At 61.7% G+C, this 56,072-nt stretch carries 56 protein-coding genes (2 of these 56 only partly in view); 9 read left to right on the forward strand and 47 right to left on the reverse strand.

Going from position 1 to position 56,072, the window contains the following annotated elements:
- Positions 1-140 carry the beginning of a 1-deoxy-D-xylulose-5-phosphate reductoisomerase gene (gene dxr, locus ACSQ3I_RS08190; RefSeq protein ID WP_435997774.1) on the reverse strand. It extends 1,042 nt beyond the left edge of the window, so only the first 140 of its 1,182 coding nucleotides appear in the window; the start codon lies at positions 138-140; its stop codon lies beyond the left edge, outside the window.
- Positions 141-318: 178 nt separating this feature from the next.
- On the opposite strand from dxr, the gene ACSQ3I_RS08195 reads away from it, so the two are divergent.
- The 3 genes from ACSQ3I_RS08195 to ACSQ3I_RS08205 all read left to right on the forward strand — a co-directional run bounded on the left by ACSQ3I_RS08195 (position 319) and on the right by ACSQ3I_RS08205 (position 3,619).
- On the forward strand, positions 319-1,017 hold the full coding sequence (locus ACSQ3I_RS08195; protein WP_435997776.1) for an META domain-containing protein: 699 nt from the start codon (positions 319-321) through the stop codon (positions 1,015-1,017).
- Between the two features lie 73 nt (positions 1,018-1,090).
- Positions 1,091-1,276: a hypothetical protein gene (locus tag ACSQ3I_RS08200; RefSeq protein WP_435997778.1), complete on the forward strand. Its 186-nt coding sequence runs from the start codon at positions 1,091-1,093 to the stop codon at positions 1,274-1,276.
- 222 nt (positions 1,277-1,498) lie between these two features.
- Positions 1,499-3,619 (forward strand): GumC family protein, encoded by a 2,121-nt coding sequence (locus ACSQ3I_RS08205; protein ID WP_435997780.1) that lies wholly within the window; start codon positions 1,499-1,501, stop codon positions 3,617-3,619.
- Here ACSQ3I_RS08205 and ACSQ3I_RS08210 read toward each other — a convergent pair.
- The 7 genes from ACSQ3I_RS08210 to ACSQ3I_RS08240 all read right to left on the reverse strand — a co-directional run bounded on the left by ACSQ3I_RS08210 (position 3,564) and on the right by ACSQ3I_RS08240 (position 10,706).
- A complete protein-coding gene (locus ACSQ3I_RS08210) occupies positions 3,564-4,733 on the reverse strand; it encodes a glycosyltransferase (protein ID WP_435997782.1) in 1,170 nt (389 codons plus the stop codon). The two genes, ACSQ3I_RS08205 and ACSQ3I_RS08210, sit on opposite strands and share 56 nt — an antisense overlap.
- The gene (locus ACSQ3I_RS08215; RefSeq protein ID WP_435997784.1) at positions 4,711-5,967 is read right to left on the reverse strand and encodes an O-antigen ligase family protein; all 1,257 of its coding nucleotides are present in this window, start codon (positions 5,965-5,967) and stop codon (positions 4,711-4,713) included. The genes ACSQ3I_RS08210 and ACSQ3I_RS08215 overlap by 23 nt, the downstream gene beginning before the upstream one ends.
- 186 nt (positions 5,968-6,153) lie before the next feature.
- Positions 6,154-7,089 carry a glycosyltransferase family 2 protein gene (locus ACSQ3I_RS08220; protein WP_435997786.1) on the reverse strand — a complete coding sequence of 312 codons (936 nt, stop codon included), beginning with the start codon at positions 7,087-7,089 and terminating at the stop codon, positions 6,154-6,156.
- Positions 7,090-7,100: 11 nt separating this feature from the next.
- On the reverse strand, positions 7,101-7,907 hold the full coding sequence (locus ACSQ3I_RS08225; protein ID WP_435997788.1) for a WecB/TagA/CpsF family glycosyltransferase: 807 nt from the start codon (positions 7,905-7,907) through the stop codon (positions 7,101-7,103).
- A complete protein-coding gene (locus ACSQ3I_RS08230; protein WP_435997790.1) occupies positions 7,904-8,977 on the reverse strand; it encodes an NAD-dependent epimerase/dehydratase family protein in 1,074 nt (357 codons plus the stop codon). The genes ACSQ3I_RS08225 and ACSQ3I_RS08230 overlap by 4 nt, the downstream gene beginning before the upstream one ends.
- A gap of 26 nt (positions 8,978-9,003) precedes the next feature.
- Positions 9,004-9,954 carry a UDP-glucuronic acid decarboxylase family protein gene (locus tag ACSQ3I_RS08235; protein WP_435997792.1) on the reverse strand — a complete coding sequence of 317 codons (951 nt, stop codon included), beginning with the start codon at positions 9,952-9,954 and terminating at the stop codon, positions 9,004-9,006.
- Positions 9,955-9,980: 26 nt separating this feature from the next.
- Positions 9,981-10,706, reverse strand: coding sequence for a sugar transferase (locus tag ACSQ3I_RS08240; protein WP_435997793.1), 726 nt, complete (start codon positions 10,704-10,706; stop codon positions 9,981-9,983).
- 854 nt (positions 10,707-11,560) lie between these two features.
- Between ACSQ3I_RS08240 and ACSQ3I_RS08245 the strand changes: the two genes are divergently transcribed.
- Positions 11,561-11,764 carry a hypothetical protein gene (locus tag ACSQ3I_RS08245; RefSeq protein ID WP_435997730.1) on the forward strand — a complete coding sequence of 68 codons (204 nt, stop codon included), beginning with the start codon at positions 11,561-11,563 and terminating at the stop codon, positions 11,762-11,764.
- 96 nt (positions 11,765-11,860) lie between these two features.
- Here the strand turns inward: ACSQ3I_RS08245 and ACSQ3I_RS08250 are convergent, their stop codons facing one another.
- The 3 genes from ACSQ3I_RS08250 to ACSQ3I_RS08260 are packed head-to-tail and all read right to left on the reverse strand — an operon-like array spanning position 11,861 to position 15,650.
- Positions 11,861-12,985 carry a mandelate racemase/muconate lactonizing enzyme family protein gene (locus ACSQ3I_RS08250; RefSeq protein ID WP_435997795.1) on the reverse strand — a complete coding sequence of 375 codons (1,125 nt, stop codon included), beginning with the start codon at positions 12,983-12,985 and terminating at the stop codon, positions 11,861-11,863.
- Positions 12,986-13,006: 21 nt separating this feature from the next.
- Positions 13,007-14,506 (reverse strand): aldehyde dehydrogenase family protein, encoded by a 1,500-nt coding sequence (locus tag ACSQ3I_RS08255; RefSeq protein ID WP_435997797.1) that lies wholly within the window; start codon positions 14,504-14,506, stop codon positions 13,007-13,009.
- Between the two features lies 1 nt (position 14,507).
- Positions 14,508-15,650: an iron-containing alcohol dehydrogenase gene (locus ACSQ3I_RS08260; protein WP_435997799.1), complete on the reverse strand. Its 1,143-nt coding sequence runs from the start codon at positions 15,648-15,650 to the stop codon at positions 14,508-14,510.
- Positions 15,651-15,761: 111 nt separating this feature from the next.
- Between ACSQ3I_RS08260 and ACSQ3I_RS08265 the strand changes: the two genes are divergently transcribed.
- Complete coding sequence (locus ACSQ3I_RS08265; RefSeq protein ID WP_435997801.1) at positions 15,762-16,682, forward strand: LysR substrate-binding domain-containing protein; 921 nt, start codon at positions 15,762-15,764, stop codon at positions 16,680-16,682.
- Between the two features lie 36 nt (positions 16,683-16,718).
- Here the strand turns inward: ACSQ3I_RS08265 and ACSQ3I_RS08270 are convergent, their stop codons facing one another.
- The 3 genes from ACSQ3I_RS08270 to rocF all read right to left on the reverse strand — a co-directional run bounded on the left by ACSQ3I_RS08270 (position 16,719) and on the right by rocF (position 20,315).
- A complete protein-coding gene (locus ACSQ3I_RS08270) occupies positions 16,719-18,419 on the reverse strand; it encodes a methyl-accepting chemotaxis protein (RefSeq protein WP_435997803.1) in 1,701 nt (566 codons plus the stop codon).
- Between the two features lie 269 nt (positions 18,420-18,688).
- Positions 18,689-19,165, reverse strand: a complete 477-nt coding sequence (locus tag ACSQ3I_RS08275; RefSeq protein WP_109459388.1) for a chemotaxis protein CheW — start codon at positions 19,163-19,165, stop codon at positions 18,689-18,691.
- A 214-nt stretch (positions 19,166-19,379) separates the two neighbouring features.
- Entirely contained in the window at positions 19,380-20,315 is a 936-nt protein-coding gene (rocF, locus tag ACSQ3I_RS08280; protein WP_435997806.1) for an arginase, read from the reverse strand.
- Between the two features lie 137 nt (positions 20,316-20,452).
- On the opposite strand from rocF, the gene ACSQ3I_RS08285 reads away from it, so the two are divergent.
- A complete protein-coding gene (locus tag ACSQ3I_RS08285) occupies positions 20,453-20,881 on the forward strand; it encodes an Lrp/AsnC family transcriptional regulator (protein ID WP_435997808.1) in 429 nt (142 codons plus the stop codon).
- 110 nt (positions 20,882-20,991) lie between these two features.
- On the opposite strand, the gene ACSQ3I_RS08290 is transcribed toward ACSQ3I_RS08285, so the two are convergent.
- From ACSQ3I_RS08290 to ACSQ3I_RS08330, 9 genes are all read right to left on the reverse strand, one after another.
- Positions 20,992-21,399, reverse strand: coding sequence for a F0F1 ATP synthase subunit epsilon (locus tag ACSQ3I_RS08290; RefSeq protein WP_435997810.1), 408 nt, complete (start codon positions 21,397-21,399; stop codon positions 20,992-20,994).
- A gap of 79 nt (positions 21,400-21,478) precedes the next feature.
- Complete coding sequence (gene atpD, locus ACSQ3I_RS08295) at positions 21,479-22,909, reverse strand: F0F1 ATP synthase subunit beta (protein ID WP_435997811.1); 1,431 nt, start codon at positions 22,907-22,909, stop codon at positions 21,479-21,481.
- Between the two features lie 23 nt (positions 22,910-22,932).
- On the reverse strand, positions 22,933-23,823 hold the full coding sequence (locus ACSQ3I_RS08300) for a F0F1 ATP synthase subunit gamma (RefSeq protein WP_435997813.1): 891 nt from the start codon (positions 23,821-23,823) through the stop codon (positions 22,933-22,935).
- 26 nt (positions 23,824-23,849) lie between these two features.
- Positions 23,850-25,379, reverse strand: a complete 1,530-nt coding sequence (gene atpA, locus ACSQ3I_RS08305; protein ID WP_435997815.1) for a F0F1 ATP synthase subunit alpha — start codon at positions 25,377-25,379, stop codon at positions 23,850-23,852.
- Positions 25,379-25,945: a F0F1 ATP synthase subunit delta gene (locus tag ACSQ3I_RS08310; protein ID WP_109459395.1), complete on the reverse strand. Its 567-nt coding sequence runs from the start codon at positions 25,943-25,945 to the stop codon at positions 25,379-25,381. The genes atpA and ACSQ3I_RS08310 overlap by 1 nt, the downstream gene beginning before the upstream one ends.
- 264 nt (positions 25,946-26,209) lie before the next feature.
- Complete coding sequence (locus ACSQ3I_RS08315) at positions 26,210-26,596, reverse strand: AGROH133_08824 family phage infection protein (RefSeq protein ID WP_435997817.1); 387 nt, start codon at positions 26,594-26,596, stop codon at positions 26,210-26,212.
- Between the two features lie 167 nt (positions 26,597-26,763).
- Positions 26,764-28,983, reverse strand: coding sequence for a primosomal protein N' (locus tag ACSQ3I_RS08320; protein WP_435997819.1), 2,220 nt, complete (start codon positions 28,981-28,983; stop codon positions 26,764-26,766).
- 54 nt (positions 28,984-29,037) lie between these two features.
- Positions 29,038-30,174, reverse strand: a complete 1,137-nt coding sequence (locus ACSQ3I_RS08325) for an AAA family ATPase (protein ID WP_435997821.1) — start codon at positions 30,172-30,174, stop codon at positions 29,038-29,040.
- Positions 30,175-30,220: 46 nt separating this feature from the next.
- Complete coding sequence (locus ACSQ3I_RS08330; protein WP_435997823.1) at positions 30,221-31,126, reverse strand: GNAT family N-acetyltransferase; 906 nt, start codon at positions 31,124-31,126, stop codon at positions 30,221-30,223.
- A gap of 156 nt (positions 31,127-31,282) precedes the next feature.
- Here ACSQ3I_RS08330 and ACSQ3I_RS08335 point away from each other — a divergent pair, with 156 nt between their 5' ends.
- Both ACSQ3I_RS08335 and ACSQ3I_RS08340 read left to right on the forward strand, forming a co-directional pair.
- A complete protein-coding gene (locus ACSQ3I_RS08335; protein WP_435997824.1) occupies positions 31,283-32,218 on the forward strand; it encodes a tyrosine recombinase XerC in 936 nt (311 codons plus the stop codon).
- A 204-nt stretch (positions 32,219-32,422) separates the two neighbouring features.
- Complete coding sequence (locus tag ACSQ3I_RS08340; RefSeq protein WP_435997826.1) at positions 32,423-33,505, forward strand: TraB/GumN family protein; 1,083 nt, start codon at positions 32,423-32,425, stop codon at positions 33,503-33,505.
- Between the two features lie 10 nt (positions 33,506-33,515).
- Here the strand turns inward: ACSQ3I_RS08340 and ACSQ3I_RS08345 are convergent, their stop codons facing one another.
- The 19 genes from ACSQ3I_RS08345 to sdhC form a co-directional block, all read right to left on the reverse strand.
- Complete coding sequence (locus tag ACSQ3I_RS08345) at positions 33,516-33,752, reverse strand: type II toxin-antitoxin system RelE/ParE family toxin (RefSeq protein ID WP_435998321.1); 237 nt, start codon at positions 33,750-33,752, stop codon at positions 33,516-33,518.
- Between the two features lie 47 nt (positions 33,753-33,799).
- The gene (locus ACSQ3I_RS08350) at positions 33,800-34,090 is read right to left on the reverse strand and encodes a ribbon-helix-helix domain-containing protein (RefSeq protein ID WP_435997827.1); all 291 of its coding nucleotides are present in this window, start codon (positions 34,088-34,090) and stop codon (positions 33,800-33,802) included.
- 133 nt (positions 34,091-34,223) lie between these two features.
- Positions 34,224-35,630 carry a dihydrolipoyl dehydrogenase gene (gene lpdA / locus ACSQ3I_RS08355; RefSeq protein ID WP_435997828.1) on the reverse strand — a complete coding sequence of 469 codons (1,407 nt, stop codon included), beginning with the start codon at positions 35,628-35,630 and terminating at the stop codon, positions 34,224-34,226.
- A gap of 28 nt (positions 35,631-35,658) precedes the next feature.
- Positions 35,659-36,297, reverse strand: coding sequence for a LysE family translocator (locus ACSQ3I_RS08360; protein ID WP_435997830.1), 639 nt, complete (start codon positions 36,295-36,297; stop codon positions 35,659-35,661).
- Between the two features lie 17 nt (positions 36,298-36,314).
- Positions 36,315-37,067, reverse strand: coding sequence for an SDR family oxidoreductase (locus ACSQ3I_RS08365; RefSeq protein WP_435997832.1), 753 nt, complete (start codon positions 37,065-37,067; stop codon positions 36,315-36,317).
- Positions 37,064-37,594, reverse strand: a complete 531-nt coding sequence (locus ACSQ3I_RS08370; RefSeq protein WP_435997834.1) for a hypothetical protein — start codon at positions 37,592-37,594, stop codon at positions 37,064-37,066. Before ACSQ3I_RS08370 ends, ACSQ3I_RS08365 begins: the two co-directional genes overlap by 4 nt.
- Positions 37,591-38,337: a DUF4241 domain-containing protein gene (locus ACSQ3I_RS08375; protein ID WP_435997835.1), complete on the reverse strand. Its 747-nt coding sequence runs from the start codon at positions 38,335-38,337 to the stop codon at positions 37,591-37,593. The genes ACSQ3I_RS08370 and ACSQ3I_RS08375 overlap by 4 nt, the downstream gene beginning before the upstream one ends.
- Before the next feature lie 11 nt (positions 38,338-38,348).
- Complete coding sequence (gene odhB / locus ACSQ3I_RS08380) at positions 38,349-39,581, reverse strand: 2-oxoglutarate dehydrogenase complex dihydrolipoyllysine-residue succinyltransferase (RefSeq protein ID WP_435997837.1); 1,233 nt, start codon at positions 39,579-39,581, stop codon at positions 38,349-38,351.
- A gap of 85 nt (positions 39,582-39,666) precedes the next feature.
- Entirely contained in the window at positions 39,667-42,651 is a 2,985-nt protein-coding gene (locus tag ACSQ3I_RS08385) for a 2-oxoglutarate dehydrogenase E1 component (RefSeq protein ID WP_435997839.1), read from the reverse strand.
- 161 nt (positions 42,652-42,812) lie between these two features.
- Complete coding sequence (gene sucD / locus ACSQ3I_RS08390) at positions 42,813-43,715, reverse strand: succinate--CoA ligase subunit alpha (RefSeq protein ID WP_435997841.1); 903 nt, start codon at positions 43,713-43,715, stop codon at positions 42,813-42,815.
- An 18-nt stretch (positions 43,716-43,733) separates the two neighbouring features.
- Positions 43,734-44,927, reverse strand: a complete 1,194-nt coding sequence (sucC, locus tag ACSQ3I_RS08395; protein WP_435997843.1) for an ADP-forming succinate--CoA ligase subunit beta — start codon at positions 44,925-44,927, stop codon at positions 43,734-43,736.
- 31 nt (positions 44,928-44,958) lie between these two features.
- Entirely contained in the window at positions 44,959-45,921 is a 963-nt protein-coding gene (gene mdh, locus ACSQ3I_RS08400; protein ID WP_109459408.1) for a malate dehydrogenase, read from the reverse strand.
- Between the two features lie 179 nt (positions 45,922-46,100).
- Positions 46,101-47,261 (reverse strand): cell division protein ZapE, encoded by a 1,161-nt coding sequence (zapE, locus tag ACSQ3I_RS08405; protein WP_435997845.1) that lies wholly within the window; start codon positions 47,259-47,261, stop codon positions 46,101-46,103.
- Between the two features lie 50 nt (positions 47,262-47,311).
- Complete coding sequence (locus tag ACSQ3I_RS08410; RefSeq protein ID WP_435998323.1) at positions 47,312-47,839, reverse strand: protease inhibitor Inh/omp19 family protein; 528 nt, start codon at positions 47,837-47,839, stop codon at positions 47,312-47,314.
- Between the two features lie 146 nt (positions 47,840-47,985).
- Positions 47,986-48,783 carry a nucleotidyltransferase domain-containing protein gene (locus ACSQ3I_RS08415; protein ID WP_435997847.1) on the reverse strand — a complete coding sequence of 266 codons (798 nt, stop codon included), beginning with the start codon at positions 48,781-48,783 and terminating at the stop codon, positions 47,986-47,988.
- A gap of 4 nt (positions 48,784-48,787) precedes the next feature.
- Positions 48,788-49,567 carry a succinate dehydrogenase iron-sulfur subunit gene (locus ACSQ3I_RS08420; RefSeq protein ID WP_109459411.1) on the reverse strand — a complete coding sequence of 260 codons (780 nt, stop codon included), beginning with the start codon at positions 49,565-49,567 and terminating at the stop codon, positions 48,788-48,790.
- A 15-nt stretch (positions 49,568-49,582) separates the two neighbouring features.
- Positions 49,583-51,424, reverse strand: coding sequence for a succinate dehydrogenase flavoprotein subunit (gene sdhA, locus ACSQ3I_RS08425; protein WP_435997849.1), 1,842 nt, complete (start codon positions 51,422-51,424; stop codon positions 49,583-49,585).
- Positions 51,425-51,431: 7 nt separating this feature from the next.
- Complete coding sequence (gene sdhD, locus ACSQ3I_RS08430) at positions 51,432-51,812, reverse strand: succinate dehydrogenase, hydrophobic membrane anchor protein (protein WP_435997851.1); 381 nt, start codon at positions 51,810-51,812, stop codon at positions 51,432-51,434.
- A gap of 12 nt (positions 51,813-51,824) precedes the next feature.
- Positions 51,825-52,217 carry a succinate dehydrogenase, cytochrome b556 subunit gene (gene sdhC, locus ACSQ3I_RS08435; RefSeq protein WP_435997853.1) on the reverse strand — a complete coding sequence of 131 codons (393 nt, stop codon included), beginning with the start codon at positions 52,215-52,217 and terminating at the stop codon, positions 51,825-51,827.
- Positions 52,218-52,526: 309 nt separating this feature from the next.
- Here sdhC and ACSQ3I_RS08440 point away from each other — a divergent pair, with 309 nt between their 5' ends.
- Positions 52,527-52,871, forward strand: a complete 345-nt coding sequence (locus ACSQ3I_RS08440) for a hypothetical protein (RefSeq protein WP_435997855.1) — start codon at positions 52,527-52,529, stop codon at positions 52,869-52,871.
- Here the strand turns inward: ACSQ3I_RS08440 and ACSQ3I_RS08445 are convergent, their stop codons facing one another.
- The 5 genes in view from ACSQ3I_RS08445 to tsaD are tightly spaced (at most 25 nt apart) and all read right to left on the reverse strand, a layout consistent with a single transcriptional unit that may run on beyond the window.
- A complete protein-coding gene (locus ACSQ3I_RS08445; RefSeq protein WP_435997856.1) occupies positions 52,872-53,522 on the reverse strand; it encodes a class I SAM-dependent methyltransferase in 651 nt (216 codons plus the stop codon).
- Positions 53,523-53,531: 9 nt separating this feature from the next.
- On the reverse strand, positions 53,532-53,963 hold the full coding sequence (locus ACSQ3I_RS08450) for an EVE domain-containing protein (protein ID WP_435997858.1): 432 nt from the start codon (positions 53,961-53,963) through the stop codon (positions 53,532-53,534).
- Between the two features lie 6 nt (positions 53,964-53,969).
- Positions 53,970-54,263 carry a YciI-like protein gene (locus ACSQ3I_RS08455; RefSeq protein WP_435997860.1) on the reverse strand — a complete coding sequence of 98 codons (294 nt, stop codon included), beginning with the start codon at positions 54,261-54,263 and terminating at the stop codon, positions 53,970-53,972.
- A gap of 25 nt (positions 54,264-54,288) precedes the next feature.
- Positions 54,289-55,284 carry an NAD(P)H-dependent glycerol-3-phosphate dehydrogenase gene (locus tag ACSQ3I_RS08460; protein ID WP_435997861.1) on the reverse strand — a complete coding sequence of 332 codons (996 nt, stop codon included), beginning with the start codon at positions 55,282-55,284 and terminating at the stop codon, positions 54,289-54,291.
- Positions 55,281-56,072, reverse strand: partial view of a tRNA (adenosine(37)-N6)-threonylcarbamoyltransferase complex transferase subunit TsaD gene (gene tsaD, locus ACSQ3I_RS08465; protein WP_435997863.1) — the 3' portion only. 303 nt of this gene lie beyond the right edge of the window; 792 of the gene's 1,095 nt are visible here — the last part of the coding sequence; its start codon lies beyond the right edge, outside the window; the stop codon is at positions 55,281-55,283. Before tsaD ends, ACSQ3I_RS08460 begins: the two co-directional genes overlap by 4 nt.

A 56,072-nucleotide genomic window follows, 5' to 3' on the forward strand; every position in this document is an offset into this window, starting at 1 on the left:
TTGCTGCTGCCGGTCAACGCCAGCACCTCGAAGCGTTCACGTCCGCCAAGCTGGCGGATGACGTCGAGGGTGTTGGTACCGATGGAACCCGTGGAGCCGAGAATGGAGAGACGGCGTTTTCGGTCGGCACCGCTTGTCATGGCGTTTTCCCGTTTTTTTTCCTTGTCCATGGCTCTATACAGAATCGCCATCTACAACAAGCAGATATGGTATATCGCCTTGCCAGCGTCTGCCGTCTTCAACAGATCACAATCGGTCGTTATCAGCGACCGATGTTTTTTGCCTGAAGCCGATGCGTCAAGGCTCAAGGAATCTTTCATGCTGAAACTGCTCGCCTCCATCGCGGCCCTTCCCCTGCTTGCCAGCGTCGCCATCGCTGCCGATCCGGTTCCGTTCGAGCTGACCGGCCAATGGCGGGTGGAAATCCTTGATTTCGCAACGAAGACACCGGCGCCACCGGCGATCATCGAGATCAAGCCCGACAGGACGTTTTCCGGTTTTTCCGGTTGTAACCGCTATTCCGGTGCTTTCCAGCTTGAACAGGACAAGATCACCTTTGCCGCGCCGGCAGCCACGAAGATGATGTGCGCGCCTGCCGCCATGGAGCAGGAAGGCAAGTTCCTGAGCCTGCTCAACGGCGCGCTGACCTGGAAGACGGATGGTCGCAGCATCCTGCTTTCGAACGGAACGCAAACCGTGCTGCGCCTGACGCCGCCGACCCAGGAGGCTGACGTGACCATCCGCGTTCCCGGCGCCGAAAGCGTTGACCGGCAGACGGTCCGTTACGCCTGCGGCGACAAGACCGTCGATGCGGAATACATCAATGCCGGCCCCGTCTCCATCGCCCGGCTGACCATCGGCGACGATTTTGTCGTCGCCGCCAATGTGCTGTCCGGTTCGGGCGCAAAATATGCCGGTGGCCGCTATATCTGGTGGGCCAAAGGCAACGAGGCGACACTCTACGATCTCTATCGCGGCACCGATGCCGACGGGATCGCGTGCGTTCCCGCACCATGATCGTCCCCGGGGGCCTTTGACAGGCCGGGGCACTCTGCTAGAGCAAAAGGAACCATCTGCAGGAGAACAAGGCATGACCACCGGCGACAAACCAGCCTCCACCGTAACGGTGGCGCAATTGCGCAACGGCCGCTGGGGCTTCATGCTGAAATTCCGTGGGATCACCTATCCGGTCCAGGGACAGTTCGCGACGAAGGAACAGGCGCAGATGCTGGGCGCCGCCGCCCTGCAGGCGCTGGAAAACCCGAAGCCGCGCTGATCCCACCGCGCCGCCATACCCCTTACCATCTTCTTCCCTGACGAACCGCCGAGGTTTCCCGGCGGTCGAGGCGTTGCTTTGTCCCCTCTGCGGACAAGCGGGTCCAAGCCGGTGACGTTATTTTTCGGCCCCACCGGAATATGGTTGTTTTTCCGTTAAATATGCGCTTCAATACAACTATGGGTTTTTCAAAATTGTGCTCATTATTGGAAGCCTCATCCCATGGACGCGGAAATCGATCTCAAGAGCATAACCGGTCTGTTGCAGCGCCAGGTGAAGCTAATCCTGACCACCGCGGCGGCCATTCTGGTCATAAGTCTTTGTATCATATACACTTTGACACCACGCTACAGTGCTACGGCCCTGCTGATGGTCGATACGACGAGCAAGGATCTGCTGGCGCGCGAGCGGGGGTATAGTAATTCCGGCGCGGACAATGCGCGGGTCGAAAGCGAGGTCGGCATCCTTCGCTCGGATCAGGTGCTGATCGACGTGATCCGCGACCACAACCTGATCGCCGATGAAGAATTCGGGCGCGGCACGGGTTGGAAAGACCGCATCTTTGCCCTGCTGCATCTGGCGCGGCCGCTGTCGACGGCCGACGAAACGCTGAGTTCGGCTGTCGATAGCTTGCGCTCGGCCGTCAGCATCAGCCGCAACGGCCTGACTTACCTGATTTCGATCGGCGTCACCTCGCGGGACCCGCAAAAGGCGGCAGCGCTCGCCAATGCCATGGCGCAAGCCTACATCCGCCAGCAGATTGCCGCAAAAGTGTCGACCACGGTTGCGGCGCGGGATACGATCGATGGCCGCGTCGCCGCCCTCAATGCCGTCATGATCGAAAACGAACGCCAGTTCGACGTCTACTTCAACCGTATGGAGGCAGCCGACAAGCCGGAACTGTCCCGTTTGCGGGAAGACCTCGAACAGGCCAGGACCGAGCATCTGCGACAGACGCAGCGCCTTGCCGCCCTGAAAACATTGGCCGCTTCCGAAGATATGGCCGCCTTTGTCGCAGAACTCGGCACCCCGGCCTTGCTGCAATTGCAAAAGCAGCACGAAAGCATGGCCCGGAAGGTAGCTGGCCTTGCCGAAAATGCCCCGGCGCGGGCAAAGCTGGTCAAGGATCTGGCCGGTCTCGACACCATGCTGCGCGACAAGGCGGCGGCAGAAATCGGCAGCCTGACAAAACGTGTCGCCGATCTCGACGACCATGCCCGGTCACTGCGACAGCAGCTTCGCCGCGACGCGCTGCAAAGAGATCTGCCGCCCGAAAGCCTTGCCGAACTCTACGGCATGCAGCAATCCGCCGAAATCGTTCAGGCGCAATACCAAAATCTCCTGGCAAAGCTGCGCGAACTCGACGTGCAATCCGACTTGCAGATGCCGGATAGCCGCATTGTCTCTGCCGCGCTGGTGCCGACCATCCCTGCCTTTCCCGACAAACCGCTCGGCCTCGGGCTGACGCTCGTCTGTTCGTTGCTGGTCGCCATCGGCGCTGCTGTATTGCGCGAATATTTCGTCGGCGGTTTTACCAGTGAAAACCAGGTCGAGGCGGTCTTGAAAGTGCCGCTGACCACGGTCCTGCCACAGCAGGGACTTTCGGAGAGGAAGGCAGCAAAAACTGGGGAGGAACCGAGTGTCGCCGACCTGATGGTGACAGCACCCCTGTCGCGTTTCAGCGAGGCCATCCGGCGCCTGCGATTGAATATCGAGCCGGAGCGCCGTGCCGCGATCATGAAGCCCGCAGGCCGAAATGGAACGGTCGTGCTCGTCACTTCGGCGCTTGCCGGCGAGGGGAAGTCGACGGTGGCGCTTTCTCTTGGCCGGGCCTGTGCGCTTGCCGGGCAAAAGACCTTGCTGATCGATTGCGATCTCAGAAAACCCAGCATCTGCAAGCATCTGCATGTCGGGGAGCCGCGCCAGGATTTTCTCGATTACCTGCGTCTCGACCGCAAGGCCATCACCCCTTCGGAATTTGCGGTCAGCGACCCCTTGTCAGGCCTGCACGTGTTGCTCGGCGGCCGGCGCAGCGACATTCCCACCGACAGCCTGGTGACGAGCGACAAGATGGTGCGGCTTTTGGAACTGGCGCGGCGACATTTCGATTGTATTATCCTCGACACGCCGCCGGTCGAACCGGTCGTCGATGCGCTCTGCCTTTCGCGCCATGCCGATGTCGTGGTGTTCGTGATCAAGTGGGCGAGCACACCGCAAACCATCGCCAAGCGTGGGCTGGCCATGCTGCGCAAAAATGCCCCGGCAGGGACGGGCGTGGTCTCCGTGCTCAATCAGCGGGAGCGGATGGGCAGCCGGGGAGATCTGGCCTATTACGCCCAATAGGGCCACCGGCGATCGGCCTCGCTTGCACTTGCGGCAACAAAGCAACATAGGCCTCGACCGTGGTCTCGAGGTTGAACGCCTCGGCACGGTGCCGCAACATTGTGCGCTCGGCGGGATGGCGCAGGGTCTCCAACATCGCTGCCGACAGGCTTTGCGCGTCGCCATTTGTGGCAAGGCGGCCGAATTGTCCGTTCATCAGGATCTCTGCCGGTCCATGCGGGCAATCCGTGGAGACGGCGGGGCAACCGCAGGCCATTGCCTCGACCAGCACGTTGCCGAAGCCTTCCCACAGCGAACTGAGCACGAAGGCATCCGCCTTGGCGAACCAGGCAAAAGGGTTTTTCTGAAAACCCGGCATGTCGATGGCGCCGTCGATGCCGAGTGCCGATGCCTGCTGCTCCAGCCGAGCACGAAGCGGTCCATCGCCGATCAGGATCAGACGCGCCTCCGGCATCTGTCGGAAGACGCGGGCAAAACCGTCGAGCAGAAGCGCAAAATTCTTTTGTTCGACGAAGCGCCCGGCGGCAAGGAACACCATGAATTCCCCGCCAAGCCAGCGGTGCTCGACCGCTTCATCCGCAAGCGTCTCGATATCGGCCCGGTCAATCGGGTTGTAGACGACGGAAATCTGCTCCGTCGCCATTCCGGATTGTCTGCAAAGCCCGTCACGAACGCCTTGCGAAACCGCTATCACGCGATCTGCAAGAGGATAAAGCAGAGGTGCGAGAAGGAAAGGCAGCTTGTGAACGCCGCGCGCATGCCGGGCCTCCTCGGCCGGGTCGCTTTCCTCCGAAACAATGATAAAAAACCGGTGCCTGCCGAGCAATTTCAAGCCAAGCGATAGAAGATTGCCGTGCGGCGTCGCCGAGACGACGACATCCGGACGGATGCGCCGGAGATTCCTGTGAAGCTGCCATCCGCGTTGCAGGATGGCTCCCTGCCCCATCTCCAGATGCGTGACATCGGCATCGAGCGGGAAATCTATGCGTTGCGGCCTGCCATAAGTGACGACGAAAACGTCGTGCCCCCGCGCCGCCAGAGCCCGAGACAAAAGCGTGATGCGGCTCTGTACGCCGCCGAGCGCCAGATTTCTATACAGGAACAGGATCTTCAAGAGTTCCCTCCTGTCGGGGCAGGCGTGTGTCGGCAACGGCGTCGCTGCCGGGTAGAAGGGCAACGAAGAGGATGGTGAAAATGTTGTTCTGCACCAGCAGCACCGCCTCGGTCAGCGACAGCACAACAATCGCCACGGCAAGGATGAAGGCAAGCAGCCAGGTGCCATCGCCGCCACGCATGAAGCGGATAAACGACGAGCAGCCCAGACTGACGAGCATCAGCACGACCAGCACAAGCCCGACAGCGCCGAGTTGCAGGAAAATCTCGATGTAGCCGTTATGCGCCTGGACCGGCATCCATCCCAGCCGGCTCCAGAGCAGGATGACGTCCTCGTTCTCCGGCGACCAGAAGGCTCCGTATCCCTTGCCGAGCAGCGGCGCCTTTCCTCCGATCCGCAACAACTCGTCCCAGAGCGGCAGCCGCCCGGACAGTGTCGCGTTTCTGCCGATGGCCGCGGCCATCTCGTCGAAGGTCAGCAGTGCAACGGAGGCGGCAAGCAGGCCGCCAAGGCCGACGCCAAACGTTGCAACGCCAATGCCGACGCGGGCGTGCCTCAGGATCAGAACAAGGGTCAGAAGCCCCAGCGCGATGATCAACACGGCGACGGCTGTTGCCGAACGGGTTCCAATGATGACCACGACCGACGAGCAGAGGAGCACCAGGTTTTCCGTGCGCTTGCGACGCCCTGGCGAAAATACGCGGAAAAGACCGATGAGGACGCCGATCAGCGCGATGCGGCCGAGCACGTTCTTCTGGGTGAAGAGGCCACGCCAGGCACCGTCCGTTGGGAAGCCGGCGATGCCGGTCTGCGGCAGGAAAAAAACCACGAGAACATTGATGGCCAGCACGATCAGGATGGCGCGGCCGGCAAGCGCGATGAAATCGCGACGACCGAGGGTCTGGACGGCAAAGACAGCGACAAGCATTGTCAACATCAGTGCAAAACTCCGCACCGCCGTCGCCTCCGGCCGGGCCGACCAGAACACCGAAAGAGCCGACCAGAAGAGAACCACGCCGAGCAGCCATTCCGACACCGCTCCGCGAAAGCGGATGCCCCGCCCGAGCAAACCAAGGCCGATGACGGCGGCGAAGGTACACAACAGCAGCGACTGGTTGAGAAAACCGCTTTCGGCCGCCATTCCGGTCGGCGTCTGCAGGCTTGGGGCAAAGGTGCCGGTGGAAACGATCAGGGCCAAGACGACGGTGGTTTCGAAAAGCCGCGATGCATTCATGGCGATGCATCTTGTCTATATGGCTGTCCCGCCGGCCTATCCGGATCGGCAGACCAGAAAATTGCATCTTGTGCCCGACGGAAAAGCAGGGTTGCCGCTTTTGGCGGGGCCTGCTCGCTTACGCCAAACAAGCAGGCGTTGCGGCGGCAAAATCTTGGACCCATGGGGGAGCAATCCTTCCGCATCTCATCTCCGCAGGTGGGTGAGGAAAAACTCAAGGAGCGGTCCCTTGAGCCGATGCGGCAGCAAGTGCCTTGCCGTCATGGCAAGGCTCTGCGGCAGCGGGATGCCTCCGATCCGGTATCCTTGCCACATCCGCAGGAGATTGAGGCAAAGATTGCCCGGCAATTCATGTTGGGCGACGGCGCGGGCGAGAAAGGCTGCGCGTGCCTGCGGCGTCAGAAGCCGGTTGCGACTGACCCAGGCCGCATGGCGGGAAAAATCGATATCATGCGATAGACGCCCCTCATTCTCCTCGTCGTGATAGATGAACCCCGGTTGCAGCAGGATGTCGATCCGATACCCTCGTTTCTCCGCCCGCATGAGGAAATCGAGATCCTGGAACTTGTCGATATCCGGATCGAACAGCAGATCGAGAGCCGTCGCGGCTTGCATAGCCAGCGATGAGGTTAGCAGGAAATTGCCTCCGGCCATGAAGAAGGAAGCAACATCTTCCTGCGCCCTCATGGACCGCCGTGGAAACCGCCAACAGGCGCCGGAGGCCCGCTTGCGAAGACCGGCCGTCGAAACGATGCCGTGCGGAAACTGCGCAAGATGGACGGCTGCCTGCGCCAGCATTGCCGGCAGGTATTCGTCGTCACAATCAAGGAAGGCGCAGTATCGTGCGGTTGCCGCGCGGATGCCGGCGTTGCGGGCAGCATTGGCATTGGCCTCGGGCAGGCCGATGACCTTTATTTTGCCGCCTTGGAATTCCCTTCGAACCACGTCCATCTGGCCCAGTGCGGGGCCGTTGCAGACGATAATGATCTCGGATGCCGCATGGGTTTGCCGTCTGACGCTGAGCACCGAGCGGCGCAGCTGGTCCAAGCCGCGGTGCCAGGGAATGACGATGGAAAAATCGCAGGTGTTCATCTGTCGATATTCGCTCGCCTGCTCTCGCATCGCCCCACCGCCTAGCCTAAACGTTTCGCGACAGTCGGATGCCTGGTGTTTTCATGCCACGCCTTGTCGAGGCCAAGTCGTTGTCGCGCCACAAACCACAGATAGAGTAGGTTGAGATAAAGATAACGACGCCAGAGACGGCGTGGCTCCTGCCACAGCCGGAAGACCCATTCCAGTCCACGATCCTGCATCCATTTTGGCGCCTGCGGCAGCAGGCCGGCGTGAAAATCGAAGGCGGCGCCGACAGCGATCAAGGGCATGGAAAGCGCATTCCGGTTTTCGAAGACATAGGCTTCCTGCCGCGGGCAGCCGAGGCCGACAAAAACCATGTCCGCGCCCGATACCTTGATCCGCTCTACCATGCGGATGTTCTCCTCCCTCGTCAGCGCGCGAAATTGTGACGGCGCCGTGCCGGCAATGCGCAGCGCCGGATGCGCCCGGTGCAGGTTGGCGGTCCAGGCATCCAGCACCAGCTGTCGGCTGCCGTAGAGGAAAATCGACAATCCTTGCCGTTCGGCTGCAGCGCACAGGCGCTCCACCAGTTCGGGGCCATAAACGCGGTCCGGCAGTCGTTGCCCATGCAGAAGGCGCAAGGCCCACCGCACAGGCTGGCCGTCCGGAGTGAGGATGTCGAGGGCGTTCAGCCGGTATTTCTGTTCCGGATCGAGAGCACCGGTCATGACGCCGTGTACGGCAAGCGCCGAGACACCGAGTGCCCTGCGATGCCGTGCGGCATCGATCACGGCGGTTACCACGCCGTCATAATCGACGACGCTGATCTCGATGCCGAGAATGTTTCTCCTGCCGCGATCGATCATGCCCGCCTCGTCCAGCGTGGCAGGCCGGTTTCGTAGATTTCCTGCAATATCGCGGCAAGGTCGTAGTCGGCCTGAAAATCCGGATAGTCACGGCGGAAGGCCGTTATGTCGCTGATCCACCAGATATGATCGCCGATGCGGTTTTCCGCCTCATAACCGGCCTTGAACGGGCGGGCGGTGATCTGCTCGCACAGCGCGATCGCTTCCAGAACCGAACAACTGGAGCGCCGGCCGCCGCCGATATTGTAGACACGGCCGGGCTTGGGATCGGACGCAAAACACCAGAGTGCCTTGACCAGGTCGCGCGCATGCAGGTTGTCGCGTACCTGCTTTCCCCCGTAACCGTAGATCCGGTAAAGGCTGCCGGTGGCGGCGCATTTCATCAGATAGGCGAGGAAACCGTGCTGCTCCGCTCCGGAATGCCCGCCGCCCGTCAGGCAGCCGCCGCGAAAACACGCCGTGTTCATGCCGAAATAACGGCCATACTCCTGCACGAGGATATCGGCGGAGAGTTTCGAGGCTCCGAACAGGCTGTGAGTGCACTGGTCGATGCCCATGGTCTCGTCGATGCCGTAGGAAAAAAACGCATGATCGCTGCGGATTTCCCAGCGCGTTTCCTTCTCCTCCAGCGGCAACCGGTTGGGCCGGTCACCATAGACCTTGTTGGTGGAGAGAAAAACGAAAGCCGCTTCCGGCGCGTGTCGGCGCACCGCTTCCAGCATGTTCAAGGTGCCGACCGCATTGATGCCGAAATCGGTGAACGGTTCGCGGGCGGCCCAATCGTGTGAAGGCTGGGCGGCGGCATGGATGACGAGGCTGAGAGCATTGCCCAGCGACAAGCAAAGCCGCTGGAGCCCATCGGCATCCCGAACATCGATCGCTTCATGGCGGAAGCGCCGATGGCGCCGGTCAAGCTCGGCGATGCGCCAGCGTGTGGAGGCTTCGTCACCGAAAAATCGGGCGCGCATATCATTGTCGATGCCGATCACATCCATGCCCTGCGCGACCAGGAATTCGACCATTTCCGAACCGACCAGCCCGCCGGCGCCGGTGACAAGCGCAACACTCATGGCATTCGCCCTCAAAACTCACGGGTTTAAGCTGCCACCGCCGGCTTCACTTGTTCCTCGAAATAGCCGATGGTTCGGCGCAAGCCATCGCGCAAGGCGATGCGAGGCATCCAGTTCAGCCAGGTGCGGGCGAGCGCAATATCCGGGCAGCGCTGCAGCGGGTCATCGCTCGGCAGCGGCATATGGATCATTTTCGAGCGCGAGCCGGTTGCCTCCAGCACCAGTTCCGCCAGCTGCCGGACGGTGAATTCCTGCGGGTTGCCGATATTGACCGGAAAACTCACCTCATCCGGGGCGTCCATCAGGCGCACCAGGCCTTCCAGCAGGTCGTCGCGGTAGCAGAAAGAACGCGTCTGTTGACCGTCGCCATAGATGGTGATGTCGTTGCCGCTGAGCGCCTGCACGATGAAGTTGGCGACGACGCGGCCATCGTCGATATCCATGCCCGGCCCGTAGGTGTTGAAGATTCTCGCCACCCGGACATCAAGGCCGTATTGGCGCTGGTAATCATAGATTGCGGTTTCCGCGGCGCGTTTGCCCTCGTCGTAGCAGGCCCGGATGCCGACGGGGCTGACATTGCCGCAATAGTTCTCTGTCTGCGGATGGATGTGCGGATTGCCATAGACCTCCGAAGTCGAGGCCTGCAGGAATTTTGCACCGCTGCGGCGGGCAAGTTCGAGCATATTGAGAACCCCGAGCACACTGGTTTTCAACGTGTTGATCGGATCTGCCTGATAGTGCCGCGGCGACGCCGGGCAGGCAAGATTGAAGATTTCGTCGACATCAACGTCCAAGGGACGGCAGACGTCGCGCTCATAGAAGGCAAAGCGCGGATGGAGGGCGAGGCTACGGATATTCTCCGGCCTTCCGGTCCAGAAATTGTCGAGGCAGATGACACTGTCGCCACGCTGCAGCAATTTTTCGCAAAGAGCAGCGCCCAGAAAGCCCGCGCCTCCGGTTACCAAGATTCTCGCCATGTTGTCACCAGATGCTGTTTGTGTTCCTAAAAACCCCGGCCGCCGCGCAACTCGTTGCGGATCGTAGCCAGCACGATCCTGGCATCCAGCCAGAAGGACATGTTTCTGATGTAGTGCAGATCACAGGCAATGCGTGCCCGCGCCTTGTCGCGCCTGCCAGTCGGTCCGCGCAAGCCACGTATCTGCGCCAGTCCTGTCAGGCCCGGCCGCACGGCATGGCGAGCATGGTAATCGGGCACGATTTCTTCATAGGGCCGCTTTGCCGCCAGCATGCCGACAGGATGGCATCTCGGCCCGACGAAGGACATCTCACCTTTGAGAATATTCAGGAGTTGCGGCAGTTCGTCGATGTTCGTCCGGCGCAGAAACGCACCGATCCGCGTCATTCGCGGATCGCCGTCCACGGCCTGGACCATCGCCCCGTCGTCGCAAGCTTCTACACGCATCGAGCGAAACTTGACGACCCGAAAAACCGTCCCCCTTCGACCCCAGCGGCGCTGGAAAAACAGCGCGGGGCCAGGGCTTTCGAGGCGGACCAGCAAAGCGATGAAAAGCAGAAACGGGAAGAGAAGAAAAAGCAAAAGAAACGCAGTACAAAAGTCGATCATACGCTTGATGACCGCATAAACATCGTTTTCGGTGCGGAAGAAGGAATTTTGTGGCAAACGGTGTCTGCCGAATCCTGCGTATTTCTCCTGCTTTTCAGCATAGGCATGCCGAAAAACAGGATAAGCGTGGCCCGCCGATCGCATGGTGAACTCCAACACTTGCTTGCAACCTTGAACAACTCAAGCGTTATAATTCATACTCAATTCAATTCACTTGTCACCCATAAAGAGTATGGGAAATGCGGTGCAACCGATAAAAGAAAATGCATTTTAACAAAATCTTAAATCTTATGGCGATTGCGGCGGAAAAGGCCCGTTGTCGGCAAATTTTTCCCACGCACGGTTGCGTTTCGGATCGATCATGCAATCGGATAGGCGAAGTAACGACAGGCGGGCAAGCGACAAGGGCAGTACAATCGAGGATAAAGCCTCGTTTCGGCAAAAATAAAAAAAATCTAACGAAATCAAAGTCAAAAAGCAGAATGGCGTCCACGAGAGGATTCGAACCTCCGACCCCAGGATTCATACCACTTCGGCTTTCGCCGCCGCTTGCGCGTTCGTGGTCTGGACTGTCCCTTCACCATTGGCCTCAGGCCTTTAGGTGCTGCCCGTCCAGTCTCTACACCTTCGCCGGATCGTCTCCGGCGCTTGGCTCGGGATTGGCATGCCATTGTGGCAAGCGTTCCCCGACTTTGAGCAGATCCGTTATGGAGTTTCCCGCCATAACGCCCAATTTTAGGAATCCTGTGCTCTATCCTGCTGAGCTACGTGGACATGAAGAACGACGTTCTCTGCCGGACCCCTTTAATCAGAAATGGCGCTGATCCGCAAACGCTTTTGCGAAACGGGGAAAATCGGCTGGAAACACCCTGTTCCGGCCGGAACAGCGCGGTTCGGGAAGCGGTGGCATAGTCGGGTCACTGGATGAGACGAACACATCCACAGAGACAGACAAACCGATCCACCGAAATCAACAACCCGAACAATAGGAGCCGAACATGCGCAACTTCCTTCTCTCCGCCGCTGCTGCTGCCACCCTCGTCGTTTCGTTTGCCGCACCGTCCTTCGCCGGCGGCTACTATGGTGGGTATCACCAGTCCTACGACAGCTACGACTACCGCCCGAGCTGCTTCATCAAGAAGATCCGCAAGTACGATTATTACGGCAATCTCTACATCAAGAAGATCCGCGTCTGCCACTGATCCACGGCAGCTGATCTCATAGACCTCCCACGCCCGGCCCGGATGTCCCCTGCATCCGGGCCGAGGTGTGTTTGCACTGTCGCGGAGCCGGTGCGATCAGGCGATGCGTGTCGCCTTCAGCCTTTGCTCGTCGAGAACGATGCCGAGACCGGGAGCCTCGCCCAGTTCCAGCCAGCCGTCCTTGTGCTTGAGCGGCGAGACCATCGGATAATCGCGGCGCGCCTCGCTCCATTCCGGATTGTCGTAGGGATATTCGAGGAAGGGAGCGTCGCCGCAGCCGGCGGTCAGGTGGGCGTTGGCGAGCACGCCGATGCCATTGGTCCAGGAATGCGGCGTGAAGATCACACCCGCCTCGCGCGCCTGCCAGGCAAGCCGGCGGCAGCCGGTGATGCCGCCAACCAGTGCCACATCCGGCTGGATGACGTCGAAGGCGCGCTCTTCGATGATGTCGCGGAACTCGTAGAGTTCACGGGTCATCTCGCCGCCGGCAATGCGCACGCCGATGGCATCGGCAAGGCGGCGCATGCCCTTGCGGTCGGAACGAAACAACGGTTCTTCCATCCAGTAGATGCCAAGACGCTCCAGTTCCTTGGCCACGGCCAGCGCATCCTTGAAGGTCCAGGGCAGCGTCGTATCCCATGGCATGCGCCAACCCTGGTTGCAATCCACCATCAGTTCCAGCCGGTCGCCGACACGGGCACGGATCGCCTCCAGCGCCTTGACATCCGCTTTCCAGCCATCGCGACCGCCGGCCGAGGAGGAGAAGCGCACCTTCATCGCCGGGAAACCTTCCTCGATATACCGCTCGGCCTGCTCAGCCATGGCAGCCGGCTCGCGCAACACGCCCGAGGATGCGTAGAGGCGCACCCTGTCGGCGCGGCCGCCCAGCATGCGCCAGACGGGTTCGCCGGTGATTTTGCCAGAGAGATCCCAGAGCGCCAGGTCCATCGGCCAGCAGCGGCCATAATGGAAATTGATATGCGACAGCACCTCGTAGTGCCGCTCGAGATGGCGCGGGTCATGGCCGATGAACAAGTCCTCGTGGCCTTCGAACCCCTTCATCAGGTCGCCGGAACCGATACCCTCCCGGCCCTCGTCGTCGCGCACGCGGACGACGGTGGCATCAAAATGTTTGCGTGGCCGGCCATCCCAGCTGGCCTTGAATGCCGGGTCGAGGGCGAGACGATGGTGGGTGATCTCGATGGATACGATCTTGCTCATGGGTTCCTCCCTGCCCGCACCTTAGCCGAACTGCTGCCAGATGGTCTTGTAGTCGCAATATTTGTCGATCGCATGCACCGAGCGGTCGCGGCCGAAACCCGATTGCTTGAAACCGCCGAAGGGTGTCGCGAAGTTCGACATGTCGTAGGTGTTGATCCAGACGGTGCCTGCATGGATCGCCTCGGAGAAACGATGCGCCCGGTCCATATCCTTGGTGAACACCGCACCCGCCAGGCCGTAGATCGTATCGTTGGCGATGTTCAGCGCCTCCTCCTCCGTGTCAAAAGGAATGGCAGCCAGCACGGGACCAAAAATCTCCTGGCGCGCCAGGCTCATATCGTTGGTGAGATCGACGAAGACGCCCGGCGAGACATAATAACCGCCGGTTTCCGACAGGACCCGTTCGGCGCCAAAGGCGCGGCGGGCACCATCCTTTTCGCCGGCGGCGATCATGCCGAGCACCTTGGTCATATGCTCCTCCTCGATCAACGCGCCGATCTGCGCCGAAGGCTCGAAGGGATGGGCGAGCGCGATGTCACTCTTCGTCACCGCCTCGATCCTGGCGATCAGCGCATCCTGCACCGAGCGATGCACGACGAGCCGTGTCGAGGCATGGCAGGTTTCGCCGGAATTGTAAAAACAACCCCAGGCGGCCGCCGATGCGGCGGCATCGAGATCGGCATCCTCGAAGACGACCAGCGGCGACTTGCCGCCAAGCTCCAGCGCCACGCGCTTGACGTTCGATTGCGCCGCATACCCCATGATCAGCTTGCCGACTTCGGTCGAGCCGGTAAAGGCGATCATGTCGACATCCATGTGCAGGGCCAGTGGCTTGCCGGTTTCCTCGCCATAACCGGTGACGACGTTGAACACACCCGCCGGCAAGCCGGCTTCGAAACCGAGTTCCGCCAGGCGGATGGCCGTCAGCGACGACTGTTCGGCCGGTTTCAAAACCACGGAATTGCCGGCGGCAATCGCCGGGCCGAGCTTCCAGGCATCGATGATCATCGGATAGTTCCACGGCGTGATCGCACCGATGACGCCGAGCGGCACCTTGCGGACCAGCGCACGGGCGTTGGGGCCGGTGGGCGCCACCTCGTCATACAGCTTGTCGATCATCTCGCCGTAATACTGGATGCCGTCGGCGCAGAGACGCACGTCGACATTCAGCGAGGCGAGCACCGGCTTGCCGACGTCGAGCGTTTCCAGCATCGCCAATTCTTCGCCATGGGCGCGGATCAGTTCGGCCCATTTCAGCATGACCTTCTTCTTTTCCAGCGGCTCCTTGCGCCGCCAGACGCCGCTTGCAAAAGCCGCGCGTGCCGCGGCAACCGCAGCATCGATGTCGGCGGCGTCGCCACGCGCCAGTTGGGCGCCGGGCTTGCCGTCCATCGGACGGATGCGGGTAAAGGTTCGGCCGGAGGCGGAAGCGCGGAACGCGCCATCAATGAAGTGGCGACCTTCGAGCGTCAGTGTCGACAGGGCGCTTTCCCAATAGGCGCGGCTATAGGACGTCGTCATCTCACTGCCCTTTCGCAAGCGCGATCATGGAAGCGGCGAAAGTGTCGATATCGCCATCTGTGACGTCGCGGATGGTGGAGCGACGCATCGGCTGGTTTTCCGGTGCGCGCATTTCCGCGGCGAGGTCGGCGGCTGAAAACCGCTCGAAACCTTTCGGCAAGGCGCGCACGATGCCGCAGCGGTTCATCCAGTCCGAAACGAAAGCCGGCAACGCCGCGGCATTGGCAAGGCCACAGGCGCGGGCGGCAGCATTCAGATCGTCCGTATCCGCCTCCACCAGCCAGGCAAGCGTCCCCTCGAAACCAAGCGCGGTGGCAAGGCCGTGATGCACAGGCGCCAGCCCGGCCAGCGCGTGGCTGATGTTATGCGCAATCGCCGTACCGCAATTGTCGATGGCGATGCCGGCATAACAGGAGCCAAGCAGCACATTTCCACGCGCAGCGAGGTTCTGCGGCTCGTTGACCGCCGTCTCCAGTGCGCCGGTCAGCAGCCGCAGGGCTTCATGGCCGTAAAACTTGCCGCCGACATGGGCATTGCGGTTGGTCGAGGCCTCGAAGGCGTGGATGAAGGCATCGAGACCGCACCAGGCCGTCAGGTTTTCCGGCAGCGATGCCGTCAGCGCCGGGTCGAGGATCACCAGGTCGGCCTTGGTCTCCGCACCCCAGATCCAGAGCTTCTTGCCTTCCGGGCCGGCGAAGATGTTGGTGGCCGAGGTTTCCGATCCGGTGCCGGCCGTCGTCGGCACCATGATCTTCTTCAGCGGTTTTTTCGGCAGCGGGTTGGCGGCCAGTGCGTAAAACATCGGGTCTTCGCCCGACGCAGCACAGCAGGCGACGATCTTGGCGATATCGAGGGCGGAACCGCCACCGACACCAATCACCAATCCGGCGTCCTCGGCAGCCTGGATGGCCGCATGCAGGTGCGCCAGCTTCGGCTCGCCGGAAAAATCGGAGAAGATAGCGGCGGAAACGCCCTCGGCGTCGAGTTCCTGCCGCAGCTTTTCGCCGAAGCCGGATTGCGCCAGAAAACCATCCATGACGACGAGGGCGCGCGTGACGCCGAAAGATTTGGTTGCCGGAGCGATCTGGCTGGCAGCACCGGCGGAAAATCGGATTTCGGGAATGAAGGAAGTGGAGAATTGCACGGGCATCGTCCCACAAGAGTTCGGTTCGACCCGCACTCTGCACTACAAGCTCAACTATTCAAATCCGGGCATTTTTAGGGTAATTTGATAACTTTGATTTATGGAGAAGCCATGCTGGAGCGAATCCCCCTGGAAGCCTTCCGCGTTTTCGATGCCGCCTGCCGGTTCATGAACTTTTCCCGCGCGGGGCGCGAACTGAACATTACCCAAGCGGCCGTCAGTCACCGCATCAAGGGACTTGAAGACCAGTTGGGCGCGCCGCTGTTCACCCGCCGCGGTCGCAACCTTGCCTTGACTGCGCCGGGAGAACGGCTGTTCCAGCGCGTGCGGGCCACGCTGGAATATCTGGAGGAAAGCCTGGAGCCGTTTCGCGGCGGCGCGCCGGAGATCATTTCGATTGCCGCCAGCGGTTCCGTGTCGCATCTCTGGCTCGGAGAGCATCTGCGGGCGTTCAGCATCGAAAACCCCTCGGTTTCCGTTCGCCTGCTGACGACGGATTCACCCTCCGAACTGGCGTCGGAAACCAACGATCTCGTCATCCTCTATTCCACCGGCGAACACCCGCGCTGGGATCTGGGATTGCTGATGAAGGAAATCCTCGTTCCGGTGGCATCGCCCACCTATCTGGAAGCGAGGGGGCTTGCGGCTGCCTCGCTGACGGCGGACGAGATTGCCGGCCTCGATCTCTTCGACTACGAGCGCTTCAATGCGCACTGGATCTCGTTCCGGCAGTGGTTCAACCGTATTCCGCAGCCGCCGAAACGCAGGATCGTCAATCCGCGCTTTTCCTTCACCACCTATTTCATGGCAATCGAGGCCGCCTTGCGGGGGGACGGTATTGCACTTGGCAGCATGGGCCTGATCGCCCAGCACCTGCAGCAGGGAAAGCTCGTTGCCGTCGGGCGGGACCGGGTGGAAACCGGCTTCGGATATTATCTTGGCATGCCGCGATATCGAACCCTGTCGACGGAAGCGTCAAAGCTGCACCAGCGCCTGCTGGCGACCGGGGGACAAGAGCCGTTGAGGCCATAACCGCCGACGAGCGATCTGCTCAAACAGCGGGCAGTCCTATCGGCCGGCAACAAGCCGCAGTTTCGAAGCCCCACCGTCGCGGCCGATGTCCGCACTCCGGCCGAGCCTGAACTGGGACAGAAGCTGGGACAATTGTTCGGTCTGTTCCGCCAGAACATTGCTGGCAGCCGTGGTTTCCTCAACCATCGCGGCGTTCTTCTGGGTGTTCTGGTCGATGACATTGACCGACTGGTTGATTTCCCGCAGCGCCGTCGCCTGCTCGCGAGCCCCCTGGACAATGGCGTCGATATCGCCGTGGATATGGCCGACCTCGGAGACGATCACGGTCAGCGCCTCGCCCGTCTTGTCGACCAGGGTCACACCGTTTTTCACCAGTTCGCTGGAGCCATGGATGAGCTCCTTGATTTCTTTCGCCGCCTTGGCGGAACGCTGCGCCAGTTCGCGCACCTCCTGCGCCACCACGGCAAAACCCTTGCCCGCCTCGCCGGCACGCGCTGCCTCGACCCCGGCATTCAGGGCAAGCAGGTTGGTCTGGAAAGCAATATCGTCGATCACGCCGATGATATTGTTGATCTCCTTGGACGATTTCTCGATTTCGCCCATGGCCTCGATGGCATTGCGCACCACCAGCCCCGACTGTTCTGCGCCGTCCTTTGTCTTGGCAACCAGACGACCGGCCGCTTCCGCACGGCGGCTGGTATCGGTAACGGTGGTGGAGATCTGCTCGATGGCTGCGGCGGTTTCTTCCACGGAGGCTGCCTGCTGCTCCGTCCGCCGGGCAAGATCGCCCGCCGCGGAGCGAATTTCGCCGGAACCGCTGGCAATGGAACGCGCCGTATCGCCGACGGTCAGCATCGCCTGCTGCAGCTTTTCGCTCGCCTCGTTGAAGTCGCGGCGCACCTTTTCCATGCTCGGAACGAAGGTATCCTTGAGATGCCGCGTCAGGTCACCTTCCGCCATGGCGCGCAGGCCGTCTCCGAGCGCAACGATGGCGCTCATGCGCGGCGTGACGTCGGTGGCGAATTTCACCACTTTCACCACCTTGCCGCTGATATCGACGATCGGATTGTAGGCCGCCTGGATCCAGACCTCATTGCCGTTCTTGCCGTAACGCACGAATTCGTTGGCGATAAACTCGCCGGCCGCCAGCCGTTTCCAGAAGTCCGCATATTCGGGCGAACGTACATAGGCCGGATCGCAGAAGAGACTGTGATGCTTGCCGACGATTTCGGCGAGTTGGTAACCCGTGGTCCGGCAAAAATTCTCGTTTGCGGTGAGGATCTCGCCAGTCGGCGTGAATTCGATCACAGCCTGTGCCCTGGAAATCGCCGACAGCTTGCTCTCGTCCTCCGCTGCCTTCTGCTTTGCCGCGGTGATATCGGTGGCGAATTTGACGACCTTGTACGGCTTGCCGTTTTTCACGACCGGGTTGTAGCTCGCCTGGATCCAGATCTCGCGGCCGCCCTTGGCAATACGTTTGTAAGTGCGGGCGTCAAACCTGCCGGCTCCGAGCCCGGCCCAGAATTCGCGATAATCCTGCGAGGCGGCATAGGCCGGATCGCAGAACATGCGGTGGTGCTTGCCGACGATCTCTTCGAGAGAATAACCGATCGCCCGGCAGAAATTCTCGTTGGCACCGAGAATGGTTCCCTGCAGATCGAATTCGATGACCGCCATCGAATTCGAAATCGCTGCCATGATTCGCTGCGCATCCGTGGTGAAGTTGTATGCAAACATCTCCGCCTCCAACCCAATCTTGTTTCTGACGCCGCGCGGCAGTCTCCAGCCGCCGGGCCAATCGATGCAACGCGACCGGTTTCGGATACGCGCCGGATATGCAACCTATCGATTAATTCAAGAATCGATCTACAATTTAAAATATATCAGCTATTGTTAAAATACAATTAAGTCCCGCACCGAAATCTGACTCCCGATTTTCACCGGCAAACAGCAACGCCCGGGAACCGATGGCGCCCGGGCGTTGCTTGAAAAACGAGAGATAGGGATCAGGCAGCCAGTTCGTCGGCTTCGCTTTCCTTGAACATCTTGGCGAGGTTGAGGAAGCAGATCATGCCGTTTTCATTGGCGATGATGCCTTCGGAATAGGATTTGTCGAAGGAAGCGGTCACTTCCGGAACCGGCTGCACCTGGCCGCTCTGGATCGTCAGAATGTCCGAAACGCGGTCGACCAGCATGCCGATGACCATATTGTGGACTTCCGCGACGACGATGGCGCTGCGCTCGTTGGCGACGGTGCTCTTCATGCCCAGCTTATAGGCAAGGTCGATGATCGGAATGACAGAACCGCGAAGATTCATCACGCCGATGACGTCCGCCGGGGAATGCGGGATCGGCGTCGAGGGCGCCCAGCCACGGATTTCGCGGATCGTCGTGGTCTTGACGCAGAACTCCTGATCGTGCAGGCGAAATGCAATGATTTCCAGGGTTTCCCCGCCGTAGCTGGCGGAATTGATCGTAGCCATCGAATTTCTTCCCAACGTTCCTGAGCCAGGGCAGAATCGACAGCGCCAGGATGGCACGGGCGACCTTTGCCTTTCACGCGCGGGAAAATTTGACCTTCCAGCGCCATGGGGAAACATTAACGGAAGTTCCTTTCACAATTCTAAATCCGTGAAAGGAAAGGTTTTAACGCTACCGGAGGTGCGCATAGGCGCCCCTCCCCGCCTCGCGGCAAACTTAGGCAGCGCGTGTCGGACGATCAAAAATCCGCCGGCCGAACAGGCTGGCCGTCAGTTCCACCATCACCCGGGCGCTCTTGCCGCGATCGTCGAGGAACGGATTGAGCTCGACGATATCCAGCGACGAGACCAGACCGCTATCGGACAGCATCTCCATCACCAGATGCGCCTCCCGGAAAGTCGCACCACCCGGCACGGTCGTACCGACGCCCGGCGCCAGGTCCGGATCGAGGAAATCGACATCGAGGCTGACATGCAGCAGGCCGTTGGCCGCCTCGACCTCGGCAATGATACGGCGCATGATGGCGGCAACGCCAAGTTCATCAATCGCCCGCATGTCGAAGACGTTGACGCCGTGCTCGGCGACCAGCTCACGTTCGGTCGGATCGACGGACCGGATGCCGACCTGATAGACCTTGCGTGGATCGACCAGTGGGCGACCTGCCGGCAGGATCGGCGAAAATTCCGCCTGACCGCAGAAGAAGGCGACCGGCATGCCGTGGATGTTGCCGGAAGGCGAGGTCTCGGGCGTGTTGAAGTCGGCATGCGCATCCAGCCAAAGCACGAAGAGCGGCCGGCCGGCTTCCGCCGCATGGCGCGCCATGCCGGAGACGCTGCCCATGGCAAGCGCGTGATCGCCGCCGAGCGCAATCGGCAAGTTGCCGGCGCTGGCAACCTCATAGGTGGCAGCCTCGAGCGCACGGGCAAACGCCGCAACCACCTGCAGCTGGTTGGCGCCGGGATGATCGGCAAGATCCGACGCCGGTTGCGGGCGCAGGTCGCCCTGGTCGGATACAGAATGACCGAGTTCGGTCAGCGCCTGACGAATGCCGGCTATACGCAACGCTGCCGGCCCCATGGCCGCGCCACCGCGGCCGGCGCCTTCTTCCAGCGGAACGCCGATCAGGGTGATGGAAGTGGGGCGTGTGTTCATGGCTGTTCCTGCAGAGCGATAGAAGAGAATATCGCGCCATTATGAAAAGCTTGCATGACAGCAAATAGATGGAAAATTGCAAAAATTGCTGCCATTATGCGCAAACTGCGCAACCTGATTTTACACATTGAGAACCGATGGACGACCTCGATCGCGATCTTCTTGGCGCCTTGCGTCATAACGCCCGGACCCCACTGTCTTCGTTGGCCGCAGCGACCGGCGCCTCGCGGGCAACTGTCACGGCACGAATCGAACGCATGGTCGCCAACGGCACCATTGCCGCCTTCACCATCCGCACCGGCCTGGAGATCCGTTCCAGCGGCGTTCGGGCCATCGTCATGATCGAAGTCCTGGGGAAGCTGGCGGACAAGGTGGCGCAACAGCTGCGTGGCATGCCGCAGGTACGGGCATTGCACAGCACCAACGGCCGTTGGGATTTCATCGCCGAGTTGGAGGACCGCGATCTCGCGACATTCGACGAGACCCTGCGGCGCATCCGCCTGATCGAAGGCATCAACTCGACCGAGACCAACATTCTGCTGAAAACCAGCAAATCGAGTTTCTGAGCCCCGGCGCAATTTTCGCGGAAATGCGCAGCGGGTTACGCCTAGAAAAGAGGTGTGAAACGAAAAAGGGCAGCCAAAGGCTGCCCCAAAATCTCTTCCGTCGAAACCGATCAGACCGGAACGACGATACCGTTCAGATGCGTCAACTCGGCGAGATGACGCTCCAGATGGAACTTGTGGTCGTCGCTGGTCGCTGCAGCGATTTCACCGCGGGCGGCATCGATGCGCTTTTGCAGCGTCTCGCGGTTCAGCTCTTCCATCGGCACGGCGGATTCGGCCAGCAGCGTGCAGCCGGTCGGCAGGATATCGGCGAAACCGCCGAAAACCACGTAGCGCGAAACCTTGCCCGAAGCAGCCTTGACGGTCACGACACCTGGCTTGATGGTCGTCATCGTCGGCGCATGGTTGGCCATGACGGTCATTTCGCCTTCGGTTGCCGGAATGACAACTTCGCTGACCTTCTCCGACAGGAGCAGGCGCTCGGGAGAAACGAGTTCAAAATTGAAATTGTCGGCCATGACGAATTCACTCTTCCGTTGGATCGTATTCGAACGCCGGCGCGCCGGGAAACCCGACGCGCCGGACGCTTATCGATGATTAGGCAGCTTCAGCGGCCAGGCGCTTGGCCTTTTCGATGGCTTCTTCCATCGAGCCGACCATGTAGAAGGCTGCTTCCGGCAGGTGGTCGTATTCGCCGTTGACCAGGCCCTTGAAGCCCTTGATCGTGTCTTCGATGGCAACCAGCTTGCCCGGCGAACCGGTGAAGATTTCGGCAACGAAGAACGGCTGCGACAGGAAGCGCTCGATCTTGCGGGCGCGGGCAACGGCGACCTTGTCCTCTTCGGACAATTCGTCCATGCCGAGGATGGCGATGATGTCCTGGAGAGCCTTGTAGCGCTGCAGGGTCGACTGGACCTTACGAGCGACTTCATAGTGCTCTTCGCCGACAACCATCGGGTCGAGCATGCGCGACGTGGAGTCGAGCGGGTCAACGGCCGGGTAGATGCCCTTTTCCGCGATCGAACGCGACAGAACCGTCGTTGCGTCCAAGTGGGCGAACGAGGTTGCCGGTGCCGGGTCGGTCAAGTCGTCGGCGGGAACGTAAATGGCCTGAACCGAGGTGATCGAACCCTTGGTCGTGGTGGTGATGCGTTCCTGCATCTGGCCCATGTCGGTCGCGAGCGTCGGCTGATAACCCACGGCCGAAGGAATACGGCCGAGCAGAGCCGACACTTCCGAACCAGCCTGGGTGAAGCGGAAGATGTTGTCGACGAAGAACAGAACGTCCTGACCCTTGTCGCGGAAGTCTTCAGCGATGGTCAGACCGGTCAGAGCGACGCGAGCGCGGGCGCCCGGCGGTTCGTTCATCTGGCCGTAAACGAGAGCTGCCTTGGAGCCTTCGCCACCGCCGTGCTTGTTGACGCCCGATTCGATCATTTCGTGGTAAAGGTCGTTGCCTTCGCGGGTACGTTCACCCACGCCGGCGAATACCGAGTAACCACCGTGCGCCTTGGCGACGTTGTTGATCAGTTCCATGATCAGAACGGTCTTGCCGACGCCGGCGCCGCCGAACAGGCCGATCTTGCCGCCCTTTGCGTAAGGTGCGAGCAGGTCGACGACCTTGATGCCGGTGACAAGGATCTGGGCTTCCGTCGACTGCTCGACATAGGCCGGAGCGTCCTGGTGGATGCCGCGCTTGTAAGGCGTGTTCAGCGGGCCTGCTTCGTCAACCGGCTCGCCGATGACGTTCATGATGCGGCCAAGCGTTTCGTCGCCGACCGGAACCATGATCGGGCTGCCGGTGTTGGTCACCTGCTGGCCGCGAACCAGACCTTCGGTCGAGTCCATCGCGATGGTGCGGACGACGTTTTCACCCAGGTGCTGGGCGACTTCGAGCACCAGGCGGTTACCGCCGTTGTCGGTTTCCAATGCGTTCAGAATGGGCGGCAGCTCACCTTCGAACGCCACGTCGACGACGGCGCCGATGACCTGTGTCACCTTGCCAATGGAAGCAGCTGCGTCAGCCATGTTCCTTACCTCTTTCCTTAACCTCAGAGCGCTTCCGCGCCCGAAATGATTTCAATCAGTTCCTTGGTGATCTGAGCCTGGCGCTGACGGTTGTAGTTCAGCGTCAGCTTGTTGATCATCTCACCAGCGTTGCGCGTCGCGCTGTCCATGGCGCTCATCTTCGCACCCATCTCGCCGGCGACGTTTTCCAGCAGAGCGCGGAAAACCTGGACCGAGATGTTGCGCGGAATGAGATCGTCGAGGATCGCACCGGCATCAGGCTCATATTCGTATACGGCGGTCGCACCTGCCCCCGTCGCGGTGTTGGCGACGGTAACGTCGGCGGCAGCCGGGATCAGCTGGAGCGCCGTCGGGATCTGGCTGATCACCGACTTGAACTCCGAGTAGAATAGCGTGCAGACGTCGAATTCGCCCTTGTCGAACATCGACATGATCGTACGGGCGATCTGGTCGGCATTCTCGAAGCCGATCCGCTTGACTTCACGCAGGTCCGTACGACCGACGATCAGGGAAGCGAATTCACGGCGCAGGCTGTCGTAACCCTTCTTGCCGACGCAGTAGATCTTGACCGTCTTGCCCTGGGCGAGAAGCTTGCGGGCATGGTCGCGTGCAAAACGGGCGATCTGCGAGTTGAAACCGCCGCAGAGACCGCGTTCGGCCGTGCAGACGACGAGCAGATGCACGTCGTCCTTGCCGGTGCCGGTCATCAGCCGCGGCACGCTGTCGTCGCCGCCAACCGCCTGGGCGATGTTGGCGAGGACGGCGCTCATGCGCTGCGAGTAAGGCCTTGCGGCCTCGGCTGCCTCCTGCGCACGCCGAAGCTTCGCCGCGGCGACCATTTTCATCGCCTTGGTGATCTTCTGCGTCGCCTTGACGGAGGCGATCCGGTTTTTCAGATCCTTAAGTGAAGGCATCCCTGATCCGTCCTAACTTGGCCTTATCAGGCGAAAGACTTGGCGTAGCTGTCGAGTGCGGCCTTCAGCTTGGCGCGGGTGTCGTCGCTCAGCTGCTTGTCAGCGCGGATTGCATCGAGGATCGCCTTGCCTTCCGAACGGAGGTAGCTGAGGAAGCCCTGTTCGAACTTGCCGACCTGAGCAACCGCGATCTTGTCGAGGTAACCGTTGACGCCAGCGAAGATCACGGCAACCTGCTCTTCCGTCTTCAGCGGCGAGAACTGCGGCTGCTTCAGGAGTTCCGTCAGGCGTGCACCACGGTTCAGCAGGCGCTGCGTTGCAGCGTCAAGGTCCGAACCGAACTGGGCGAAGGCGGCCATTTCGCGATACTGGGCGAGCTCGCCCTTGATCGAGCCGGCAACCTGCTTCATCGCCTTGATCTGTGCCGAAGAACCAACGCGGGAAACCGACAGACCGACGTTAACGGCCGGGCGGATACCCTGGTAGAACAGGTCGGTTTCGAGGAAGATCTGGCCGTCGGTGATCGAGATCACGTTGGTCGGAATGAAGGCCGAAACGTCGTTACCCTGGGTTTCGATGACCGGCAGAGCGGTGAGCGAACCGGCGCCCTTCTCGTCGTTGAGCTTTGCAGCGCGCTCGAGCAGGCGGGAGTGCAGGTAGAAAACGTCGCCCGGATAGGCTTCGCGGCCCGGAGGACGACGCAGCAGCAGCGACATCTGGCGATAGGCAACAGCCTGCTTCGACAGGTCGTCGTAACCGATCAGGGCGTGCTGGCCGTTGTCACGGAAGTATTCGCCCATGGCGCAACCGGCAAACGGTGCGAGGTACTGCATCGGCGCCGGGTCGGAAGCCGTAGCGGCAACAACGATCGAGTACTTCAGGGCGCCGCGTTCTTCGAGAACCTTGACGAACTGGGCAACGGTCGAACGCTTCTGGCCGATAGCGACGTAGACGCAGAACAGCTTTTCGCTGTCCGGACCGTTATCGTGGATGGCCTTCTGGTTCAGGATCGTGTCGAGAATGATGGCGGTCTTGCCGGTCTGGCGGTCGCCGATGACGAGCTCGCGCTGGCCGCGGCCGACCGGGATGAGGGCGTCGATGGCCTTGAGGCCGGTCGACATCGGCTCATGCACCGACTTGCGCGGAATGATGCCGGGAGCCTTGACGTCGACGCGCGAACGGCGCGAAGCGTTGATCGGGCCCTTGCCGTCGATCGGGTTGCCAAGCGCGTCGACGACGCGGCCGAGCAGTTCCGGACCGACCGGAACGTCAACGATGGCGCCGGTCCGCTTGACGGTGTCGCCTTCCTTGATCTCACGGTCCGAACCGAAGATAACCACACCGACGTTGTCGGCTTCGAGGTTCAGCGCCATACCACGGATGCCGCCGGGGAACTCGACCATTTCGCCGGCCTGGACATTGTCGAGGCCGTAAACGCGGGCGATACCGTCACCGACGGAGAGCACCTGGCCGACTTCCGAGACTTCCGCCTCTTTGCCGAAATTCTTGATCTGATCTTTCAGGATTGCGGAAATTTCCGCGGCGCGGATATCCATCAGCCAACCTCTTTCAATGCGAGCTTAAGAGTAGAGAGTTTGGTGCGAAGCGACGTATCGATCTGCCGCGATCCGACCTTGACGATCAGACCGCCGAGGATCGACGGATCGACCGTGACGGCAATCGCCACGTTCTTTCCGGTCACGCCCTTCAGCGCCGCCTTCAGTTCATTTTCCTGCGCCTGATCGAGCGCATGTGCCGAGGTTACTTCGGCGGTAATTTCACCACGATGACGGGCAGCGATGATCTTGAAACCCTTGATCATGCCCGGCAGCGCGAAAAGACGGCGGTTGCCGGCAACCACCTTGAGGAAATTGGCAACCAGACCGCTGATACCGGCCTTTTCGCAGATCGCGACCAGAGCCTTCGACTGATCTTCAGCCGTAAAGACGGGGCTGGCGACCAGGCGCTTCAGATCGGCGCTCTCGTCGAGCAAGGCCTGGAAACGGTCAAGATCGGCGCTCACGCCTTCAACGACGCCCTCTTCCAGCGCAAGCTCGAAAAGCGACGACGCATACCTTTCTGCTACACCTGAGATGAGCTGGGATGTGTCTGCCACGGGCACAAATTTCCCTGATTTTCCTTCAAGAGTCGCACACCCCTGCGAAAGCGGCGTCATGCTCTTGAAATTGCTTCGGTTTCCCCCGAAAACGATCCAACAGGGCGTCAGACCTTTTCCGAAATTCGGGGTCCGTCTAGCATAGGACGTTTGGACTCGCAACACGCGTATTCAACGATTGCGCCTTTCCTGTCGGATTCATGGAAAGGAAATGCGGCAAAATTACCGTAAAGATGGATTGCCTTAGTTTTTTGCCGCCGTCCGACGAATTCAGACCCAGCCGAAGACGTAAAGCAGCGGCAGCACCGCAAGTGCTACCTGCACAATCAGCAGTAGAAAGTTGAAAGCGACACTGCCCCTGTCGGACATGATCGACAGCACACGGGCGAAAGCGGCGAGCGCAAAGGAGGCGCCGAAAGCAAAGTAGACCATCGGCTGGGCAAGCAGGATCGCGGCAAGGCCGAAACCGAGATAAAAACCACCGATCGTCGAGCGCGCCTCGCCATAGGCGCTAGGGCGTCCCTCGCGGGTCTGCAGGCGAAAGAAGCGGAAGGTCAGTCCCGGCGCGAACATCATGACAAAACCGGCAAAAGCGGTGAATGCCGCAGCGCCGAAGGCCAGCTGTTCCCCAAGCTGGGCCGGAAAATAGAACTCCATGCGAATGCCCCTGTGTCGTCCCCTCTGGATGTGCCGATTTATGACACGAAGCTTTGACAGGGGAAATGCGGCCAACCGGCTGGCCACAACGATTTCTTCATACATAAGCGCTTCGAAATACAGCATTTCCGTCGGAAAGCGGCATATGCCTCGAGGCACGTGCGCCGTCAGAGGAAACTCTGCGGATCGACGTCGAGCTGGGTGTGCACGCTGCCGCGCTCTTTCGGCCCGTTGGCCAGCATGTCGCGCAGGAAGGATTGAATATCGCTGTTGCGGCGGCCGTGGACGAGCAGGCGGAACCGATGGCGGCCGCGAATGAGCGCCAGCGGCGCCTCGGCCGGACCGAGCACCGAAATGCCACTCACCTGCGGGGCCGCCTGTCTCAGACCACGCGCATGGGTCTCGGCATCCTGGCGCGTATCGGCGGAAACGATGATCGAGGCTAGCCGTCCGAAAGGCGGCAGCACCGCCTTTTCCCGCTCGAAGATTTCGCGGTCGTAGAAGGCGCCGGAATCGCCCGAAACGATCGCCTGCATCACCGGATGTTGCGGCTGGTAGGTCTGCAGCAGGCCGTGGCTCTTCAAGCCGGTGCGGCCGGCACGGCCGGTAACCTGCGACAGCAGCTGGAAGGTGCGCTCGGCGGCGCGCGGATCGCCGTTGGCCAGTCCGAGATCGGCATCGATGATGCCCACCAGCGTCATCAGCGGAAAATTGTGGCCCTTGGCGACAAGCTGGGTGCCGATGACGATATCCGCTTCCCCCTTGGCGATCGCATCCAGCTCCAGCCGCAGCCGCTTGACGCCACCAGCGATATCGGAAGAAAGCACGATGGTGCGCGCCTCGGGAAAATGCTGTTCCACCTCTTCGGCAATCCGCTCGACGCCGGGACCGCAGGCGACGAGATGGTCGAGCGTGCCGCATTCCGGGCAGGCGTCCGGCGTCTTTTCGGCATAACCGCATTGATGGCACTGGATCTGGCCGCGGAAGCGATGTTCCACCAGCCAGCTCGAACATTGCGGGCATTGGAAGCGATGGCCGCAGACGCGACACAGCGTCAGCGGCGCGTAACCGCGGCGATTGAGGAAGAGCAGCGACTGGTGCCCCGATTTCACAGTCTTGTCGATGGCGCGCAGCATCACCGGCGACAGGAAGCCGCCGCGCTGCGGCGGGTGGCGGCGCATGTCGATCAGGTGCAGATCCGGCAGGGCCGCATCGCCGAAACGCGTCGGCAGGTGAATGGTGTTGTAGCGCCCCTGCTGGCCGTTGACCTGGCTTTCCACCGAGGGCGTCGCCGAAACGAGGATGACGGGAAAACCGGTGATGCGACCACGCACCACGGCCATGTCACGGGCGTTGTAGTAGACCCGGTCTTCCTGCTTGTAGGCGGGATCGTGTTCTTCGTCGACGATGATCAGGCCGAGATCCTCGAAGGGCAGAAACAGCGCCGATCGCGCCCCGGCAACGACCCGCACCTCGCCGGTCACCGCCTGGCGCCAGACCTTTTCGCGGATGCGCGGGCTGAGGTCGGAATGCCATTCGGCGGGTTTGGCGCCGAACCGATCCTGGAAACGCTCGAGAAAAGCAGCCGTCAGGGCGATTTCCGGCAGGAGAATCAGCACCTGCTTGCCACGACGCAGCGTCTCGGCCACCGCCTCGAAATAAACTTCCGTCTTGCCGGAACCAGTGACGCCGTCGATCAAGGCGACCGAAAAGCCGCCCGCCGCAACATTTTCAAGGATTTCGGCAGCCGCTTCCTTCTGCGGTCCTTCGATGCGCGGTTCGACGAATTCGGGATCGGGCCTGGCGACCACCGGCGGCGGCGGCAGGAACACGGTTTCGAACAGGCCTTGCTTGATCAACCCATCGACGACGCTCAAGGAGACACCGGCCGCATGCGCCAGGCCGCTGCGGGTCCAGGAAAACCCGTCCTGCGCCATCTCCATCACCCGCGCCCGCGCCGGTGTCAGACGCTCCGGCGCACCGCCGAGAAAACGCAAGCCCTCGACCATCGGCTCGGGATCGAAAGCAGCCGGCGCGCGCAACGCCATGCGCGCCACCAGACCAGGCGGCGTCAGCGTGTAGCCAGCAATCCAGTTGACGAAACTGCGCATATGCGCGTCGAGCGGCGGGCAATCGAAAACCTTCTCGATCGGCCGGATCTTCTTCGGATCGACCTTGCCATCTTCCGGCCCTTCCCAGACGACACCGATCACCTGCCGCGGTCCGAGCGGCACCTGCACCACGGAACCGGGTTCGATCGCCATGCCTTCCGGCACGGCATAAGAATAGGGGCCGGGCGCCGGCAAGGGCACCAGCACAGGAACGGCACGCGTTGCGGCCGGCGCCTTCGAAAGCGGGCCGAACAGATCGGACGAATCGTCTGTCATCGTGCCGGACCTTGCCGCGCCGCGGCGCAAAAGAAAACCAAAAACCGGCCCACTCTATTCGTCATCCTCGTCCATCAATCCGGTAAGCCGCATGCCATCGATCCAGGTGGCGCCCTCCCGGCGCACAACCCGGCGGGGACGGGTACCGCAGCGCCCTGCCACGGCGGATGCCAGCGCTTCCGAATGGGTAACGATCCAGATCTGGCTGCGCTGCGAAGCCTGGGCGATCATGTCGGCCAACGGCTCCAGCATATCCGGATGCAGGCTGGCCTCCGGTTCGTTGAGCGCGATCACCGCCGGCTGCCGATACGACATCAATGCGCCCGCCAGCCCGAGGAAACGGATCTGCCCGTCGGACAACTCACGCGGCTGGAACAGCCGTTGCGGGAAATCCGGAAAGGAAAGCGCAAATTCCGCATGTTCGCCCGGTTCCGGCACATGCAGCCTCGCCCCGCCGAAAGCCGAGGCTATGGCCCGGTCGAGCTCCACCGTATCTTGGCGGGTATGGACGAGTGTTGCAAAGACAGCCGCCAGATTGCCGCCGTCCTCATCCAGCAGCGGCGCGGTGACGGCCAGGCACGGCACCCGTAATGCCGAAGCCCGGTCGGTGCGAAAACCATGGAAGAACCGCCAGCCTTCGACGGCGCGGCGAAAGGCGCCGACTTCCGGATAATGGCCGGCATCGCCGAGCAAGGCGATGCCGGTCTCCGATGTCAGCGCCTGTTCCGGATACTCCTGCAGACGACCGCTCTCGCCGCGCACCGTGATCCCCGGCCCGGCCCGCCGCATCATCGTCACCGGGCGCGACCCCGTCTCGATGGAAAAATCCTCCGCCTTGATCTGCGGTTCGAAGGCAAAACCGGCGGCAGCCTTGGGCGGGCGCAACCCCGCCTCCACCTGGTAACGAAAGGTCACCGCCCGCTCCTCGTCGAGAAGCTCGACGGCCAGCTTGATGCGGACGGCCTCGCCCTGCCGCCGCTTGCCGGACCAGAGCGCCGACGCCATGCCGCCCTCGGCGGCGATCTCATAGGCAAGATTGCCGCGCACCGCCGCCTGGACGAGCTGCAAGGCACGGTAAAGATTGGATTTTCCGACACCATTCTCGCCGATGAACAGGTTCACCCCCGCAAGATCCATGCGGATCGATCGCAGCGAACGGTAGTTGGCGGCAAACATCGAGCGAAGCAGCATGCCCGACATCTACACGAACGATCGAGGAAAAAGAATGTCCGAGGCGTCAGGCAGGCGGCACGAAAACCGCATCGCCATTCGCTGCAAGATCGAAAACCGTGTGCCGCTCCAGCGCCCTGGTCACCTCGGCCGGGTCACCCTCCAGCTTCGCCGTTTCGATCGGCTGGCCGACGGTGAAATCGAAACGATTGCCCTTCTTGTTGAGCAGTTCGTGGAACACCGTCATGTCGCGCAATTCCGTCGACCATTTGGCAAACCAGTAGAACAGGCCGGAATTGCGCGCCGTCATATGCACCGGCAGGATCGGAAGATCGTATTTTCGTGCCAGACCAACGGCAGAGGTTTTCCACGGACGCTCGTTGAGCTTGCCGTCTGCCCAATAAGCGATACGGCCCGAAGGAAACAGGATGGTCGCCTTGCCTTCGCTGACGGCAGCATTGGTCAGTTTCAGGGTCTCGCGCGTCTTCAGCTTGGTCTTGTGTTCCTCGCGCCACTCCACCGGAATGATCATCTCGGAAAACCGCGGATTGACGCGCACTGCATCGCGGTTGGCGAAAAACATCATGTCCGGCCGCCGCGCCTTGAGCAAATCGAAGACGGCGACACCATCGGCAATGCCGGTCGGATGATTGCTGACCAGGATGAAGCCCCCCGATGCCGGGATGCGGTCGGCATGGCGCACGCCGATATCGAGTTTCAGCGTGTCACTGAGATAATCAAAGGCCTGGAAACCGCCCAAGTTGGCGACGGCATCGGCGAACTGGATCGCCTTGGCATAACCGAGAAGACTGTAGAGAAACGGCCGCATGACGGGCCAGAGCGGATGGCGGACGATTTTTTGACCACGCTCGGCAATCAGGATATCGACGATATGGCCGGGCTGCCCGTGGGACACCAGGGCGATGGTATCGGCAAACTGTCCGAGGGCTGTCAGCGAATCACGCCGCGACATAAAAACTCCGCGTCTCTCGATATCTCTCTATGACAATGGAATATGATTGCAGCATGACAGCCAGGGCGACGTTATCGATTCCCTAACCCCGTTCTCCGAAGATGGCGCTCCCACGGACAAAGACAAGCGCCTGAAGACAAAGATTGGGGTCGCCGCGTGACCGAACTGTTGATCATCGCCGATCCCTCCCTGATGGCCGAGCGGCAGCATTGGCTGGATGCGCTCGGGCAGGAGCGGCGCCTGGCGGCCAAGACGCTGGATGCCTACGAGCGGGATACACGGCAGTTCCTGACCTTCCTCACCGGTCATGTCGGTTGCCCGGCCGGCCTCGACGATGTCGCCACCCTGCGTCCCGCCGACCTGCGCGCCTTCCTTGCCGCCCGGCGCCGCGACGGCACTGGCGCCCGCTCGCTTGGCCGCAACCTTGCCGGTATCCGTTCGTTTCTGCGCCATCTCGAAAAGAAGGGGCTGGCCAATGCCGCCGGCGCCGCGGCGATCCGCTCGCCAAAACAGCCGCGCTCCCTGCCGAAACCTTTGACGGACACGCAGGCGCTGGATGTCGTCAGCGACGAGATGCAGATGCACGACGAGCCGTGGGTCGCCGCCCGCAATGCCGCCGTGCTATCGCTGCTTTACGGCTGCGGACTGCGCATCGCCGAAGCCCTTGACCTGACGCCGGATGATTTTGCCGGCGGCGCCGAAACCCTGCGCGTCACCGGCAAGGGCGGCAAGACCCGCATCGTGCCGCTGCTGGCCATTGTGCGCGAAGCGGTGGAAAGATATCGTGGCCTCTGCCCGCATCACCTGCCGATGAACGCGCCGCTGTTTCGCGGCGTTCGGGGCGGCAAGCTGCAGCCGGCCATCGTCCAGCGGGAGATGCAGACGATGCGCGGCGCCCTTGGCCTGCCGGAAAGCGCAACGCCACACGCCCTGCGGCATTCCTTCGCCACGCATCTGCTGGCCGGTGGCGGTGACCTGCGCACCATCCAGGAACTGCTCGGCCATGCCAGCCTGTCGACCACCCAGGTCTATACCGGCATCGATACGGCACGACTGCTCGACGTCTACGACCGGGCGCATCCCCGCGCCTGAACGGCTCCCTGGCCAAACCCCGGGCGGCTTAACCACATTTATTAAACATTTGTGAGCGCTTCCGGCCTTAGGGTTTTTCGAGCCATTCCAGCAAATGTGCAAAGCGGTTTTGCGTCCGGAATTGCTTGGAAACAAAGAGGTAGAGTGTTTTTGCCTTTCGGAGAAAAGCGGAAATTCTCTAGCGTCAGGACGGAACCCTTGCCCATGGATCTCTTCGAAATGCGCGGTGCTCCCGCCCGCAGCCGGAAATTCGGCGATGTCGCGCTGTATCTGGCGGCGGCATTTCCGCTGCTGCTTGCGCTTGTGCTCTTTCTGACCCTGGCCTTCCTTTCGCCAGCCCATGCGGCCGACACGCAAACATGCGATGGCAGCAATATTCTCGCCAGCCTGCAGACCAGCGACCCGGCGCGCTACGAAGCGGTGCTCGACGAAGGCGCCGGTATCGCCAACGGCAAGGGCATTTTCTGGAAGGTCGAAAAGGCCGGGCTTGAACCCTCCTGGCTGATGGGTACCATGCACCTCACCGATCCGCGCGTGCTGAGCATGCCGGATGCCGCCCGTCGCGCCTGGGCCGCCTCGGACACGGTCATCGTCGAATCGGACGAGATCCTCGACGAGAAAAAGGCAGCGGTCGCCCTGATAGCCAAACCCGAACTGACCATGCTGCTCGACGGCTCGACGATCACCAAGCTGTTGTCGCCGCAGGATGCCGAACGGCTGGAAGCCGGGTTGAAGAGCCGCGGCATCTCGCTGACGCTGGTGTCGCGCATGCAGCCCTGGATGATTTCCAGCTTCGTTTCGCTGCCGCCCTGCGAGATCACCCGCAAGACAAAAGGCGCCGCCTTCCTCGACAAGAAGATCGCCGAGGATGCCGTGACCCAGGGAAAAAAACTCGTTGGCCTGGAAACCATGGCCGAGCAGCTGACCGCCATGGCCGCCCTGCCGATGGAATTTCACCTGAAAGCGCTGATCGACACGCTGGAACTCGGCGACCGCATGAACGACGTCGTCGAGACCATGATCCAGCTCTACCTCGCCGGCGACATCGGCCTCACCATGCCGATGCTGAAGACGCTGACGCCTGCGGGCGAAGAAGCCGACCAAGGATATGCCGCCTTCGAACAGCGCATCATCATCGACCGCAACAAGTTGATGCTCGAGCGTTCCGCTCCCTATTTCGCCAAAGGCCGAGCCTTCATGGCCGTCGGCGCCCTGCACCTGCCCGGCGAGGACGGGCTTGTGGCGCTGCTGCGCAAGGCGGGATATACGGTGACGATGGAGAAGTGAGTGCAACTACCTAAAGCTTGATGTCCAGGCCATGGTGAAAAATCCGCACGATGGTCACCACGTCTTCCTGGATACGAAAGGCGATCGTCGCCTTTCGGCGATAACCGACCGTCCGTAAACCTCGTCGTCTGGGATGAGCCTTGCCGCGTTGCGGAAATATGGCAAAACCGGCACAATAGTCGATCAGATTATCGACATAGGCCCTTGCAACATGCTCACCGGCCCGAAGCACAAGATAGTCGAGCAGCCGGGCTACGTCGTCTTACGCTGCTTCGCTGAAAACAACGCGAAAGCTCATTTTTTCTTCGAACTGGATTCCACGAGCCTGTCGATCCTGCCATGAAGGCGTCGGCGGGCTTCGTCGAGCGGCATAACGCGGGAGGGATTTGCTTCCAGCGCATCCAGCGTCGGAATGACCTCCTCGTCAAGCCACGTCTCCAACGCGGCATCGCGGGCAGCGAGGGCCATGAGGCCATCATTGATGACCTCGTCCTCATCCGCATATTCGCCAGACAGGACCTTTTGCCGGACAAGCTCTTCCATATCGGTCGTCAGGGAAACGACGCGGGACGATCTCGGGCGCATTAGCAGCCTCCTTGGTTTCTACATACCATACCGCTCCACCTCCACCAACAATTCCTGGCCAGCACGCTTCCAAAAAACAGCGGCCGGCCGCGTATTCCGCGGCCGGCCGTCATGATTGAACATGGAAAACCGATCACATATGGATCGGTTTGAAGAACGTCGCCAGCGCCGCTTCCTTCACGGCTTCCGACATGGTCGGATGCGCGTGGCAGGTGCGGCCGAGGTCTTCGGAGGAACCGCCGAATTCCATCAGCACGGCGATCTCGTGGATCATCTCGCCGGCGCCGAAACCGACGATGTGGCCGCCGAGCACGCGGTCGGTGTCCTTGTCGGCGAGGATCTTGACGAAACCGTCCGTCGCTAGCATGGCGCGGGCGCGGCCATTGGCGGTGAAGGGGAATTTCCCGACCTTGTAAGCGATGCCGGCAGCCTTCAGCTCCTCTTCCGTCTTGCCGACGGAGGCGACCTCGGGCTGGGTGTAGACGACGCTCGGAATGACCTCGTAGTTCACATGGCCGGCCTGGCCGGCGAGGATCTCTGCCAGCGCCACGCCTTCGTCCTCGGCCTTGTGCGCCAGCATCGGACCCTTGACGACGTCGCCGATGGCATAGATGCCGGCGACATTGGTGCGGTAGTGGCCGTCGATCTCGACGCGGCCGCGATTGTCGAGAACGACACCGGCTTCCTCAAGGCCGAGGCCCGCCGTATACGGCTTGCGGCCGGTGGCGATCAGCACGACGTCGGCATCGAGCACCACCTTGTCGCCGCCCTTGACCGGCTCGAAGGTCACCTTGGCGCCGTTGCCGGCCTTTTCGACGCCGGTCACCTTGGCGCCGAGGTTGAATGTGATGCCCTGCTTGGCCAGCATGCGCTGGAACTGCTTGGAAACCTCGCCGTCCATGCCGCCGAGAATGGTGTCGAGATATTCGACCACCGTCACCTTGGCGCCGAGGCGCGACCAGACGGAGCCAAGCTCGAGGCCGATGACGCCGCCGCCGACGACGACCATGGTCTGCGGAACCTTTTCCAGCGCGATGCCGCCGGTCGAGGAGATGATGACCTTCTCGTCGATCTCGACCGAAACGCCCGGAATGCCGGCAACGTCGGAGCCGGTTGCGATGACGATGTTCTTGCCTTCGATCTCCTGCACCTTGCCGTCGTCGCCGGTGACGGACACCTTGCCGGCCGAAACGATCTTGCCGGTGCCCTGGAAGGCATCGATCTTGTTCTTCTTGAACAGGAAGGCGACGCCGTCGACGTTCGACTTCACGGTCGCATCCTTGTGGGCGAGCATCTTGCCGAGGTTCAGCGTGGCGCCGGACACTTCGACGCCGAGCGCGTCCATGCCGTGCTGGGCATGATGGAACATTTCCGAGGCATGCAGCAGCGCCTTGGAGGGAATGCAGCCGACATTGAGGCAGGTGCCGCCATAGGTGGCGCGCTTCTCGACCACCGCGACCTTGAGGCCGAGCTGTGCGGCCTTGACGGCGCAGACATAACCACCCGGGCCGGAGCCGATAACGATCACATCGTAAGACATGTTTGTTTTCCTTTATTTCTCTTGTCGGTTAGTCGGCGGCACGGGCCAGCGCGAGACGGAAGCCGAAGCCGACCAATGCGGCTCCGGTAATGCGGTTGAACCATTTGCCGCTGGCGATGAAGCGGTCGCGGATCGCCTTGACGGTGAAGAAGACGGAGACGCCGGCAAACCAGGCGACCAGCGCCGTCGCCATGCCGATGCCATAGCTGAACTGGATGAGCGCAGGCGTATCGTGATGCACCAGCGTCGAGAACAGCGACAGGAAGAACAGCACCGGCTTCGGGTTGAGCGCATTGGTGATGAAACCCGTCGCCAGGCATTTGATCGCCGAAACCGGCTTGCGGTCTTCCGCCGTCACATCGATGTCGCCGACCTTGAAACCTGGCTCGCGGAAGGACTTGATACCGAGATAGACGAGATAGGCGACACCTGCCCATTTGATCAGGCTGAACAGCATCAGCGACTGCGAGACGATCAGCCCGAGGCCGAGAATGGTGTAGCTGATGTGGAAGAGCAGCGAAAAACCCATGCCGAGGCCGGTCATGATCGCGGCGCGGCGGCCGTGGACGATGCTCTGGCGCAGGATGACGGCAAAATCCGCGCCCGGCACGACGATGAAGATCGAAAAGACGGCCATCAGGCCGAGGAATTCCAGAATGTACTGCATGATGCTCCGCCTTGCGCCTAGCGCCCGCCGCTGACGTTGAGAATGGCGCCCGTTATATAGGAAGCCGGCGAAGAAAGAAGATAGACGATTGCATCCGCAACCTCCTGCGCCGTGCCGGGGCGCTGCATCGGGATCATCGAGGCCGAGCGATGAGCCCGGTCCGGCTCGCCGCCGGAGGCGTGGATATCCGTATCGATGATGCCCGGCCGCACCGCATTGACGCGCACGCCTTCGGTCGCCACTTCGCGGGCCAGCCCGATGGTGAAGGTATCGATCGCCGCCTTGGAAGCCGCATAATCGACGTAGAGCGACGGCGAACCGATAACGGCGGCCATCGACGAAATGTTGACGATCGCGCCACCCTTGCCGCCATGTTTTGTCGACATGCGCCGGATCGCCTCGCGGGCCGTCAGCATCGAGCCGATGACGTTGATGCGCATCATCCGCTCCAGACGCTCGACGCTCATCTCGTCGACACGCTGCGACAGGTCGATGACGCCGGCATTGTTGACGAGGCCATCGATACGGCCGAAATGTTTGTCCACGGCGACAAACATTGCATCGATATCGGCGGCAACGCCGACATCGCCTTTGACTGCGATTGCCTCGCCGCCTGCCGCGCGGATTTCCGCGACCACCGCATCGGCAGCCGATTGGTTCGAGACGTAGTTGACGGCGACCGCCCAGCCTTTTTGCGCTGCAAGCACGCACACCGCAGCCCCGATGCCACGGCTGCCGCCGGTGACGAGAAGAACCGGTTTGTCAGTCACTGGATACATCCTCCATATGTCAGCACGTCCCATGGGGCGACGTTCACCTTGCCCGCCTCCCACAAGGATGATTCGCGCATGGCCGGGCCGAGGCCGGGCAGCAGGAGCTTTTCCGCCGCTTCGCCGCTTTCCGTCTTCAGATTGGCAATGTCGCCCTTGGCATCGATGCCATAGACCGGCCCCTGCCACACCATGCAGGCTTCAAGCTCTTCGCCGGTGGTGTCGCCTTCCGGGCAATTGAACATCAGGACCGCATTGGAACGTTCCGGATCTTCCGACAGCAACACGAAGCCTTCCATCTCGACGGAGGAGGATTTGACCTTCACGGAGAACCGATTGCTGGCGGCGGCCGATTGAGAGTCAAGCGGCCGGAAGCGCAATTCGAGGGCCCTGTCACGATCCTGATAGACGGCGTTGGACTGCTTGCAGGCGGCCGACAAGGCCGGCTGCGCCAGCAATAGCGACAAACCCGCGGCAACCGCCGGGCAAAGAATGGAAGCGGACAGGCGAGACACGAACACGCTCATGGGTTAGTCGGCTCCTTGTTTCCATCCGCATTCTCGATCACGAAAAAGTCGGTCATCAACACCAAAGGCCGGCCGCTTTCCGCCAGTCCCCAGAACGTCGGGTAGTAGCCATCGCCCCAGCCGCTGGTAAAGACGGCAACGTTGCCCCGCTTGCCTTCGATCGGCCGGTGCATGACGGAATCGGTCCCGCTGTCGATATCGGCGGCCAGAACGTCGTCGTAATAGTTGACGTCGTTGTTCTGCCTGGCCTTCATTTCGATTTCGAGGCGCTGCTGCATCAGGGCAACCGTATCGGCATCCAGGAAAGAACCGGTGCCGGCATCGACGCCATATCCGAAAAACAGGTCGTCCTTCAATTCGGCAAGCTTCTGGCCCGCGACAGTCGCAAGCTCCCAACGCTCCGGCTTTCCGTCGCCGAAGCGAATGACGGCGGCCGCTATGCGGCCCTGCGCCTCATAAACGGTCACCGGAAAATCTCCCGGCGGCACCGTGCGCTCGAATGGCGCTCTCTCCTGCTGCACCAGCGGATCTGTCGCGACCACGCGCCCGGACTGCAGTTCCAGCTTGCCGAGACGAATGAGCTTGATGTTTCGCCGGGTAAGCTCGGCCTCGTCAAGATTGACGAGGTCGAAATTGCGGCCGATGCGATGCACATCCCAATCGGCCGCCATGACGGAAACCGGCCCCTGCAAGGCAGCGGCGCACAACAATGCCCCGACCGCTTTTCCAAGCCGGCTTCCCATGACCGGTCTCCTTAGAGATCGAGAACCAGGCGTTCCGGATCTTCCAGGCTTTCCTTGACGCGGACGAGGAAGGTCACAGCTTCCTTGCCGTCGACGATCCGGTGGTCGTAGGACAGCGCCAGATACATCATCGGACGGATGACGATCTGACCGCCGACGACAACAGGACGGTCCTGGATCTTATGCATGCCGAGGATGCCTGACTGCGGTGCATTGAGGATCGGCGAAGACATCAACGAACCATAGACACCACCGTTGGAGATGGTGAAGGTGCCGCCCTGCATGTCGGCCATCGACAGCTGGCCATCACGGGCAGCCTTGCCGAGGCGGCCGATATCCTTCTCGATGCCGGCAATCGACAGCTGGTCGGCATCACGCACGATCGGCACGACGAGACCCTTGTCGGTGCCGACGGCAACGCCGATGTGGCAGTAGTTCTTGTAGATGATGTCGGTGCCGTCGATTTCGGCGTTGACCGCCGGCAGTTCCTTCAGGGCATGCGTCACCGCCTTGGTGAAGAAGCCCATGAAGCCGAGCTTGACGCCGTGCTTCTTCTCGAAGATGTCCTTGTAGCGGTTGCGCAGGTCCATGACGGCGCTCATGTCCACCTCGTTATAGGTGGTCAGCATGGCGGCGGTGTTCTGGGCATCCTTGAGGCGCTTGGCGATCGTCTGACGCAGGCGGGTCATCTTGACGCGCTCTTCACGCGGCGCGTCCTCGACGGCCGACGGTGCGCGGGCGGCAACCTTGACCGGCTCGGCCGCCTGGGCCGTGGTGGCTGGACCCTTGGCGATGGCGGCGATGACATCGCCCTTCAGCACCTGGCCACGCTTGCCGGAACCGTCGACATCGGCGGCAGCGATGTTGTTTTCCGCCAGAAGCTTGGCTGCAGCCGGAGCCGGCGGCATTGCAGCTGCCGGGGCAGCGGCCGGAGCGGCAACCGGGGTTGCTGCAGCGGCAACAGCCGGTTCAGCCTTGGCCGGAGCGGCAACGGCAGCACCGGCAGCGCCTGCGGCAATCTGGCCGAGCAGCGCGCCGAGGCCGACGGTTTCACCCGCCTGGGCGACGATTTCGGCCAGCGTGCCGGCAGCCGGCGACGGGACTTCGATGGTGACCTTGTCGGTTTCCAGCTCGAGCAGCGGCTCGTCGGCCTTGACGACATCTCCGACTTTCTTGAACCAGGTGCCGACAGTTGCCTCGCTGACGGATTCGCCGAGGGTTGGGACGCGGATTTCAGTAGCCATTGTTCAAATCCTGATGGGTGACTTGTTCTTGTTGGGCGGCGAAGGCGAGCGGGAGAACGGGGCGGGCAGCCGCCCCATTACGTCCTCAGCCGCCGAGCGCGTCTTCGAGGAAAGCAGCAAGCTGCGACAGGTGCTTCGACATCAGGCCGGTTGCCGGCGAAGCGGCGGCCGGACGGCCGGTGTAGCGAACGCGCTGGTACTTGGCGTCGATATGGGCGAGCACCCATTCCAGGTACGGATCGATGAACGACCAGCCACCCATGTTCTTCGGCTCTTCCTGGCACCAGACCATTTCGGCGTTGCGGAAGCGGGACAGCTCGTTGATGAGCGCCTTGGCCGGGAACGGATAGAGCTGTTCGATGCGCAGCAGGTAGACGTCGTCGATGCCGCGCTTTTCGCGCTCTTCCAGCAGGTCGTAATAGACCTTGCCCGAGCACATGACGACGCGACGGATCTTGGCATCCTTCTGCAGCTTGATCGGGCCGTCCTTGATCACTTCTGCGTCGTCCCACAACAGGCGGTGGAACGAGGATTCGCCGGCCATCTCGGCAAGGCTCGACACGGCCCGCTTGTGGCGCAGCAGCGACTTCGGCGTCATGATGATCAGCGGCTTGCGGAAGTCGCGCTTCATCTGCCGGCGCAGGATATGGAAGTAGTTCGCCGGCGTCGTGACGTTGGCGACCTGCATGTTGTCTTCGGCGCACATCTGCAGCCAGCGCTCGAGGCGGGCGGAGGAGTGTTCCGGACCCTGGCCTTCGTAACCGTGCGGCAGCAGGCAGACGAGGCCGGACATGCGCAGCCACTTGCGCTCGCCCGAGGAAATGAACTGGTCGAAGACCACCTGCGCCCCGTTGGCGAAGTCGCCGAACTGGGCTTCCCAGAGCGTCAGCGCGTTCGGGCGGGCCAGCGAATAGCCGTATTCGAAGCCGAGCACGGCCTCTTCCGACAGCATCGAGTTGATCGCCTCGTAACGCCCCTGCGTCGGGGAGAGGTTGGCGAGCGGGATGTAGCGTTCTTCGGTTTCCTGGTCGTAGAGCACCGAATGGCGCTGCGAGAAGGTGCCGCGTTCGACATCCTGGCCGGACAGGCGGATCTTCGTGCCTTCGACGCAGAGCGAACCGAGCGCCAGCGCTTCGGCCATCGCCCAGTCGATGCCTTCGCCCGTCTGGATCATGTTGGCGCGGTTTTCCATGAAGCGCTGGATGGTGCGGTGCGCCTGGAAACCGGCCGGGATCTCGGAGATCTTGCGGCCGATGTCCTTCAGCGTCTTCATCGGCACGGCGGTTTTGCCGCGGCGCTGCTCGTCGGCATTGTCGGCCGTGCGCAGGCCCGACCAGACGCCGTCGAGCCAGTCGGCCTTGTTCGGCTTGTAGGACTGGCCGGCTTCGAATTCCTGCTCCAGATGGGCGCGCCAGTCGGCCTTCATCTTTTCGAATTCGCCGTCGCTGATCAGGCCTTCGGCGATCAGCCGCTCGCCGTAGAGCTGCACGACCGTCTTGTGGGCGCGGATCACCTTGTACATCTTCGGCTGCGTGAAGGACGGCTCGTCGCCTTCGTTATGGCCGAAGCGGCGATAGCAGAACATGTCGACGACGACAGGCTTGTGGAACTTCATGCGGAATTCGGTGGCAACCTTGGCGGCATAAACCACCGCTTCCGGATCGTCACCGTTGACGTGGAAGATCGGCGCCTCGATCATCTTGGCGACGTCGGACGGATAGGGCGACGACCGCGAGAAGGCCGGATTGGTGGTAAAGCCGATCTGATTGTTGATGATGACGTGCATCGTGCCGGCAACGCGGTGGCCGCGCAGGCCGGACAGGCCGAGGATTTCGGCAACGACGCCCTGGCCGGCAAAAGCCGCATCGCCGTGCAGCAGGAGCGGCAGCACCTTCGCGCGTTCCTTGAGCGGAATGATGTCGCCTTCGAACACCTTGGCGCGCTGATCCTGCTTGGCGCGGGCCTTGCCCATCACCACCGGATTGACGATCTCGAGGTGCGAGGGGTTGGCCGTCAGCGACAGGTGCACCTTGTTGCCATCGAACTCGCGGTCGGAGGAGGCGCCAAGGTGATACTTGACGTCACCAGAGCCTTCGACGTCGTCGGGCTTGAAGGAGCCGCCCTTGAATTCGTGGAACACGGCGCGGTGCGGCTTGCCCATGACGTTGGTCAGCACGTTGAGGCGGCCGCGATGGGCCATGCCGAGCACAACTTCTTCAAGACCGTCCTGGCCGCCGCGCTTGAGGATCTGCTCCAGCGCCGGAATCAGCGCTTCGCCGCCGTCGAGGCCGAAACGCTTGGTGCCCTTGTACTTGACGTCGATGAACTGTTCGAAGCCTTCGGCCTCGATCAGCTTCGAGAGGATGGCCTTCTTGCCCTCGGGCGTGAAGGCGACACCCTTGTCCGGACCTTCGATGCGTTCCTGGATCCAGGCCTTTTCTTCCGGATTGGAGATGTGCATGAATTCGACGCCGAGCGTCGAGCAGTAGGTGCGCTCCAGAATGTCGAGCATCTCGCGGATGGTCGCGTATTCGAGGCCAAGCACGTTGTCGATGAAGATCTTGCGGTCGTAGTCGGCCTCGGTGAAGCCGTATGCGGACGGAGACAGTTCGTTGTAGTCTTCGACCGGCGCGGAAAGGCCGAGCGGATCGAGCTGCGCATGCAGGTGGCCGCGCATGCGGAAGGCGCGGATCATCATGATGGCGCGGACGCTGTCGCGCGTCGCCTGGTGCACGTCGGCATCGCTGGCCGGCTTGCCGGCGGCTTCGGCCTTGGCTTTCACCTTGGTCTCGATTGCCTTTTCGATGATGCCCCAGTTGCCGTCGAGCGCCGAGACCAGGTCGCCGGAGGCGGCGATCGGCCAGTTCTTGCGCTGCCAGGAGGCACCCTTGGCCGCCTTCGTCACGTCGGACGGATTGTCGTCCAGCGCCTTGAAGAAAGAACGCCACTGCTCGTCGACCGACGAGGGATCTTCCTCGTAGCGCGCATAAAGCTGCTCGATATAAGCAGCATTGGCGCCGTCCAGAAACGACGTGATCTGGAACTGCTCGTTGGCTTCTTGTCTTGCCATGGTGTTTTGCGGACGCTTCCGCCCGCCTCCCGACTTAAATGAATGTGCCGGTCATAAAACCGGCTGCCGCATTTCCACCTGCCGCCTGTCCGCGGCACATCCGCCATGCTTGAGAACCGGGCGGGTGCGGATGCGAAGATCCGCCCGGTCCTTATGTCGGTTCAGCCCTTCAGGACTTCAACCAGCGTCTTGCCGAGACGTGCCGGCGACGGCGAAACCTTGATGCCGGCCGCTTCCATGGCAGCGATCTTCGATTCCGCATCGCCCTTGCCGCCGGAAACGACAGCGCCAGCGTGGCCCATGGTGCGACCCTTCGGCGCCGTGCGACCGGCGATAAAGCCGGCCATCGGCTTCTTGCGGCCCTTCTTGGCTTCGTCGATCAGGAACTGCGCCGCATCTTCTTCGGCAGCACCGCCGATTTCGCCGATCATGATGATCGAGGTCGTGGCGTCGTCGGCGAGGAACATTTCCAAGACGTCGATGAATTCCGTGCCCTTGACCGGGTCGCCGCCGATGCCGACAGCCGTCGTCTGGCCGAGGCCTTCGTTCGAGGTCTGGAACACGGCTTCATAGGTCAGCGTGCCGGAGCGCGAGACGATGCCGACCGAACCCTTGCGGAAGATCGAGCCCGGCATGATGCCGATCTTGCATTCTTCCGGCGTCAGGATGCCCGGGCAGTTGGGGCCGAGCAGGCGCGACTTCGACTTGTCGAGTTTAGCCTTGACCCGCACCATGTCCATGACCGGGATGCCTTCGGTGATGCAGGTGATGAACGGGATCTCGGCGTCGATCGCCTCGATGATCGCATCGGCTGCACCGGCCGGCGGAACGTAGATCACGGACGCATCGGCGCCGGTCTTTTCCTTGGCTTCGGCAACGGTTGCGAAGATCGGCAGGGTTTCGCCCTTCGAGCCGGTCCAGCTTTCGCCACCCTTCTTCGGATGGATGCCGCCGACCATCTGCGTGCCGTAATAGGCAAGCGCCTGTTCGGTGTGGAACGTACCGGTCTTGCCGGTCAGGCCCTGAACCAGGACCTTGGTATTCTTGTTGACGAGAATCGACATGGGTAAAGGTCCTTCAGATTAGCCGTTGATCGCCGCGACGATCTTCTTGGCAGCGTCGTCCAAGTCGTCAGCTGCGGTGATCGCGAGACCGGACTCGTTGAGGATCTTCTTGCCGAGTTCGACATTGGTGCCTTCGAGGCGCACGACGAGCGGAACCTTCAGGCCGACTTCCTGAACAGCAGCGACAACGCCTTCGGCGATGACGTCGCACTTCATGATGCCGCCGAAGATGTTGACGAGGATGCCCTCGACCTTCGGGTCCGCCGTGATGATCTTGAAGGCTGCCGCCACCTTCTCCTTGCCGGCGCCGCCGCCGACGTCGCAGAAGTTGGCCGGCTCCTTGCCGTACAGCTTGATGATGTCCATGGTCGCCATGGCAAGGCCGGCGCCGTTGACCATGCAGCCGATGTTGCCGTCGAGGGCAACGTAAGCGAGGTCCCACTTGGAGGCTTCGATTTCCTTGGCGTCTTCTTCGGTTTCGTCGCGCAGCGCCTTGACGTCGTCATGGCGGAAGATCGCATTGCCGTCGAAGGACATCTTGGCGTCGAGCACGCGCAGGTGATCGTTCTTCATGACGATCAGCGGGTTGATCTCGAGCAGCGCCATGTCCTTCTCGTTGAAGGCCTTGTAGAGCGTCGGGAACAGCGACTTGGCATCTTCGGCCGCAGCACCGGTCAGCGCCAGCGCCTTGGAGATCGCGGCGACGTCGGCATCGGTAACGCCGGTTTGCGGATCGATGGCGATGGTGTGGATCTTCTCCGGCGTGTCATGCGCGACGGTCTCGATGTCCATGCCGCCTTCGGTCGAAACGACGAAGGCGACGCGGCCGACGGAGCGGTCGACGAGCAGCGAGCAATAGAGTTCGCGGGCGATGTCGGCGCCGTCCTCGATGTAGAGGCGATTGACCTGCTTGCCGGCCTCGCCGGTCTGGGCGGTCACCAGCGTGTTGCCGAACATTTCCTTGGCATGCGCCTTGGCTTCGTCGATCGAAAAGGCGAGACGGACACCGCCCTTGGCATCGGGGCCGAGTTCCTTGAACTTGCCCTTGCCGCGGCCGCCGGCGTGGATCTGGCTCTTGACGACGTAGAGCGGACCCGGCAGCGACTTGGCGGCAGCTTCCGCTTCTTCGGCGGAAAAGATCGGCACGCCTGCGGCGACCGGCGCGCCATAGCTCTTCAAGAGAGCCTTGGCCTGATATTCATGAATATTCATGCGGATAATCCCTGATTGACGGCCGAAGCGCTTACTTCAGCGCCGGAGCGATGGTGATGCAGGCTTCGCAAAGACCGGCAACAGCGGAAACCGACTTCTGGAACGCTTCTTCTTCGGCCTTGTTGAATTCGACCTCGATGATGCGCTCGACACCGCCTTCACCGATGATGGTGGGCACGCCGACATACATGTCCTTCACGCCGTACTGGCCGGAAAGATAGGCAGCGCAGGGCAGGACGCGCTTCTTGTCCTTGAGGTAGGATTCGGCCATTTCGATGGCCGAGGCAGCCGGGGCGTAGTAGGCCGAACCGGTCTTCAGTAGGCCGACGATCTCGGCGCCGCCGTCACGGGTGCGCTGGATGATCTCTTCGAGGCGCTCCTTGGTGACCCAGCCCATCTTGACGAGGTCGGTGAGCGGAATGCCGCCGATGGTCGAATAACGGGCGAGCGGCACCATGGTGTCGCCGTGGCCGCCGAGAACGAAAGCGGTGACGTCCTGGACGGAAACGTTGAATTCCTGGGACAGGAACAGGCGGAAGCGGGCCGAGTCGAGCACGCCGGCCATGCCGACGACCATGTTCTTCGGCAGGCCGGAGAACTTCTGCAGCGCCCAGACCATGGCGTCGAGCGGGTTGGTGATGCAGATCACGAAGGCGTTCGGGGCATACTTCTTGATGCCGGCGCCGACCTGTTCCATGACCTTGAGGTTGATGCCGAGCAGGTCGTCGCGGCTCATGCCCGGCTTGCGGGCGACGCCGGCGGTGACGATGCAGACATCGGCGCCTTCGATGGCGGCGTAGTCGCTGGCACCGGTGAGATTGGCGTTGAAGCCTTCAACCGGCGACGACTGAGCGATGTCGAGACCCTTGCCCTGCGGAATGCCGTCGGCGATGTCGAACAGGACGATGTCGCCCAGTTCCTTCAGCCCTGCGAGATGAGCCAGCGTACCGCCGATCATGCCAGAACCAATAAGTGCGATCTTTTTGCGCGCCATTGAAGTGCTTCCTTTGCGATCCAAATCCCAAGGCAGGCATGCCGTCACACCGGCCATTGTGGCCAATCGCAATACGCCCAAAGCAAAAAAATGGCAATGCGTTATTTTTAATCCATAAGTTTCAATCGGTTATATTGTAAAATTCTTACGTAAACGTAAGAATTTTTGACACAAAACTGTCAAATTGCTTCCCGCTTTTCACGGTGCAGCGCGAGATAATCGGCGCTGCGCATCTCGAACAGTCGCGAAATCGTCCGGTCGAATTCGAAGCCTTCGGTGCCGCGCTTTTCCGTCAAAAGCGTCTCCGGCATCGCATCCGCAGAGGCGAACAGGCGCACGGCATGATCGTAAAGCATGTCGATAAGGATGATGAAGCGTTTGGTTTCGTTGCGTTTTTCCGGACCGAGATGCGGAATGTGATCAAGGAAGATGACATCGAAACGATCGGCGATCGCCAGATAGTCGGAAGCGCCCAGCGGCTTCTCACAGAGATCGGCAAACGAAAACCGGGCAACGCGGCCCGCCGCCTGCGGCACCTTGACCGCCCGGCCCTTCATGTCGATGTCGAGGGCCGCGACCTTGTGGCCGTTGATCGCCGCACTCCAGGCCTTGTCCATTGCCTCGGTGGCCTTCGTGTCGACCGGCGCCATGTAGACAGGCAGGCCATCGAGCTTCTCCATCCGGTAGTCGGTCGGCGAATCGAGCGTGACGACGTCGACATGCTTCTTCAGCAGTCCGACAAAGGGCAGGAAGAGACCGCGATTGAGTCCGTCGCGATAAAGATTGTCCGGCTCGACGTTCGACGTGGCGACCAATACGCAGCCGCGAGAAAAAAGCTCGCCGAACAGCCGTGCCAGGATCATGGCGTCGGCGATATCCGTCACCGTGAACTCGTCGAAGCAGAGCAGTTCCGCCTCCTCGAACAGCGCCTCGGCAACCGGCGGCACGGGATCGGCCTGCTTGGTCTGGCCGTTCTTCAGCTTCTGGCGATGCGCATGGATGCGGTTATGGACGTCGGCCATGAATTCGTGGAAATGCGCCCGGCGCTTGCGGGAGACCGGCGCCATCTCGAAGAACATGTCCATCAGCATGGTCTTGCCACGGCCGACGCTGCCGTGAATGTAGAGGCCATGCACCGGCTCCGCGGGCTTCTTCTTGGCGAAGAGCCAGCCGAGCGCACTGGACTTTGCCGCCGGCCGCCGGCCCTTGAGTGCTGCGAGAACCTTGTCGAGCCGGGCGGCAACGTCCATCTGCGCCTTGTCGGCCTGCAGCGTTCCGGCAGACGTCAAGGATTTCAGCCGTTCGCTGACGCTCAGCGAATAGTCTGGCATAGGCTTCATAAAGGGAATCCACTCAAGAAAAAGGCCGGCGAGGGCCGGCCTTGAGACAATTAACGGCTGAGGCTGATCGGCTGACCGGAATTCGTCGTGCCGTCAAAGCGCGTATCCGCCGTCTTGTAGAGGCGGCCGAGCGGATTGCCGCTGCGGTCCTTCAGCATGACCTGCTTGCCGTCCACTTCCCACGAGCCCATGGTCGTCAGCTCGCCGGAGCAACCGCGGGTACCGCCGCGCGAGCCGCTACCAAGGTTGGTGAGCGTCAGGAACATGTCGCAGGTCACACCCGAGGTGTTGACCTTCCAGTTGCCGACCATGCCTTCCTTCTTGACGTCGAGCGCGGTTGCCGCCATCGCATCGGTCGTCTGGGCGCTGGCATCCGTCGGCAGGGTCGTCGGCTTTTCCGGAAACTGTGACGCATCCGCGGTCGGATCGGGCAACTGGCTGGACTGCACGCCCTGTACCGGCTGCGCCTCCAGCGGCGTTACCTGACGGGTGGGGCTCAAATCGCTATAGGTGGTGCGCTGGCACCCGGCCAGCGAAAGAACCACCGCCAAGCCCACCGCCGCATGTTTCAACTGCATCATGACACTCCTGATCGTCCGCTCGCCCGGGAGGATGGGGCGCAATCAAGGCGGAATTATCGTGAAACACCCTGCTTAATCAAGTCTTGCAACGGATGTTTGCCGCAAACCCCTCGATTTAGGGTGGTCTGCGACCCTCGTGGTGCTTATGTCCGCTCGACCTCCAGCCGGTAAAAATGTTCGGCGACCTCAAAGCGGCGCGCTTCGTCGTCGCCATCCGCCTTGAACCGGCTGCCGAGGTTGGCGTAATCCGCATCGGTTTGCGCCACGAAGTGCCGCAGGCACGAAGGCAATGCTGCCTCGCCCATTTCCCGCGACGTCTTCTTGAGGGCGATGAGCCGCAAGATCTCCTCGCGCACGTCCTGCGGAACGGAAGCGCCGTCCAGGCATTCAATCATGTTCATCGGCGGGAGCGCGGAAAAATCCCGGTCGCTCATCCATTGCAGCGCCACCGCCGGACGAACCGCATACAGGAATCTCTTCAGCTTGACCGCCTTCAGTTCCCTGTCCGGCGCATGTTCCCGCAGCAGCCCGGCATAATGGCGGGCAACCCGCTGCGGCTGCATGATCTCGTCGAGCAACACGGTAAGCCGTCGCCGGAAATCCGGCTCCTCCTCGTAGACGAGCGGCGATTTCAGCCATTCGACGATGACCGCATTGCCCTTCAACGCCAGCAGCAAGGCTTTTCGCAGGTCCCAGCCACCCGTATCGATGTCACCGACGATAGGAAACTCGATGACATCGCGTCGCTGGCGGAATTCGAGATGCTGGCGCACCGGACGAACATAAACGAAGCGGCAATCGAAATCGCTGTCGGGCGAAGGAAAACCCCACGCCCGGCTGCCACTCTCCACCGCGAAACCGATCCGGCATCCTTCGGCGCGAACACTGTCGAGGCGTTGCCGGATTTCGCTTGCCGCTTCTTCCGTCAACCCCTCGAACATGCTGTCAGACCCGGCGCTCGACCATCATCTTCTTGATTTCGGCGATTGCCTTGGCCGGGTTCAGCCCCTTCGGGCAGGCCTGGGCGCAGTTCATGATCGTGTGGCAACGATAAAGCCGGAACGGATCTTCGAGATTGTCGAGACGTTCGCCCTTGGCTTCGTCGCGGCTGTCGATCAGCCAGCGATAGGCCTGCAGCAGTACGGCCGGGCCGAGATAACGGTCGCCGTTCCACCAGTAGCTCGGACAGGAGGTCGAGCAGCAGGCGCAGAGGATGCACTCATAGAGACCGTCGAGCTTGAGGCGGTCCTCATGGCTCTGCTTCCATTCCTTCGCCGGCGCCGGCGATACCGTCTTCAGCCACGGCTCGATCGAGCGATGCTGGGCATAGAAGTTGGTGAGGTCGGGAACCAGATCCTTGACGACGGGCATGTGCGGCAGCGGATAGACCTTCACCGTGCCCTTGATCTCTTCGAGACCCTTGGTGCAGGCAAGCGTATTCGTGCCGTCGATGTTCATGGCGCAGGAGCCGCAGATGCCCTCGCGACAGGAGCGGCGCAACGTCAGCGTCGGGTCGATCTTGTTCTTGATGTAGAGCAGGCCGTCGAGCACCATCGGGCCGCAATCGTCGACATCGATGTAATAGGTATCGATGCTCGGGTTCTGGCCGTCGTCCGGGTTCCAGCGGTAGATGCGGAATTCCCGGGTGTGCCGAGCGCCCTCGGGCTTCGGCCACACCTTGCCTTCGTTGATCTTCGAATTTTTGGGGAGAGCGAGTTCAACCATGTCAAAATCCTCGGATCAATAGACGCGCGCCTTCGGGGCGATCTTCTTGGGGTCGATGCCTTCGGCGATGAGTTCGGTGTGAACCGGGCGGTAGTCGAGCTTGACGTCGCCGGCTTCACTGACCCAGGCGAGCGTGTGCTTGCGCCAGTTCTCGTCGTCGCGTCCGGCAAACGGGCCGCTGGTGTAGTCCTCGCGGGCATGCGAGCCGCGGCTCTCCTTGCGGGCCTCGGCGCCGTAGACCGTGGTGATGGCGTTGGCCATCAGGTTTTCCAGCTCCAGCGTCTCGACCAGGTCGGAGTTCCAGACCAGCGAACGGTCGGTAACCTTGACGTCGGGCAGTTCCTTCCAGATCGCCGAGATGCGCTTGCAGCCGGATTCCAGCGATTCCTGGGTGCGGAACACGGCGGCGTCTTCCTGCATGACGCGCTGCATCTTGTCGCGCAGCACCGCCGTCGGCGTGCCGCCCTTGGCAAACCGCAGTCGGTCGAAACGCTCCATGATCTTGTCGCAGGCAGCCGTGTTCAGCGCCGGCACCGGTTCGGCCTTGTCGATGACCTGGCCGGCGCGGATCGCCGCGGCACGGCCGAAGACGACCAAGTCGATCAGCGAGTTGGAGCCGAGACGGTTGGCGCCGTGCACCGAGGCACAGCCGGCTTCGCCGACGGCCATCAGGCCGGGCGCGATGCGTTCGGGATTGTTGCTGTCGGCATTGAGGACTTCGCCCCAATAATTGGTCGGCACACCGCCCATATTGTAATGCACGGTCGGCAGAACCGGGATCGGCTCGCGGGTCACGTCAACGCCGGCAAAGATCTTCGCCGATTCCGAAATGCCGGGCAGTCGTTCATGAAGGACGGCCGGATCGAGGTGATCGAGATGTAGGAAGATGTGGTCCTTGTTCTTGCCGACGCCGCGGCCTTCACGGATTTCCATCGTCATGCAACGCGAAACGACGTCGCGCGAGGCAAGGTCCTTGGCGGACGGCGCGTAGCGCTCCATGAAGCGCTCGCCCTCGGAATTGACGAGGTAGCCGCCTTCGCCGCGTGCGCCTTCGGTGATCAGACAGCCGGCGCCGTAGATGCCGGTCGGATGGAACTGCACGAATTCCATGTCCTGCAGCGGCAGGCCGGCACGGGCGATCATGCCGCCGCCGTCGCCGGTGCAGGTGTGTGCCGAGGTGGCGGAGAAATAGGCGCGGCCGTAACCGCCGGTCGCCAACACCACCATCTTGGCGGAGAAACGGTGGATCGTGCCGTCGTCCAGGCACCAGGCGACGACACCGGTGCAGCGGCCGTCATCCGACATGATCAGGTCGAGGGCGAAATATTCGATGAAGAATTCGGCGTTGTTGCGCAACGACTGGCCGTAGAGCGTGTGCAGGATGGCGTGGCCGGTACGGTCGGCGGCGGCGCAGGTGCGCTGCACCGGCGGGCCTTCGCCGTAATTCTGCATGTGGCCGCCGAAGGGGCGCTGGTAGATCTTGCCTTCCTCGTTGCGCGAGAAGGGCACGCCGTAATGCTCGAGCTCATAGACCGCCTTCGGCGCTTCCATGGCGAGATACTGCATGGCGTCGACGTCGCCGAGCCAGTCGGAGCCCTTGACGGTGTCGTAGAGGTGCCACTGCCAGCTGTCGGGCGTCATGTTCTGCAGCGAGGCGGCGATGCCGCCCTGGGCGGCAACGGTGTGCGAGCGGGTCGGGAAGACCTTGGTGATGCAGGCGGTCTTGAAGCCCTGCTCGGCCATGCCGAGCGTGGCGCGCAGGCCGGCGCCGCCGGCACCGACGACGATCACGTCATAGGCGTGATCGACATATTTGTAGGCCTTGCCATTCTGAGCGGGAGAAGGATTGGATGCCATGATGGAATTATCCTGCGAATGCGATTTTCAGAATGGCGAAAAGACAGAGGCCCGCCACCGCGAAAGCAAAGAAGGTGTTGAGCATCACCAGGATGATCTTGGTGCCTTCCGAATGGATGTAGTCCTCGATGATCACCTGCATGCCGAGCTTCATGTGGATCGTGGCGGACAACACCACAAGCGCCATGACGACGGCGACGAAGGGATTGGAGAGCGCGGCGACGACTTCCGCATAGGGCGCGCCGGCATAGATCAGGAGGAAGATGACGAAGAAGGTCAGCAGCGGCACGTTGGCAACGGCCGTCAGGCGCTGGCGCCAGAAATGTTCCGTGCCGTCCTTGGCCGAACCGAGGCCGCGAACCTTGCCGAGAGGGGTGCGCATATCCATGAGAATGTCCTCTTAGCGAATGAGAAGGCCGATCACCCAGACCAGCACGGTAAGACAGATCGAAATGACGGTCGATACTTTCACCAGCTTGGTGGTGAAATGCTTCTCGAAACCATAACCCAGATCCCACATGAAGTGGCGCAGGCCGCCGAGCATGTGGTGGATGAGCGCCCAGGTGTAGCCGAACAGGATCAGCCGGCCGATCATGGTGCCCATGAACCAGTTGGCCCATTCGAAATAGGCCTCGCCGGAAGCCGCCGCCACCAGCCACCAGACGACCAGAAGCGTGCCGAAATAAAGCGCGCCGCCGGTGATGCGGTGCACAATCGACATGAGCATGGTGGGGATAAGCTTGTAAACTTGCAGATGCGGCGACAGGGGCCGGTTATTTGTCACGTTCGCCATCTAAACCTCGCGGCGTTACGGGTGCGCTCCGATTTTTCGGGCTTCATTGCCTGGGACAACGCACGGTGCGGAATTTTCATGTGCGTTGCATCAAAAGCGACGTTTAATCACCGATTGGCGGTACGACAAGCGGAATTGATGCAGGTTTAAAATTTAATCGATTGGGTTTGAAACTCCCTTAATACCAAGGTCTAAAAGCGCCCCTACCCCCGCCTTCGGATGAAAAAATCCGGCGCGACCGTGACATATGCCAAAAAATGCGGCAAATTGGCTTTAACCTTTTGTTAACATGTCATCGGAGGTCCGGGCATGGTTTTGCGTCGCTCGCTGGTTACGCCGCTGCTTTCCGCCGTTTTTGTTGGCCTGCTCACCCTACCGGTTTCCGCCGGCGACCGTCATCACGGGCATCACCACGAGCGATCCTCGGGCATCGCGCACTCCGGCCTTCCGTCGATCATCCCCGGGCTCGGCACCTATGCCGGCGCGATCTCCGGCCTGAAGGTCCGCGGCAACGGCATCTATTTTTCCTATGACGGTTATCTCAGCCGAAACGGCGGGGACGGATACCGCCGGCCGGCGGCGAAGGTCATCGATGTCTCGACAAAAAGGACCGCCTGCTCCTATGAGGCCGGCGTCTGCGTCGTCCGGCCCTGATCAACCGGCGGAAAACCGCCAGACGGTGGTCTTCTTGACATCGCTGTCTTCCAGCACCCGCGTCACCGGCACCTCATAGGTAGCGCAGGCCGTCAACCGCTGTTTCGGCAGGTAGGCGCGACCGGGGTCACCGACCAGCACCACCTTGCCGTGCCGACACAGACCCTCGAACCACGGCACGAGCGCCTTGGCGAAATCACTGTCATAAAAGACGTCACCAGCCAGCACCACATCGGCATCGACCGGACGCCCGACCAGATCCTCACCGGAAAAACCGATCTCGACGCCGTTGGCGGCGGCATTCAAGGCAATTGCCGTGCGGGTCCAGGGATCGATGTCGGCGGCAAGCACGTTGGTCGCACCCGCCATCTTTGCCGCGATCGCCACCAGCCCTGAACCGCTGGCGAAATCCAGGACGCTTTTGCCTCGCACGATCTCGGGATGATCGAGGATATAGCGGGCAAGCCCCTGCCCGCCCGCCCATGCAAACGCCCAGAAGGGCGGCGGCAGGCCGATATCCTGAAGCTCCTCTTCGGTCTTCAGCCAGAGATCATGCACTTCGCTTGCCAGGTGCAGGCGGATTTCCGGCACGTGCGGCGGCGCAATCAGGCTGGTATTGCCGAGGATGAAGGTTTCGGGATCGGTCTTCACGGCCGACCTTCAGAGCGGCGGATTGTCGAGACCGCCGAGGCGGCAGATCTCCAGATATTCCTCATCGGTCACCGGCTGGACGGAGAGCCGCATCGAGGTGACGAGCGACATCTTTTCAAATGCCGGATTGGCCTTGATATCCTTGAGCGACACCGGTTTCGGCAGATCGCAGACGGCGCGAATATCGACGCAGTCCCAGCGCGCATCTTCCTTGGCGGTTGAATCCGGATGGCTGAGCGCACAGACCTCGACGATACCGACGATCTCCAGCCCATCGTTCGAATGATAGAAGAACCCCTTCTCGCCGATCTTCATCGCCCGCATGTTGTTGCGGGCGAGATAGTTGCGGACGCCGGTCCATTCCGTGCCTTTTTCGCCGGCCGCCTTCTGCTGCTCCCAGGACCAGCTCGACGGTTCGGATTTATAAAGCCAGTGCGCCATGACGCCTTACGCCTCCGGATTGTTGAAGACCCAGTTGTAGGGTTTTACCTCGACCTTTTCGAACAGGCCGGCCTTGGTATAAGGATCGGCATCGGCAATCGCCTGTGCCGCTTCGATGCTGTCCGCCTTGACGATCACCAGGCTGCCGCACGGCTTGCCGTCGGCATCGAGGAAAGGACCGGCGATCTTCAGCGTGCCCTCGGCATTGAGCTTGTTGAGGTGCTCGAGATGCGCCGGACGGGTTTCCATCCGCACGTTCAGGTGGCCGGGCTTGTCGGTGCAGATAAAGGCAAAAAGCATGGGTTTCTCCTGATTGAAGTGGGTTTTATTCCGTGGTGATCGGCCGCGTCATCAGCTGCTCGGTGGCAGCCTTGACGTCGAGACGGCCGTCGATGATCGCCGCAACCGCTTCCGTCACCGGCATGTCGATCGACAGGCGCTCCGCAAGCCGGGCGGCGACGGAGGCGGCAAAGGCACCTTCCACCAGTCCGCCACGTGTCACGTCGAGCGGCTCGCCGCGGCCGAGCGAAATGCCGAAACGCAGGTTGCGCGACTGATGGCTGGTTGCCGTCAGCACCAGATCGCCCAGACCCGAAAGACCGCGCACCGTATCCGCCTCGCCACCTTCGGCAACAATCAGCCGCGACATTTCCGCCAGGCCACGGGCGATCAGCGCTGCCCGCGCCGAATCACCCAGTCCGGCGCCTTCGACGATGCCGCAGGCAATCGCCAGCACGTTCTTGAGTGCACCGCCCAGCTGCACGCCGATGCGGTCCGCCGATGCGTACAGCCGGAAGGTCGGTCCCGAAATCGCCTGCGCCAGCCGTTCCGCCACGGCAATATCAGCGGCAGCGACCGACATGGCGGTCGGCAGGCCGCGGGCGATATCGGCAGCAAAACCGGGGCCGGAGAGAACCGCGACCGGATGGTGCGGCAATTCTTCTTCCAGCACCGTGGTCAAAAGCCGGCCGGATGCCCGGTCGATGCCCTTGGCACAGGTGACGACAACCGCATCGTGGGCGAGATAGGGACCATATTGCTGCGCGGCATCGGCCTGCGCCTGCGACGGCATGACAAAAAGCACGATGGTGGCATCGGCCAGCACATCCGGTTCGGCGGAATACAAAAGGGAATCCGGCAATTCGATGCCCGGCAAGGCCGCGTCGTGAACGCCATCGGCCCTGAGGTCCGCCATCAGCGAGACGTCGCGGCCGAGCAATGTCACACCGGCCCGCCCGGCCTGGGCGATGACGGCAGCCAGCGCCGTGCCGAAGGCACCGGCGCCGATGACGACGATCTTTTCGCGTTGCCCGTCCGTCATGCCTTTGCTCCCCGCTTGCCGAAGCCGACAAGCGTTTCTGCCTTGGCATCCAGCGGCCAGCGAGAACGCGGCGCTGTCGCCAGATCGTCGGAGGGCAGGTCTTCCGCCAGCCGTTCCAGCCCGGCCCAGGCGATCATCGCCGCATTGTCGGTGCACAGCCTCAGCGGCGGCGCGATGAAATCGAATTTGTGCTTGTCACACAGCGCCTGCAGCGTGCCGCGCAGCACCTGGTTGGCGGCAACCCCGCCGGCCACGACCAGCGCCGGTTTGGCCACCGAGCCGAATTCCTCGCGAAAACGCGCGAGGCCGCGGCCGATGCGGTCCTTCAATGTGCGCGACACGGCGTTCTGGAACGAAGCGCAGATGTCGGCGATATCCTGCTGCGTCAGCGGCGCAATCGAGGTCGCCGCTTGGCGCACGGCGGTTTTCAGGCCGGAAAAGGAGAAATCGAGCCGGGTTTCGCCCACCAGAGGCCGCGGAAAGGAAAAACGCTCCGGATTGCCGGTCAGCGCCGCTTTTTCCACCGCCGGACCGCCCGGATAGGGCAGCCCCAGCAATTTCGCCGTCTTGTCGAAGGCCTCGCCCAGTGCATCGTCGATGGTAGTGCCCCAGCGCTCATAGTCACCGACACCACGGACCAGGATCAGCTGCGTATGGCCGCCGGAGACGAGCAGCATCAGGTAAGGAAAACTCAGCCCATCCGTCAGCCGTGCCGTCAGAGCATGGCCTTCGAGATGGTTGACCGCATACAGCGGCTTGCCCGCCGCCCGGGCAATCGCCTTGCCGGT

It is taken from the genome of Rhizobium sp. LjRoot30 (genome assembly GCF_964253915.1).
Classification (GTDB): Bacteria; Pseudomonadota; Alphaproteobacteria; order Rhizobiales; family Rhizobiaceae; genus Metarhizobium.

Excerpts from the sequence above, each read along its gene's own strand:
- ACSQ3I_RS08195 (WP_435997776.1), top strand. The coding sequence starts at position 319 with ATGCTGAAACTGCTCGCCTCCATCGCGGCCCTTCCCCTGCTTGCCAGC.
- ACSQ3I_RS08200 (WP_435997778.1), top strand. The coding sequence starts at position 1,091 with ATGACCACCGGCGACAAACCAGCCTCCACCGTAACGGTGGCGCAATTG.
- ACSQ3I_RS08205 (WP_435997780.1), top strand. The coding sequence starts at position 1,499 with ATGGACGCGGAAATCGATCTCAAGAGCATAACCGGTCTGTTGCAGCGC.
- ACSQ3I_RS08215 (WP_435997784.1), bottom strand. The coding sequence starts at position 5,967 with ATGAATGCATCGCGGCTTTTCGAAACCACCGTCGTCTTGGCCCTGATC.
- ACSQ3I_RS08220 (WP_435997786.1), bottom strand. The coding sequence starts at position 7,089 with ATGCGAGAGCAGGCGAGCGAATATCGACAGATGAACACCTGCGATTTT.
- ACSQ3I_RS08225 (WP_435997788.1), bottom strand. The coding sequence starts at position 7,907 with ATGATCGATCGCGGCAGGAGAAACATTCTCGGCATCGAGATCAGCGTC.
- ACSQ3I_RS08230 (WP_435997790.1), bottom strand. The coding sequence starts at position 8,977 with ATGAGTGTTGCGCTTGTCACCGGCGCCGGCGGGCTGGTCGGTTCGGAA.
- ACSQ3I_RS08235 (WP_435997792.1), bottom strand. The coding sequence starts at position 9,954 with ATGGCGAGAATCTTGGTAACCGGAGGCGCGGGCTTTCTGGGCGCTGCT.
- ACSQ3I_RS08240 (WP_435997793.1), bottom strand. The coding sequence starts at position 10,706 with ATGCGATCGGCGGGCCACGCTTATCCTGTTTTTCGGCATGCCTATGCT.
- ACSQ3I_RS08245 (WP_435997730.1), top strand. The coding sequence starts at position 11,561 with ATGCGCAACTTCCTTCTCTCCGCCGCTGCTGCTGCCACCCTCGTCGTT.
- ACSQ3I_RS08250 (WP_435997795.1), bottom strand. The coding sequence starts at position 12,985 with ATGAGCAAGATCGTATCCATCGAGATCACCCACCATCGTCTCGCCCTC.
- ACSQ3I_RS08255 (WP_435997797.1), bottom strand. The coding sequence starts at position 14,506 with ATGACGACGTCCTATAGCCGCGCCTATTGGGAAAGCGCCCTGTCGACA.
- ACSQ3I_RS08265 (WP_435997801.1), top strand. The coding sequence starts at position 15,762 with ATGCTGGAGCGAATCCCCCTGGAAGCCTTCCGCGTTTTCGATGCCGCC.
- ACSQ3I_RS08270 (WP_435997803.1), bottom strand. The coding sequence starts at position 18,419 with ATGTTTGCATACAACTTCACCACGGATGCGCAGCGAATCATGGCAGCG.
- ACSQ3I_RS08275 (WP_109459388.1), bottom strand. The coding sequence starts at position 19,165 with ATGGCTACGATCAATTCCGCCAGCTACGGCGGGGAAACCCTGGAAATC.
- rocF (WP_435997806.1), bottom strand. The coding sequence starts at position 20,315 with ATGAACACACGCCCCACTTCCATCACCCTGATCGGCGTTCCGCTGGAA.
- ACSQ3I_RS08285 (WP_435997808.1), top strand. The coding sequence starts at position 20,453 with ATGGACGACCTCGATCGCGATCTTCTTGGCGCCTTGCGTCATAACGCC.
- ACSQ3I_RS08290 (WP_435997810.1), bottom strand. The coding sequence starts at position 21,399 with ATGGCCGACAATTTCAATTTTGAACTCGTTTCTCCCGAGCGCCTGCTC.
- atpD (WP_435997811.1), bottom strand. The coding sequence starts at position 22,909 with ATGGCTGACGCAGCTGCTTCCATTGGCAAGGTGACACAGGTCATCGGC.
- ACSQ3I_RS08300 (WP_435997813.1), bottom strand. The coding sequence starts at position 23,823 with ATGCCTTCACTTAAGGATCTGAAAAACCGGATCGCCTCCGTCAAGGCG.
- atpA (WP_435997815.1), bottom strand. The coding sequence starts at position 25,379 with ATGGATATCCGCGCCGCGGAAATTTCCGCAATCCTGAAAGATCAGATC.
- ACSQ3I_RS08315 (WP_435997817.1), bottom strand. The coding sequence starts at position 26,596 with ATGGAGTTCTATTTTCCGGCCCAGCTTGGGGAACAGCTGGCCTTCGGC.
- ACSQ3I_RS08320 (WP_435997819.1), bottom strand. The coding sequence starts at position 28,983 with ATGACAGACGATTCGTCCGATCTGTTCGGCCCGCTTTCGAAGGCGCCG.
- ACSQ3I_RS08325 (WP_435997821.1), bottom strand. The coding sequence starts at position 30,174 with ATGCTGCTTCGCTCGATGTTTGCCGCCAACTACCGTTCGCTGCGATCG.
- ACSQ3I_RS08330 (WP_435997823.1), bottom strand. The coding sequence starts at position 31,126 with ATGTCGCGGCGTGATTCGCTGACAGCCCTCGGACAGTTTGCCGATACC.
- ACSQ3I_RS08340 (WP_435997826.1), top strand. The coding sequence starts at position 32,423 with ATGGATCTCTTCGAAATGCGCGGTGCTCCCGCCCGCAGCCGGAAATTC.
- ACSQ3I_RS08350 (WP_435997827.1), bottom strand. The coding sequence starts at position 34,090 with ATGCGCCCGAGATCGTCCCGCGTCGTTTCCCTGACGACCGATATGGAA.
- lpdA (WP_435997828.1), bottom strand. The coding sequence starts at position 35,630 with ATGTCTTACGATGTGATCGTTATCGGCTCCGGCCCGGGTGGTTATGTC.
- ACSQ3I_RS08360 (WP_435997830.1), bottom strand. The coding sequence starts at position 36,297 with ATGCAGTACATTCTGGAATTCCTCGGCCTGATGGCCGTCTTTTCGATC.
- ACSQ3I_RS08370 (WP_435997834.1), bottom strand. The coding sequence starts at position 37,594 with ATGAGCGTGTTCGTGTCTCGCCTGTCCGCTTCCATTCTTTGCCCGGCG.
- ACSQ3I_RS08375 (WP_435997835.1), bottom strand. The coding sequence starts at position 38,337 with ATGGGAAGCCGGCTTGGAAAAGCGGTCGGGGCATTGTTGTGCGCCGCT.
- odhB (WP_435997837.1), bottom strand. The coding sequence starts at position 39,581 with ATGGCTACTGAAATCCGCGTCCCAACCCTCGGCGAATCCGTCAGCGAG.
- ACSQ3I_RS08385 (WP_435997839.1), bottom strand. The coding sequence starts at position 42,651 with ATGGCAAGACAAGAAGCCAACGAGCAGTTCCAGATCACGTCGTTTCTG.
- sucD (WP_435997841.1), bottom strand. The coding sequence starts at position 43,715 with ATGTCGATTCTCGTCAACAAGAATACCAAGGTCCTGGTTCAGGGCCTG.
- sucC (WP_435997843.1), bottom strand. The coding sequence starts at position 44,927 with ATGAATATTCATGAATATCAGGCCAAGGCTCTCTTGAAGAGCTATGGC.
- mdh (WP_109459408.1), bottom strand. The coding sequence starts at position 45,921 with ATGGCGCGCAAAAAGATCGCACTTATTGGTTCTGGCATGATCGGCGGT.
- zapE (WP_435997845.1), bottom strand. The coding sequence starts at position 47,261 with ATGAAGCCTATGCCAGACTATTCGCTGAGCGTCAGCGAACGGCTGAAA.
- ACSQ3I_RS08410 (WP_435998323.1), bottom strand. The coding sequence starts at position 47,839 with ATGCAGTTGAAACATGCGGCGGTGGGCTTGGCGGTGGTTCTTTCGCTG.
- ACSQ3I_RS08415 (WP_435997847.1), bottom strand. The coding sequence starts at position 48,783 with ATGTTCGAGGGGTTGACGGAAGAAGCGGCAAGCGAAATCCGGCAACGC.
- ACSQ3I_RS08420 (WP_109459411.1), bottom strand. The coding sequence starts at position 49,567 with ATGGTTGAACTCGCTCTCCCCAAAAATTCGAAGATCAACGAAGGCAAG.
- sdhA (WP_435997849.1), bottom strand. The coding sequence starts at position 51,424 with ATGGCATCCAATCCTTCTCCCGCTCAGAATGGCAAGGCCTACAAATAT.
- sdhD (WP_435997851.1), bottom strand. The coding sequence starts at position 51,812 with ATGGATATGCGCACCCCTCTCGGCAAGGTTCGCGGCCTCGGTTCGGCC.
- sdhC (WP_435997853.1), bottom strand. The coding sequence starts at position 52,217 with ATGGCGAACGTGACAAATAACCGGCCCCTGTCGCCGCATCTGCAAGTT.
- ACSQ3I_RS08440 (WP_435997855.1), top strand. The coding sequence starts at position 52,527 with ATGGTTTTGCGTCGCTCGCTGGTTACGCCGCTGCTTTCCGCCGTTTTT.
- ACSQ3I_RS08450 (WP_435997858.1), bottom strand. The coding sequence starts at position 53,963 with ATGGCGCACTGGCTTTATAAATCCGAACCGTCGAGCTGGTCCTGGGAG.
- ACSQ3I_RS08455 (WP_435997860.1), bottom strand. The coding sequence starts at position 54,263 with ATGCTTTTTGCCTTTATCTGCACCGACAAGCCCGGCCACCTGAACGTG.
- ACSQ3I_RS08460 (WP_435997861.1), bottom strand. The coding sequence starts at position 55,284 with ATGACGGACGGGCAACGCGAAAAGATCGTCGTCATCGGCGCCGGTGCC.